Below are 41,636 nucleotides of genomic sequence, written 5' to 3' on the forward strand. Positions count from 1 at the left end.
TCCATCTGCTGCAACCGTAAATTTACCAACGCCTTCTACTGTCTTAGTTGTTGAACCATCGTCAAATGTTGCTGGAACATCTTCGTTGATTGGAATAGTCTTTTCAACACCATTAACTTCAACTGTACCACCCTTGAATTCAGGTTTACCTGTTTGTGTTGCACCTTGGATGTCTTTTGTTTCTGCTGGTGTTGCGGTTGGTGTTACTCCTACTACAGTTGGAGTGTACTTAGCCGTAGCAGTCTTAACGTACTCCTCTTGAACCTTACCATCTTTGTTTCGACCAACTGGTGCTGACAATGTAACTTCAATGCCTTTAGCTGTTCCTACAAAGCTTGGTTCTGGAGTGAAGGTTACTTCACCTGTTGAAGGATTGATCGTGTATGTTCCTTCTCCAGCCACTGTTACAGATGTCGCATCAGTCGTGCGACCTGTAGCTGGATCTACTAATTTAGCAGGATATTCTGCGCTTGGAGTGACCGCAATCTTGTCACCATTTAAGTTAGTAGCAGTTGTGTTAAAGGTTGGTGTTCCTGTTTGAGTCGCTCCTTGCACATCAGTCGATGTCTTGTCAACCTCTTCGATTTCAATCGGAGTGACTGTTGGAACGTATTGACCATCCATAGTATTCAACTGACCATTAATGTTTGCTTCTTTGTCTGGGAATTTTGATGACCAACCCGTATCGTAGCCATTGCTATCTACACGACGGATAGAGATACCATCTGCAGTTCCTAGGAAGTTATCTTCTGGGATAAACTCAACGTCTACGTCTTTACCATTGGCAGTAATCTTGTATTTCCCTTGACCTGGAACGACATAGTAACCATCTGCATCAAGAGTCGCACGGTTCCCATCTTTGTCAACGATGTATGGTGCTACTGTTTCGTCGATAACTGCCTGAGAGTTGCGTTGATACTTGTGTTCACCACGAGCTGTAAAGGTTACTGTTGCTGTTTGTTTAGTAGCTTGAGGACCAGAAGTTTCCTTAAATTCCCCTTTTGGTGGGTGGGTGATTTGAGTCTTGAAGTCTTCTACTTCCCCTGAAAAGGCCATACCAGTTGGACTTTCGATCTCGTTCGCTTTCTTGGCAATACGGACACGAGCACCTAGTTCGTTAACGCTAGGGTCGATATAAGTCTTGCTGTTTGCAAAGGTCAACTCGACTGTGCCATCTTGTGTGATTGTAGCGAGATTTGAGCGTTCATCCTCATCGAATTTACCATTTTGGTTAAAGTCTACCCAACCATAGATATGTGCTTCTGAAGCTCCATCCAAATGGGCTTGAACTGACATCTTGTAGTTCCCTGGGCGTGTACGGTCCATCTTGATCATCTCATTGGTTGTCCCTTTGAGGTTATCCGGAAGCAATTGGTTAATTCCTTCATCGGCTGTCGTTGAGTTATCATCACCGAACCAGTCGAGAGTTGTATTTTCATCCATATCTGGGCTTACGCTACCAAGATACGGTTGATTTACTTTAGCTCCAGTAACACCGTCTACGGTTGCAATGGTATGAACTGCCTTACCATATGACTCAGGAGCATCCCCTTCATCAAGTGGGAAGAAACCAAGCATGGCTGATTGTTTCCCGCCTGAAGCAATGTAAAGACCAATCTCAGAAGCCCCCCTAGTCATAACAAGAGGAACATCCACATCAGCAGCAGAAATATTTGGTCCGAAGATCCCTGTTCCGAGACCTCCAGTTGTTAAATCGGCACTTCCAAAGTACTTCCAAGCAACTGCTTTTTTATCTGGCCCAACTTGATTTGCTCTTCGAAGTTGGTCAAGGTTGACCCTCTTGAAATTCATGCCATTTATTTTAGTGGAAGGGTTCGAACCAAATAAATTGTCTGTGTCTTGAGGAATATAAGTTACATTATTTCCTCTGACCCATTTTTTCCATTCCCCTATATGTTGCCATCCTTGTCCGTTTGTGGTGAACATAACCAATTCACCGATGCTAGCAGATTCCCCATCCGCCATAACAATGGCAGGTTTGACCGCTTTCCCGCGGAAGGTCGCAGAAATTTCAAACTGGACTCCAATGTTCCCACCATTTAATTCTGAACTAATGGTAGTTTTCTTTGTCCCAGTATCAATACCTTCGAATTTAATTTCAGTCCAATTGTTTTGAGCCTCGGCAATAACCTTTGCTTCGTGACCAGCGTTCAATTCTGCAAGCGCTTTTTGATCAGTAGTCCCACTCACATAACCATTTCTGGCATTTGGATCATAGGTAGCCTTTTCAGCTGCCGTCGCTCCTCGGTCTTCTAAGCGCTTTTTGTAGATTTCTGTTGCTTGGAAGGGTTTCAAAGATTTAACTTTGACGGTTACCACGTAACCCGGCATAATTTCCTTAGTATAGGTAGCACCAACTTGAAGGGCAAGATCCCCATTCGACGTTGTTGTAGTGCCCGTCCAGTTGGCTGTATCCCCAAAGTCCAACCAAGTAATCTGTCTAGTCATAGATTTGGCATCAAGATTTGTTGTATATCCTGGTTTTTCAACTTTTGGAGTTGAAGTTGCGTCTACAACGTCTGCCCCAACTCCAGTAGCTGTTGCAGCATCTGCACGGAAGGCAGTATTCTTATCAATCTCTTTACCATTACGAGGGTCGTTTTTCCCTGTATTTGCGATTGCATTAGTACCTTCAGCTGGCTTTGTGTTTTCTGCAGGTTTACCTGTAGTGATCTCTGTCTTTTCAGTAGCTGCTACTTTTTCTTCGGCTACAGCTTTTTCTTTGTTTTTAAGTTTAGAATTAACAATTGTTACAAGTGATTGGTAAGCTGCGTCCAATTCAGCTTGGCTTGTAGCAGAAGTAAGTGCATTTTTAGCATTAGCAAGACCTACCTTAAGAACTTCAACACTCTCGTCTGTCTTGTTGCTGTATTTCCCATTTGCCACGTTTGCTTCAATTTCAGCAACGTAAGCTGCCAATTTTTCGCTATTTAGCTCAGGTTTTACTTCAGTAGAAACTGCAGGTGCTGCTTCTGCTTGATAAGTTACTTCTTTAGCAGGTGCTGCTTCTGTAGTTTGAGGAGTTTCTGCCTTGTCAACTTCTGTTTTAGCTGCAACTCCATCAGCTTGTTTTTCTTCAGTTACTTCATCAGCTCCGACACCCGTGGCAGTTCCGAGCATTACCAACGTTCCGAGCAAGACCGAACAAACTCCTACATGAAGCTTACGGATCGAGAATCGACTAATTCGGTCGTTAAACAGATCATTTTTCATGATTTACCTCCATTACCCTTTCGGGAGTGTATATATTGTTATATTTTATGCATTGTTTTTTCCAAAATCCTAAACATGCAACGCTCCTATTTTAGCACTATTGTACCTAAAAACCAAGCATTATGCTCATTGTTTTGAAAGTTGAAACTAATATACATTTATTCCATTTTTTTACTATTATTTCAAGAAAATATGCATTACATTTTCATTACCTATACACACCAAAAGAGGGAAGACCCTCTTTTGGATAAATAGGTTTATTCACTTGTTTCAACAGTCTCGACTTGGGCATCTACTTGCTCTTCTTGTGAATCTGCAAGGAGGGATTCTTCGTTGACTGCTTGTGGTTCAAGGTTACGGTAGCGAGCCATACCAGTACCAGCTGGGATGATCTTACCGATGATAACATTTTCCTTGAGACCAAGGAGATGGTCTTTCTTACCACGGATAGCCGCATCTGTAAGGACACGAGTTGTTTCCTGGAAGGAAGCAGCTGACAAGAAACTATTTGTTTCAAGTGAGGCTTTGGTAATTCCCATAAGGACTGGACGACCAGTCGCTGGCACACCACCTGCGATAAGAACATCTTTGTTGGAATCTGTAAAGTCGTTGATGTCCATGAGAGTACCCATGAGAAGGTCTGTATCTCCTGGATCCATGACACGAACTTTGCGAATCATTTGACGAACCATTACCTCGATGTGTTTGTCTCCGATTTCTACCCCTTGACTACGGTAAACTTTTTGTACTTCGCCGAGGAGGTAGGTTTCAACTGACAAGACATCACGTACAGCAAGGAGACGTTTTGGTTGGATAGAACCTTCTGTAAGAGCTGCACCACGAGAGATTTGATCGCCAACCTCTACACGCATACGGGCTGTAAATGGTACCACGTATTCGCCTTCTCCAGTTTCGCCTTTAACGAAGACTTTCTTAGTACGAGTTGAAGCATCTTCTTCGATTGCTGTAACTTCCCCTTTGACTTCTGTGATAACTGCTTCCCCTTTAGGATTGCGGGCTTCAAAGATTTCTTGGACACGAGGAAGACCCTGAGTGATATCGGTATTTGAGGCAACCCCACCCGTGTGGAAGGTACGCATTGTAAGCTGTGTACCAGGTTCCCCGATAGATTGGGCAGCGATTGTACCAACTGCTTCACCAACTTCAACCGCATCACCAGTCGCCAAGTTGATACCATAACAATGACGGCAGACACCATGACGAGTATTACATGTAAATACTGAGCGGATAGTCACTTCTTCAACACCAGCATTGACGATTTCACGAGCCTTGTCTTCTGTGATCAATTCATTTGGACCGATGATAACCGCACCCGTTTCTGGGTGTTTAACAGTTTTCTTAGTGTAACGACCATTGAGACGTTCTTCAAGAGACTCAATCATCTCTTTACCTTCAGTAATAGAACGGATCAAGAGACCACGGTCAGTTCCACAGTCATCCTCACGAATGATAACGTCTTGGGCAACGTCAACCAAACGACGAGTCAAGTAACCTGAGTCGGCTGTCTTAAGGGCCGTATCGGTCATACCTTTACGGGCACCGTGAGTTGAGAAGAACATTTCGAGTACTGACAAACCTTCGCGGAAGTTTGAAAGGATTGGCAATTCCATGATACGTCCGTTCGGAGCAGCCATCAGACCACGCATACCGGCAAGCTGTGAGAAGTTTGAGATGTTACCACGGGCTCCAGAGTCCATCATCATAACGATAGGGTTCTTAGGATCTTGGTTGGCAACCAAACGTTTCTCGAGTTTTTCACGGGCAGCACGCCATTCAGCTGTAACAGCATTGTAGCGTTCGTCATCTGTGATCATACCACGACGGAATTGTTTTGTGATTTGTTCTACACGTTTGTGTGATTCTTCGATGATTTCAGCCTTGTCTTCAACGACTGGAATATCAGCAATACCTACTGTCAAACCTGCAAGAGTTGAATGGTGGTAACCGAGGTTCTTCATACGGTCAAGTAGGGCAGATGTTTCTGTCGTACGGAAACGTTTGAAGATTTCAGCGATGATATTTCCAAGGTTTTTCTTCTTGAATGGTGGGTTGAGTTCAAGTCCTTCAATAGCTTCCTTGATATTTCCACCTAATGGCAAGAAGTACTTAGCCGGAACACCTTCTGTCAAGTTAGCATTTGTTGGCTCTTGCAAGTAAGGTAGTCCTTCTGGCATGATATCGTTGAAGAGGATTTTACCTACAGTTGTAAGCAAGATTTTGTGTTTTTGCTCTTCTGTCCATGGTTTGTTAAGGCTATCTGTTGCGATACCAACACGTGAGTGAAGGTGAACATAACCATTACGGTAAGCCATGACAGCTTCATCACGGTCCTTGAAGACCATACCTTCGCCTTCACGACCAGCTTCTTCCATAGTCAAGTAGTAGTTACCCAAAACCATGTCCTGAGATGGAGTAACAACTGGTTTACCATCTTTAGGGTTCAAGATATGCTCAGCAGCAAGCATCAAGATACGAGCTTCTGCTTGGGCTTCTTCTGAAAGTGGTACGTGGATGGCCATTTGGTCACCGTCAAAGTCGGCATTGTAGGCTTCACAGACAAGCGGGTGCAAGCGAAGGGCTTTACCGTCAATTAAGACAGGTTCAAAGGCTTGGATACCCAAACGGTGAAGAGTAGGTGCGCGGTTAAGAAGTACTGGGTGTTCTTTGATAACTTCTTCGAGGATATCCCAGATACGTTCATCTCCACGTTCTACCAAGCGTTTAGCCGCTTTAACGTTTTGCACGATATCGCGAGCTACGATTTCACGCATGACAAATGGTTTAAAGAGCTCGATTGCCATTTCACGTGGCACACCACATTGGTACATCTTAAGAGTTGGACCAACGGCAATAACAGAACGTCCTGAGAAGTCAACACGTTTACCGAGCAAGTTTTGACGGAAACGTCCTTGTTTCCCTTTGAGCATGTGGCTCAATGATTTAAGTGGACGGCTACCTGGCCCTGTGATCGGACGACCACGACGGCCATTGTCAATCAAAGCGTCAACCGCTTCTTGAAGCATACGCTTCTCATTTTGAACGATGATACCTGGCGCGTTCAACTCAAGCAAACGAGCCAAACGATTGTTACGGTTGATAACACGACGGTAAAGGTCGTTCAAGTCAGATGAGGCAAAACGGCCACCATCCAACTGCAACATTGGACGAAGATCTGGTGGAATAACTGGAAGGATGTTGAGAATCATCCATTCAGGCTTGTTTCCAGACTTGTGGAAAGCATCCAAAACATCCAAACGACGGATAGCTTTCACACGTTTTTGTCCAGTAGCTGTTTTCAACTCTTCTTTGAGTTCAGCAATTTCCTTTTCAAGATCTACTTGTTTCAAGAGGTCTTGGATAGCTTCGGCACCCATTTTGGCAACGAATGAACCATGACCAAACTCACGCAAGCGTTCACGGTATTCACGCTCTGTCATGATAGACTTGTGCTCAAGTGGTGTATCTTTTGGATCAATCACCACGTAAGCAGCAAAGTAGATAACTTCCTCGAGGGCACGAGGACTCATGTCAAGGGTCAAGCCCATACGGCTTGGAATCCCCTTGAAATACCAGATATGAGATACAGGAGCTTTCAACTCGATGTGTCCCATACGTTCACGACGAACTTTTGTACGCGTTACTTCAACACCACAACGGTCACAAACAATCCCTCTGTAACGAATGCGTTTGTATTTACCACAAGCACATTCCCAGTCTTTTGTAGGACCAAAGATTACTTCATCAAAGAGTCCTTCACGTTCTGGTTTCAACGTACGGTAATTGATTGTTTCAGGTTTTTTGACTTCTCCATAAGACCATGAACGGACTTTACTTGGAGAAGCTAGTGTGATTTGCATACTTTTAAAACGATTTACATCAACCACTATTTCTTCCCTTTCTATTATAAGTGAACTGCTTATTCTTGTTCAGCAGCTTCTTCTGTTGCTTCCGCTTTTGCATTTTCTTCAGCTTCAAAGGCTGCTTTAGCCTCTTGAGCTGCTCTTTCGCGGGCTTTTTCAAGGTCATCTACGTGGATGACATCTTCGTCCATTCCTTCATCAAGGTCACGAAGTTCCACTTCTTGATCATCTTCGTCAAGGACACGCATGTCAAGACCAAGAGATTGCAATTCTTTTACAAGAACCCGGAATGATTCTGGAACACCTGGTTTTGGAATTGGTTTTCCTTTTGTAATAGCTTCATAAGCTTTCAAACGTCCGTTAATATCGTCAGACTTGTAAGTCAAGATTTCTTGAAGGACATTTGATGCACCATAGGCTTCAAGTGCCCAAACCTCCATCTCACCGAAACGTTGTCCACCAAACTGAGCTTTACCTCCAAGCGGTTGTTGTGTAACGGTTGAGTATGGTCCGACTGAACGAGCGTGTAATTTATCATCAACCATGTGGTGAAGTTTGATCATATACATGACACCAACTGACACACGGTTATCAAATGGTTCTCCAGTACGTCCATCGTAAAGGATTGTCTTAGCATCGCTATCCATACCTGCTTCTTTAACAGTGTCCCAAAGGTCTTCAGAACTTGCTCCGTCAAAGACTGGTGTTGCGATGTGAATACCAAGAGTACGAGCTGCCATACCAAGGTGAAGTTCCATAACCTGACCGATATTCATACGTGATGGTACCCCAAGAGGGTTCAACATGATATCAACTGGAGTTCCATCTGGAAGATAAGGCATATCTTCTACAGGAACGATACGAGAAACAACCCCTTTGTTTCCGTGACGTCCGGCCATCTTATCTCCGACCTTGATCTTACGTTTTTGAGCGATGTAGACGCGAACTAGCATGTTGACACCAGATTGCAATTCATCACCATTTGCACGTGTAAAGATTTTAACATCACGGACGACACCATCGGCACCGTGTGGTACACGAAGAGAAGTGTCACGAACTTCACGAGATTTGTCTCCGAAGATAGCGTGCAAGAGGCGTTCTTCAGCAGAAAGATCTTTTTCACCCTTAGGTGTTACTTTACCTACAAGGATATCCCCTTCTTTAACCTCAGCACCAATACGGATGATACCCATTTCGTCAAGGTCTTTAAGAGCATCTTCACCAACGTTTGGAATTTCACGAGTAATTTCTTCAGGCCCGAGCTTTGTGTCACGTGTTTCTGATTCGTATTCTTCGAGGTGGACAGATGTGTAGACATCATCTTTCACCAAGCGTTCACTCATGATAACAGCATCCTCGAAGTTGTAACCTTCCCATGTCATGTAGGCAACGATTGGGTTTTGTCCAAGCGCCATCTCACCTTTTTCCATAGAAGGTCCATCAGCGATAAAGTCACCTTTTTCAACGATATCGCCAACTTTTACAAGAGTACGTTGGTTGTAAGCAGTACCTGAGTTTGAACGACGGAATTTTTGGATGTGGTAAACATCAAGGGAACCGTCTTCACGACGAACTTCTACCTTATCTGCATCTGCATAGGTAACTTTACCATCGTATTGAGCGATAACAGCTGCTCCAGAGTCATGGGCTGCTTGATATTCCATACCAGTACCAACGAATGGTGCTTTAGGGTCAATCAGTGGCACAGCCTGACGTTGCATGTTGGCACCCATGAGGGCACGGTTGGAGTCATCGTTTTCCAAGAAAGGAATACATGCTGTCGCAACGGCAACTACCTGTTTAGGAGAAACGTCCATGTAATCAACACTTGATGCTGGATATTCTTGGTTAACCCCTTGGTGACGTCCCATGACAACTTTTTCTGCAAAAGTGCCATCAGCGTTCAATTTAGAGTTAGCCTGAGCAACTGTGTACTCATCTTCTTCATCGGCAGTCAACCAAACGATTTCGTTGGTAACTTTACCAGTCGCACGGTCAACTTTACGATATGGTGTTTGAATGAAACCATACTTGTTGAGGTGTCCGTATGAAGACAAGTTGTTGATCAAACCAATGTTTGGTCCTTCAGGTGTTTCGATTGGACACATACGACCATAGTGAGTGTAGTGCACGTCACGCACTTCATATCCAGCGCGGTCACGTGTCAAACCACCAGGTCCTAAGGCAGACAAACGACGTTTGTGTGACAACTCAGAAAGTGGGTTGTGTTGGTCCATGAACTGTGACAATTGTGAAGAACCAAAGAATTCTTTGATTGCCGCAGTTACTGGACGGATGTTAATGATTTGTTGAGGTGTTAACACTTCGTTATCTTGAACAGACATACGTTCACGAACATTACGTTCCATACGTGAAAGTCCAAGACGTACTTGGTTAGCAAGCAATTCACCAACGGCACGGATACGACGATTCCCGAGGTGGTCAATATCATCGACACGACCGATACCTTCAGCTAAGTTGAGGAAGTAGCTCATTTCAGCAAGGATGTCTGCTGGAGTGATTGTGCGAACTTTATCATCTGGATTTGCATTACCGATGATTGTTACAACACGATCTGGATCAGTTGGTGCTACAACCTTGAATTTTTGGAGTACGACTGGTTCTGTCAATACCGCTGAGTCATTTGGAGTGTAGACAATCTTGTTCAAGTCACCATCCAAGTGGCCTTCGATACTTTCGATGACATCGCGAGTCATGACAGTACCTTTTTCAACCAAGATTTCACCAGTTTCTGGGTCTACCAATGGTTCAGCGATTGTTTGGTTCAACAAACGGTTCTTGATATTGAGTTTCTTGTTAATCTTGTAACGTCCAACGGCTGCCAAGTCATAACGACGTGGATCAAAGAAACGAGCTACAAGCAAGGTACGTGAACTCTCAGCAGTTTTTGGTTCACCTGGACGAAGACGCTCATAAATCTCTTTCAAAGCCTCATCTGTACGAGAGTCCATTGGGTTTTTATGGATATCTTTTTCAACAGTGTTGCGAACCAATTCGCTGTCACCAAAGATATCAAAGATCTCATCATCACCTGAGAAACCAAGTGCACGAACCAAGGTCGTAAATGGAATTTTACGAGTACGGTCGATACGAGTGTAGGCGATGTCTTTTGAGTCACTTTCAAGTTCCAACCAAGCTCCACGGTTAGGGATAACAGTTGAACCGTAGCCCACTTTACCGTTTTTGTCTACCTTGTCATTAAAGTAAACACCTGGAGAACGCACCAACTGTGATACGATAATACGTTCACCACCGTTGATGATAAAAGTACCCATCTCAGTCATGATTGGGAAATCACCAAAGAAAACTTCTTGAGTTTTGATTTCACCAGTTTCTTTGTTAATCAAGCGGAAAGTTACAAAGATTGGTGCTGAGTAACTTGCATCATGGATACGAGCTTCTTCAAGCGTGTATTTTGGTTCTTTGATTTCGTAGCCAACAAACTCTAATTCCATAGTGTCAGTAAAGTTTGAAATTGGCAATACATCTTCAAACACTTCCTTTAGACCATGGTCTAGGAAATCTTTGAATGAATCAGTTTGAATTTCAATCAAATTTGGTAAGTCAAGAACTTCTTTAATTCTTGAAAAACTACGACGGGTACGATGTTTCCCGTATTGAACGTCATGTCCTGCCAAGATGATTCTCCTTTGTAAATAAAGTTCCAAGCTTAGTCGCCTAAGCTAATAATTATCAGATGGTTCTAAAACCCCTATCAACTTATCCTCTTTGGGTAATTTTCAGAATCTTTAAATCTCTGTTACAGATACGAAAAATCCCGAAAAAAAAGCACAAAAAGAGCAGTTAAATCCGACTTTTTTCAGGAGATTTAACTGCTGTGAGCCTTGTCCGGACAATATTTCAGACAAAACCTACGACAAATGATTACTCATATTATACCCGATTTTCTCTAATTTTTCAAGTCCTTTGACGGCTTTTTCTTGCTTTGGTATAGTTGTAGTTTGTTTTCTGAAAGGGTAGTTTTCAGGAGAGATGGATTATTGCGGTTTTTCCAAGATGAAAATTTCATTTGAAGAATACTTACTTTCCTTGTAACCTAAGCTTTCATACTGTTTAATCAGCTCAACATAGAGTTCACTTGTATCCTTACTTTTTCTCGGAATAACTACAAAATCAATAGACGAATCCACTTTCTGACCGTTATGATAGAAAATATCATATAATTTTTGGTGTTTTTTCAGAACTGATGTGTATGGATGTTCAGCAACTACTGAAGATTCAGCCGGCAGATTTTCTAATGTAGATTGTATATCATCAAAATTTTGTTTATTCTGATGATAATAGCCAATATTAAAGCTCCATTTATGCGTCAATTGGTGTAAGAGGATGCCAGACACAACAATACCTATCGCTACAGTAAGAACTACAAATTTTTCTTGCAGAATCTTGCGAAGATAAAGCTCTTCTAGAGAGAGTATGGCCATTAGGAAAAGCAGAGCTGCACTTCCATAACTATACTGAAAACCAATATCATATTGATAAGGCCAGTTGGGCAATAAATTAATAACAACAAGTGGCAAAGCTAATAGATAATTTTCCCAACTACGTTGAACAAGAGGTAGGAAACAAAGCGGAGCAAGCATTAGGAACAAATAGCCTAATCTTTTAGCGGTAAAGATTGTACTTACCACATACTCTGGATGAGTCAATAGATTTTTCAAGACCATGAGCAACCCACTCTCACCATTCTGTAGATAAGTGTCGAAGCGAGAAACCATACCTCCCTCGCCGTAAACACTTAAGAGATACATAGCAAAAACGAAATACACAAGAGGTAAGATAATATCTGCCAAAAGAATCCGTACTTTTGTTGTTTTCGATAAGGTGAACCGTTTTTGCAAGAGGAAGTAGCTACCAATACTAATCACATAGATAAAGGCATCTTCTTTGACTAACAAGAGTAGCAAAGTCGAACCTATAATTCCCAATTTTCGTTCAGAAACAATGAAATAGAATAACCAGAATATTAAAGCTGTTAAGAAACAATTCTCGTGGAGATGAGTCCCGCCTGCAGTTGTTATGACAGGGAATAAAACAAACCATGCTACTATCAAGATATTCGTTAGCTGAGATAGTTTGAGTTTGGTCAGTAGAAGTTTCAGAGGAATAATGGCAGAAAAAGCAACTAATACCTGTAAGATGTCTAGCGTTTCTACATATGGAAATATTTTATAAACGGGAAGCATTACATAAAAGATTGGTGACACGTGCACCGCAAAATGGGACAGCACTCTATCTCTCTCCAATGTAGTAATCGGAGTCCAGTCTGTATTCATGCGCTCAAACATTTGAGAAAAAATACCAATGTCAAAGGTGCTCACTTCAATTGTCTTAACTTTATAGTAGACAACGACACAGAGATAGAAAACATAAACAATGCTGAGAGACAAGACTGCCCACCATACTATTTTTTTATGTTTCTCTAAATAATCCTTTACTGGTAACTGTACAAAAAGCAAAATCAGTACAGCAGAAACGATCACCGCTAAAATGACTGGCCAAATTAATGTATAAAATCTAGTAGTCGTTAAATCAACGGCATGAAAACCTAGCGCAGCATCATTAAAATTTGAATCCACTAAGGTTAGTAGACGAGGAATTGCACCTACTACCGTAAACAAATATAAGAAAGATAAGGTCTCGCCTTTGAACTTAAAAAATATAAATAGGACCAAAGCTAAAAGGAGCAAACCTAGTGCCAGGAAAAATGACATACTTTTATAAACAGCAATCAATAAAACTAGACAGGAAATAAAGATATTGATCCTACGAATATTGAGGGATGACTTTATTTCCAGCACTCCAATGGATACACTTGCTAGAACAAACAGCATGATTTTGTTAAGAGCAGGTCCCGAATTTAGAGATAGAAAAATATCTTGTGGTGCATAATGCAACAGATTAACTAACACAACCATTAAGTATGCGCTAAGACCATATGACAAGAATTGCTTTCGTTTTTCAAAAATATTCCCCAATACTTTTTCCACAGTAAAAACTCCTCCTAATAATAAAACAATTGTATCATATTCCCGCCATCCCTTCTATCCTTTTTTATCTCTACCTTTTCATTCTCAAAAAAAAGAACAATTCAATCTACTTTTAAAGTAAATTGAACTGTCCTGTCCTTATGTCCCACTCTGACTCGAGTCACAATGCCATCACTATCAGTTATCCTAAACTCTGTAGAAGAAAGCCACTGTATTATCGCTTGATTACTTTGTGACTGAGCAAATACCTTTAACAACTCCTCTTTATCCTCAACTTCAACGACATAGTAGGCAAGACCTGCCATTCCTTGCTCACGAATAGCTAATTTTTTACCACCCCATTCGTTAACAGCTAGATGATGATGGTAATCCCCTGATGCAATCCAACTAGCGTGTGGAATCGTGAATTTGTCCTCAAGACCGAGAGAGCCTTGGTAAAAGGCAGACGCTTCTCGACTGTTTTTAACGGATAGATGAACATGCCCCATTCGAGTACCACTTGCAATCACAAAGGGATCTAGTTCTTGTCCCAGTTCATAGATATCTTGGGCAGATAGTTCTTCTGTCACACCAATAATACGGCCATCCTCACGAATATCCCAGACTGTCACAGGTTTATCTCTGTAGAGCTCAATCCCGTTACCCTCTAAGTCTTCCAAATAGATAGCCTCACTATAACCATGGTCCGCTCCACCCACTAGCGGTATCTTTAAATCGAGCAAGTGTTTAAAAACGTTGGCCAAATCTTCTCGAGTCGGTAAAAGCAAGGCCATATGGTAAAGACCGTAGCTCTGCTTAGGATTCCCTGTATTTTCTGTTTGGATAAGCTTCACCAGCGGTTTTCCTCCAGCACCTAGAAGAATTTCTTTTTCCGATTGATTCAAAATCTCCAAACCAAGTAATTGGTGATAAAAAGCAGTCTGATCTGCTAAATCTCTAACATTTAAAGCAACCTCTGCCAAATGAATGGGACTATTATATTCGTAAACCACAGAAAAACTCCTTTGTTGTAACTTTTATTGTTACAACTATTATACTCCCTTCTCAACAAATGTCAATCCAGATGCTTAGAGATGATAAATGCAAGAAAAATCCTCCCCATGTAGGAAGGATTGTTTCGATTTAATGAGCCAACATTTCTTGGGCGATTTCTTGACCAGATAAATTCTCTGGATAGTAGGTTGGCCAATTGTCCATCTCCTCAAAGAGGGCTTCTTGGCTAGTTCCTCCAAAGAAAATATGGAAGTGCCCAGTCTTAACTGGTGCGATATTGTGGTCGCTGAATTGAACATACTTAAATTGTCCAGCGTCCGCATCTGTTGCTTCAAAGAGATAACGGACTCCACGATTCCCTTTCTTGTAAGTCAAGATTTTCTTGCCGACATACTTGTAAGTATATTTCTTACTTTGGTCTCCTTGGATGAATTCCATCGTATTATCTATAATGTTAATCTTGCTTACATCTGTTTGGTAACCTTTTTGATAGTAGGCCTTGTATTCATCCTTGGTCATCTTACCAGTCAATTTAGCCTTGTAATCAAAGACTTGGTCAAGAGTACCATTTTCAAGGAAAGGATAAACAGACTGCCAGTTGCCAGCATAATCACTCAAGGTACGATCCTTGACATCGGCATCCTCAAAGTAACCATTTTGAACGGTTTTAGTTTCCTCTGCTTTTTCTGGTTCAATTTCTGCTCCTGCCTGGTCAGTTGTTTGCTTGAGGGCCTTGAGATTTTTCTCCATGACAGAGATATAGTTCTCTCCCGCCTTCATATCCTCTTCGGTCAAGCTTTCAAGAGGATTCAGAACGTCTAACTTAACTCCTGTTTCTTTTGAAAGAGTATTGGCTAGAGCTTGAGAGGCATTTTCTTCAAAGTAAATATAAGAAATCTTGTTTTTCTTGATGTACTCGGTCAATTCTGCCAAACGGCTTGCTGAAGGCTCCGCATCTGGTGAAAGACCTGAGATAGAGACTTGATTGAGTCCGTAGTCCAAGGCTAGATAACGAAAGGCTGCGTGCTGAGTCACAAAACTCTTTTGTTTAGCACTAGAAAGACCTTCAGTATAGGATTTATCCAAGGCTTGTAGTTTTTCGATATAGGCCGCTGCGTTTTGTTCAAAAGTCGCCTTCTTATCTGGATAGTCAGCTGAAAGACTGTCACGGATGTGCTCTACAAGCTTGATTGCACGCGCAGGAGACAACCATACGTGAGGATCATACTCGTGATGATGACCTTCTTCGCCATGGTCATGGTCTTCCTCTTCTTCACTTCCTGGAAGAAGCAACATATCTCCAGTAGCCTTGATTGTTTTTACTTTTTTCGCATCTAGAGATTCTAAAAGCTTAGGAACCCAAGTTTCCATATTTTCATTCTCATAAACAAAGGCATCAGCATCTTGGATTTTAGCGACTGCCTTTGGTGATGGTTCATAATCATGTGGCTCTGTTCCAGCCCCTATTAAAAGTTCGACATTGGCTGTGTCCCCTGCTACTTGCTTGGTAAATTCGTAGACAGGATAGAAAGTTGTGACGATATTTAATTTCCCATCTGCTTGTTTTTGATTAGAACAAGCGACTAAGAACAAGGTCACAAGACTTGCCAAAAGTAGGCCTAGTTTTTTCATTTTCTTCTCCTATTTGATAAAACGTTTGAGTAAGCTGACTAACAAAAAGACAACTACAAAGATAATGGTAATACTTGCACTCGGTGGTGTCTCTGCATAGTAGGAGATATAAAGTCCCGCCACCATACCTAGAAAACCAATAACGCTGGCAAGAATCATCACCGAACTAAAGTTCTTCCCTAAACGCAAAGCGATACTAGCTGGTAGGACCATGATGGTCGATACCAAGAGTGCTCCTGCAGCTGGGATCATGAGGGCAATAGCCACACCCGTCACCATGTTAAAGAGGATAGACATAGTACGCACTGGAAGGCCATCTACAAAAGCTGTATCCTCGTCAAAGGTTAGGATATACATGGGTCTCAAAAAGAGGAAGGTCAGGATTAAAACAACCGCTGCAATGACAAAGAGCCCAATCACCTGCTCTTGACTAATAGTCACGATAGAACCAAAGAGGTATTGGTCCAAACTCATAGAGCTAGAACTCTTACCCTTGCTCATAACAATGAGTGAAACCGCAAGACCTGTTGACATGAGGATGGCTGTTCCAATCTCCATAAAGCTCTTGTAAACCGTGCGGAGATACTCAAGGAAGACCGCTGCAATCAAGACAATGACAATGGTTGAGATGGTCGGAGAAATCCCTAAAACCAAACCAAAGGCAACACCCGAAAGCGAGACGTGGCTGAGAGTATCACTCATAAGGCTCTGACGACGCAAGATGAGGAAGGTCCCAAGCACTGGTGAAAAGAGACTCATGGCAATAACAGCCAAAAAGGCCCGCTGCATAAAATCATAAGACAATAGATTAAGCATGCTCCACCTCCTGGTCATTTTCATGGACATTGAAACAACGCCATGGTGAATCTTGGTCTCGAACAAGGTGGATGTTACGGTCTGCGTAGTCCTTGACCTCTTCAGGATCATGAGTAATCATCAAAACAGCTTTGCCATGATGGTGGGCACTGTGATGCATGAGCTCATAAAATTCATTCTTGGTACCGGCATCCATCCCTGTTGTCGGCTCATCTAAGATAAAAATATCTGGATCTGAAGCAAACATACGTGCAATGACAGCTCTTTGCTTTTGCCCGCCAGAGAGAGAACCAATGCGTTTATCCCGATGTTCCCACATGCCAACTGAGTTTAAACTCACCTTGATGTGTTCCTCATCGTGGGCATTCAAACGACGGAACCAGCCCTTTCTTGGATAGCGGCCTGATTTGACAAATTCATAAACAGTACTTGGAAAACCTGCATTAAAACTGGCGATCTGCTGAGGAAGATAGGCAATTCTTAATTTTTTCCCATGAATATTTGTCTTTGAAATAGTAACCTTGCCAAATCTTGGTTGCAAAATACCCAGACTAGCCTTGATAAGAGTAGTTTTTGCCGCGCCATTCTCTCCCGTTAGGGTAACAAACTCCCCACTATCAACACTATAATTAATGTGTTCAAGCACAGGTTCCTTGTCATAATAGAAGGACAAATCTTCTACCGTGATGTATCTCATTACTTGATTTCTCCTACTAAAGCAGTTAAAAACCGCTGAATAATTTGTTGCTCGTTTGGTGTAAATTGAGTAGCAACCTGCTCATAGATCGAGAGGGTATGTTCATGATGGCGATGGTGTTCTTCTGCGATAGATCTAGCCAAATCTGTCAATTGATAAAAAATCACTCGAGCATCTTTGGGATCCTTAGAGGTTTCAAGCATACCCTCTTTAATCAAGGATTTGATAGCCTTAGTGACAGCAGCTTGACTGACATTGAGACGTCGAGCTAACTCAGAATTGGTTAATGATTCTTCTGATAATAGCATTAGGATATGCTCCTGGGTATTTGTTAAAGCCACATCACTCGTGCAATGACCAATCAAAATTTCATGCTGGTTTTCAGCTTTTAGGATAATCTCATTTAAAAATTGATCAATATCCTTCGCCAATTGTCTCATGATTTGCTCCTTTCTCAGAACAGAATTACTTTAAAATACAAGATTTTTACTTCGTTTCTTTACCAGTTAAGTATATCACATCCCAGTTAAAAGTCAAGAAAAAAGATGAAAACATCTGATATGTTTTCATTCCCTCTACAGACTTTTACTTCCTTCATTCAAAAGGAAACTTCACTACTACACTAACCTTTACCCAAATTTCATTGATTACAAAAAGCCCAAACCAAGGTTCAGGCTCTGTTGCTATTTATTGAAAATCTTTAATATTCCCATCGTAATTTGCCCAATCCTGACTGAAGAATCGATCATTCATTTGATAATTAGGAGCTGTTGTTGGATTACTCAAAAAAGGATTTACAACCTTATCAAACGCCAACCAGCCTAACCAACCGATATGAATAGTATCCTTGACAAAGTATGGTTCATCACCGTTTTTTGAAAAATCAGCAATATTGGTGAAACCTTGACTCTCCAATTGGTAACGAATTTTTTCGACAGAGTGTTGATACATTTCTTCACTCAAGCCTGTATAGTCCATCCATTTTCTATTGACAGGTTGAAACACGAAGAGCACATTGACCTTAGACTTAGCAAATTGATCAAGCACTAACTGCAAATCATTGTACTCCCTTGACTGGAGAAAGTTGTAATTTTTTTGATACCCTTCCCACTTTTTTAAATCTTTCTTTAGTTGAGTATTGTAAAAGTGGTTATCCATCCCCAAATCATTATTGGTCGTATTTTCTTCTGCATCCTTACGTGCAATATTTTCCAACTCTTCATAAGAAAATTGATCCGGGAGGCTACTTAAATATTTTTCAATATGTTCTTTATACTTCAATCGACCCCGAATCGAGAATCGACCAAAGAGAGCAGCTTGTCTTTCATTGAACTCAGACGAGAGATTAACCATCGTTTGATCAAAGTCTGACAATTGTTCATCCTTAGCTATCTTCTCAACAATCCCCTTCATCGGGACTCTTGGATTTTGCTTTAAGAGTCTATTAGCCGCATATTGAGAGGCAGCATCCCCAGATTGATTCTCTAAAAAGGCAGTCAACTGATCATTGTTAAAATAGGTTTGAAAAGTAACTGGATCTTGATCTTCCTTTGTAAACCACTGTGGAGAGATTACAAACACTGCTTGTTTATTTTCAAGTTCAGACGTAATCTGTTGCATCCCAAAGTACTGGCTAAGAGAAGCTGCTCCTGCCTGCCCCATAAAATAAGGACGGTAGGAGCGATTATACTTTTCAGCTAACACTCCTGGATGCATGCTGTCAAAACGAATCCATTCACTCGACCCAAAGAAAGGGATAAAACGCATGTCAGGGTCTGTAAGAGCTCTCACTTTTTGACTTCTCTCCTTGAAGCTCTCTGCACTTATAGAGGCCGCAGAGTATTTTTCCTCCATAAGATTGTGACTTTTGCTACTTGGATAGAAAAAGATGAGTAGTAGAACCAATACACCCGCTACAAGGAGTGGTCCAAAAATCAACCACAGGCGTTTAAGCATTCTTTAACTCCGTAATTCCGGCTACGATTTTATTGGCTGTATTCCAGTCATCACGACCAAATTCTGTAACTGGGACACGAATATCAAAGCGATTCTCAATTTCTACAATCAATTCAACTGTTCCCATGCTGTCCAAGACACCTGCATCAAAAAGATCTTCATCCATCATGCCAGAAACATCTTCCATAAATAGTTCATCAATAATTTCAATAACTTCTGATTTGATATCCATTTTTTAATTCCTTTTATTTTTTAAACCATAAATCATTCAAAAATCCAGAAAAGATTAAGAACGACACCATTACGACATGAAAGGTTATCACCATGCCAATCAACTGAGCCCAACGATTCTCAAGCAAGGGAGCTCTCCCTGCTTTCTTACGTTCTTTATTGAGCGTTTTTTTCTTCCGAACCCAGGCATCATTAATGACTAAGCCTACTCCATGAAAGAGTCCGTAGACGATGTAAAACCAAGTTATCCCATGCCAGAAGCCCATAAGGAGCATGTTCAGGATATAGGCGACACTTGAAGTCATATTTCGATTCTTAAACAATCTCTTTCTCGTCATCAACATAACCATACGCATGAAGACAAAGTCACGGAACCAGAAAGATAAACTCATGTGCCAACGATTCCAAAACTCTTTCAAATCTCTCGACAAGAAAGGTTTGTTGAAGTTGATTGGACTACGAATTCCCATCAGATTTGAAATCGCCAAAGCAAACATAGAATAACCCGCAAAATCAAAGAAGAGCTCCAAACCAAATGTATACATGACTGCGACCACATAATAGTTAAAGAGACCACCTGTCTGTAAAGCTAGATTTTTTAGCGGAGGTAATAAGATTTCACCTAAAATATGAGCTAGGATAAATTTATACAGAAATCCTAACATGATATACCGAACGGACTCAGCTAGCATATCCATCAATTCATCGCGTTCTGGAATCGTCTTATAATTTTCATTAAAACGTTTGAAACGATCAATGGGACCACTTGAGAAAGTCGGCATAAAGAGAAGAAAACGCAAATATTCCCACATTTTCAAATCCTTAATGACTCCATCTCTCAGTTCGATGATGATTCCCACCGAACGAAAGGTCAAATAAGAGATTCCTATAAATCCCAGGAAAGACTGTGTGCCATTAATAGCTGGTTGCACCTTTACAAAGATGATGGGAAGTAACGATAATAGACTCACCAAGTAGAAAATCCATTTGCCATCTCGGACTTTTCGATACTGCTTGTAAAAAAGTACCAGTAATATTTGCCATATCAGATAAATTCCTAAGGCAGCTATTTGATTAGTCTTGCCCCCCGTCAACATAGTAACGATAAAGAACAAACTAACCAATATTTCATACCAGGCAAAACGTTTTTTGAAAAAAAGACCGATAAAGATTGGCAAAATTGCAGCAATCACATACAAAAAATACTGCGGATTCCCATACGGCTCAATATAAGGTAGCTGTTTCAGGAAATCCATCATCTATTATTCACCTCATTAATCAATCCTTTAATGTCAATCTTCCCATTTGGAGTTAGTGGTAAATCCTCTCTATAAAGGAACTTAGATGGCATCATATAAGACATCATAATATCCTCCAAATCTTCCTTAATGGCCTTCGTGATATCAATTTCACGCTCAAATTGTTCTTTGACGCCCTCTTTTAAGATGACATAAGCCAAGAGATTTTGGACCTTGTGATCTTTATTATAACGTGGAACTGCGACAGCCGATTCGATATACTTCGATTTGTTCAAGTTCTGAGAGACATCCTCTAGCTCGATACGATAACCGTTAAACTTGATTTGGAAGTCCATCCGTCCACCATAGAGAAGGAGACCTTCATCCGTCATGGTTCCGACATCTCCTGTATGGTAGGCCGGAAGACCTTCGAATTCGAAGAAGGCTTCTGCTGTTTTCTCTGGGTTATTCATATAACCCTTTGAAACGGCTGGACCAGATACGATGATCTCCCCTTGCTCACCATTTGGCAATTTGTTGCCTGCCTCATCAATGATGAAGGTTGGAGAATCTTCTTTGGTGTAACCAATTGGCAGACGTTTCAAAGTCGCTAACATCTCATCTGTAACGGCTACAGCCGAAAGAGCTACAGTTGCTTCTGTTGGGCCGTAGGCATTGATGATGCGTGCATTTGGGAAACGCTCGCGCAATTTCTGAGCGGTTTTAACGGTCAACTCTTCCCCATCAAAGTAGAAATGGGTGATTCCTGGCATCTTTTCAGCATTGAAATCTTCAGATAACATGGCCATATCTGCAAAAGATGGTGTTGAAGTCCAGATTGCAATCGGAAGAGAAAAGATTGTCGCAAAGAGTTGTTTGAAGTCTTGAGTGATGGCTGACGGAAGAGCAAAAAGGGTTCCTCCAAGAGCCAAGGTCGGTGCCCAGTACATGACAGACAAGTCAAAAGAATATGGTGGTTGTGCCAACATTTGCGGACGCTCTGGCGTTGCAAATTCCTTATCCGTAATCATCCAGTTGGTAAAGCTGAGCAAGTTGTCGTGCGAAATTTGCACCCCTTTTGGTTTCCCAGTTGTCCCTGAGGTAAAGATGATGTAGTAGTTATCATCCCCTTTGACCGGATGTTGCAAGTCATAGGCATGCTGAGCCGCATAAGCTTCATGCACTTGCTCCAAGGACATGATTGGAGCAACTGGGTTTTCCAATGGAAATTCATTGATGGCAATGATTAAGCTTGGCTCTGCTACTTCAACAATGGCAGATACGCGCTCCAAGGCAGAGTGGCTATCAATTGGGATATAGGCATGGCCAGATTTTGTCAAGGCAACAAAGGTAGCCAACATCTCATACTCCTGACCACCAAAAACGACTACAGGAGATTTTTCAGGTAATCCTAGATGATCAATGACTGCAGCCAAGCTATCAGAATCGGCTTTCAAATCACCATAGGTATGTTCCTTACCAAGAACATTATATACCGGAAAATTGGGCTGAGTTTGAGCGAAATGCTCAATTCTTTCAATCATATCTCTAATTGGCTTATTAGACACGACGCTCTCTCCTTAAACTAAAATTCATTGTAAATAAAACTTCCCTGACTTTGCCCTAGATAACTAAAGAAATAAAGTAACCCCAGCAAAACAATAAAATACAGGACTGTCTGCCCTAAAAAAACATAGTATGGTTTCTTTTTGTTCATGGTTAATTTCTTTTCTGTAAATTTTCATCAATTTTTTCGCAAACATACAATTGCTATTTTATCTTGTTCCCATTTTACCACTTTATTCCCTTTGTTTTCAACTGTTTACTATTTTTTTAGAAGTTGATTTTTGCTTATTTTAAGACAAGGTAAAATCTTGATGAAAACATCCTTTGAAAATCTAAATCTTATGACATCCTAAAACCAGCAAATTATAAATCAAACAATTTGAAAGACTAGCAAACACCCCACTCCCCCTTTGAGCATTTTTATGCTAAAATAGTAGCTATGGATAAAATTATTAAAACAATATCAGAAAGTGGATCTTTTCGTGCTTATGTACTGGACAGCACTGAAACCGTCCGCACTGCTCAAGAAAAACATCAAACTCAAGCTAGCTCAACTGTGGCACTTGGTCGTACTTTGATTGCCAGTCAAATTCTCGCCGCAAACGAAAAGGGGAATACCAAAATTACTGTCAAAGTCCTCGGAACTAGCTCACTCGGAGCCATCATCACCGTTGCAGATACTAAGGGAAATGTCAAAGGTTATGTACAAAACCCTGGTGTGGATATTAAAAAAACTGCAACTGGTGAAGTACTAGTGGGACCTTTTGTCGGCAATGGACAATTTCTAGTTATTACTGATTACGGCACTGGAAACCCTTATAATTCCATGACGCCTCTTATCTCTGGAGAAATTGGCGAAGACCTAGCTTTTTACCTAACAGAAAGCCAACAAACTCCGTCAGCAGTTGGACTTAATGTCCTTTTAGATGAAGATGACAAGGTCAAGGTTGCTGGTGGCTTCTTGCTACAAGTATTGCCAAATGCCAAGGAAGAAGAAATCGCCCGTTTTGAAAAACGTATCCAAGAAATGCCAGCCATTTCAACACTGCTAGAGAGTGACGACCATATCGAAGCCCTTCTCAAAGCTATCTACGGCGACGAACCATACAAACGTCTGTCTGAAGAAGAAATTCGTTTCCAATGCGACTGTAGCAAAGAACGCTTTATGAATGCTCTTGCTAGCCTTCCAAGTTCAGATTTGCAGGAAATGAAGGATGAAGACCACGGGGCAGAAATTACTTGTCAATTCTGCCAAACAACTTATAACTTTGATGAAAACGACCTGGAGGAACTCATTCGTGGCAAATCTTAATACACCTTTTATGATTGGAAATGTTGAGATTCCCAATCGTACCGTTTTAGCACCTATGGCAGGCGTAACTAACTCTGCCTTTCGTACCATTGCAAAAGAGCTCGGAGCTGGCCTTGTGGTCATGGAAATGGTCTCTGACAAAGGTATCCAATACAACAATGAAAAGACTCTTCACATGCTTCATATCGATGAAGGAGAAAACCCAGTTTCAATCCAACTTTTCGGAAGCGACGAAGATAGCCTAGCACGCGCAGCAGAATTCATCCAAGAAAACACCAAGACCGATATCGTTGATATCAACATGGGCTGCCCAGTTAATAAAATCGTCAAAAACGAAGCTGGGGCTATGTGGCTCAAGGATCCAGACAAGATCTATTCTATCATTAACAAGGTTCAATCAGTCCTTGATATCCCTCTCACTGTCAAAATGCGTACAGGCTGGTCTGACCCATCCCTAGCAGTAGAAAATGCCCTTGCCGCTGAAGCTGCAGGTGTTTCTGCCCTTGCTATGCATGGTCGTACCCGTGAGCAAATGTATACTGGTCATGCTGACCTAGAGACTCTTCACAGGGTTGCACAAGCTCTGACTAAGATTCCATTTATCGCTAATGGTGACATCCGCACCGTCCAAGATGCCAAACAACGCATCGAAGAAGTCGGTGCTGATGCTGTTATGATTGGTCGAGTTGCTATGGGCAATCCTTATCTCTTCAATCAAATCAATCATTACTTCGAAACGGGAGAAATCCTTCCTGATTTGACCTTCGAAGATAAAATGAAAATCGCTTATGAACACTTGAAACGCTTGATTGACCTCAAGGGAGAAAAGGTTGCTGTTCGTGAATTCCGTGGACTAGCTCCTCACTATCTCCGTGGTACATCCGGAGCTGCTAAACTTCGTGGAGCCATTTCACAAGCTAGCACTCTGGCAGAAATTGAAGCACTCTTACAATTAGATAAAGCATAATCTTCTATCTCACAAAAAGGCAAAGCTCAAAATGAGCCTTGCCTTTTTATATATTCTCATCTTGCAAATCGAGTTGCTTCACTCTAGCTATATAGTAGGACATAATCAAAAACAAATTGAAGCTGACAATCCAAATAGACCATTCATGGAAAAAATGCATCGATACAGCCAAACTAATTGCCCCCGCTACGAAACTTCCTACAACAATCCCATAGTTCAAGGCTTGACGACGATATTCTTGGATATTCCCTTCTCCCCTAGTTATGCGATACAAAGCGGTCAACATCTTTCGGTAATTTCCAGAGGTCATAAAAATGACATAGGGATGATCCTCAATCAAACTACCCGTAAATGTTAGCATCATCATGCCTGTCCCAAAAGCAATAAAAGGAACTTCTAGTAAGGGAAATCTCGAAAAGAAAGGTAGAATAAGGGTTCCGATAAATAAGGGAAGTAGCATCTTAACTCGCCAATAGGCTGTTTTACGATATTCCTTCATGTGTAATGCAAAAATAAACCCTAGGGAAAAGAAAATAATAGAACAGAATCGCAACATGGTATTGATGACATGTGAGTCATGCCAGTCCGATATCAGTAGAAGAATGTTCCCTGTCTGTGTAGCCACCAAACTATGGTACTGGATATGACAAAATACATCCAAAGAACCACCTATAAAGCCAAGGAGCACTCCCATGAGTCTTGTGTTTTGAGGTAAAATTAATTTATCAGCCATTGATTTATCACTCATTCCTCTTTGATGCATTTATTATACCACTTCTCTTGGAGAAACTAAGTGAAAAATAGTCGGCCCACTCTTTGTGCAACTAACTCTAAATATAAACTGATACAACTTCTATGGCTGAATCAAGACAACGCTATTGACTGTACCATCCGCACCTGTTGTAATTTGGATGATTTTTCCACCACCAATCTTAGCATTATACTTACCATCGTCAAGAGTATAGGCGTAGCCTCTGATAGAATAGTTTTCTTTATTTCCATCAGCTGTTTCTACTGTAAATTGGCCACTTGGTGAAACTGTAATGGTTTCACCATTTGCCCCCTTCCAGCTTCCTGCTGCTGCTGAAAAATCACCATCAACCATCGTTAAAACGCCTTTGTAACGTTTATTATGTTCTGCCTGCTGATCTTGTAATTTGCGGTCAGTAGTTGGATCATAAGTTGACTGACTTGCTTGATTTGATTGACTTTGTGAAGCTTGCTGATTAGAAGATGATTGGGCTGGTGTTTCCTGTTGCTGAGGAGCTTGTGGGGTTTGTGCTACTTGATTAGATTCTTGTCCTTGAGTTGTAGGACTTGAGGCTTGTTCAGTGGAGGCAACAGCTTTTTCTGAAGTAGTGGTGCTTGTTGAAGTTTGAGATTTACTATCTTTGTTAGAAGAGCTTGCCTTTGAACTTGATGTCGTTTGTGTTGTCTTGTTAGCATTGTCATTTTTAGCTTCTTCTTTTTTATTTCCGCATGCTCCTAAAAGCAAAGTCGAAGCCAATACGGCAACTGCTAGTAAACGAATGGATTGTTTTGTTTTCATAACATTTACCTCCTGTAATCTTTTTGAAATGTTGTGAAATACTTTTGTAATATTATTGTAATATTTATACTGGTTTTTGTCAACTATTTATATAAATTTTTTAGCAAATTTATTGATACTTTTTGTTTGCTTTCACCCCTCCTATCTCTACTATTCGTAAAGAATTAAAAAAAGAAGGTTCTTTCTACTGAAATGCTATATTTTAAAAGTGTAATCGCTTGCATTTTTTTCTTGAAGGGCTATAATAAAATTGAAATAGGATATTGGAGGTGTAGACTTATGTCAAGCAAATATTACAAATATCTTCCTTGGATAATTTTAGGTGCTTTCTGCTCTTATCAGTCTGCAAGTCGCTATGCCCAGACTACATTTGATTTATTTTATTTAACCACAATCTTCATGATTGTCTATATGTCTCTACTATACTTACACGAACATTATTTAAAATACAAATACAAAGATTTCTTCATTCGAACCATGAGTAATTCTAAAAAAGATGAACATTCTTAAACAAAAAATAACAACAAAAAGAGGTTGGGATTTTGTCCCGACCTCTTTTTTATTTTAATCGATAAATAGTGATGACTTCCTTCTGAGGTATCCGTTTAAAACCAACTTCCTCTAAGCCATCTCCATATTTCTCTAAGAAACTCTCACTCGTATCTGATTTCCCTGGGCATAGAGTCTCAATGAGGGCTAGGCCGTCATCCACTGTGAACTCATCCTCTAGTAGATAAAGGAAACGAGGGTCATAGTCGATAGCTTTTTGAATCTTCTGGATGGATGTTTGAATAATGGATAAGTGGTCAAATGCAAAGTCCTTCTCTTCCAGTTCTTTGCCATCCAAATAACACTTCCCTGTGTGAAAATCAACATCTACAAGAACGACTTCTTTTGCATCGTCTCCAGCCTTAGCTAGATCAATTGCTCGGCTAGGTAGGTAAACCAAGTGGGCAATGGTAACTGTCCAACCTCTGGGATCACGACCAGGAGTCGATACCGTTACTAACTGTTCAATCTTTTCTAAGGGAAGTTCAAGATTGATTTCTTCTTTTACCTCACGTTGACAAGCATGGGCAGCATCTTCCCCCTTATCCATAAATCCGCCAACTAGCGCTAAACAATTTTGAAAAGGATGTGCCTTCCGACGAATCAGAAAGAGTTTCATTTTTCCTTCTACAAAGCAATAAGCTACCATATCCACAGTCACACTTGGTTTTTCGTACTGAGGGAGTGCTTGCTTGTGGTACCAGTCTAAGAATTCAGCTTGACTAGCATGAACTTCAAAGTACTCTTTTTCTGTCATCCCGGTTGGAATAGTTTGATTCATCATCTTCTACTTCCTTTCTGCATTGATGGCAATGAAGGGTTTCTCTCTACTTTAACTGGAGTATCCTAGTTCTTGTTTTTATACAATGTCAAATTTCAATTGACCAGCTTTGACGCCAATCTTAAGTGTCTTACCTTCTTTCAGTTCACCTGTAAGAAGGAGTTCTGCTAGTTTGTCTTCTACTTCTGTTTGCAGAGTTCTGCGTAGTGGGCGAGCTCCCATCTCTGGATCATATCCCTTCTGAGCTAGAAGCTTAAGGGCAGATGTTTGGAGTTTCAAGTCAATCCCTTTTTCTGCTAGGCTAGCAATCAATGGTTTGACCATAATCTTAACCACTTCCTGCATATCTTGACTTGACAAGCTATGGAAGACCACTTTTTCATCAATACGGTTGATAAACTCTGGGCGGTAAGTTTTTTTCAACTCTTCAAACATTCGTTTTTCCATATTTTCCTGATCAAAACGAATATCCTTAGCTCCAAAACCGACTGTCTTGTCATCACGAAGTGCTGTCGCACCGAGGTTCGACGTCATGATAATGATGGTATTTGAAAAATCAACCTTACGGCCTTTACTGTCCGTCAAGACACCATCATCCAAGACTTGCAAGAGAACATTAAAGATATCTGGGTGAGCCTTTTCTACCTCGTCAAAAAGCAAGACTGAATATGGTTTGTTGCGAACCTTCTCGGTCAGCTCTCCACCTTCTTCATAGCCTACATAACCTGGAGGAGCTCCGTTGAGACGGCTGGCTGCAAATTTCTCCATGTACTCACTCATGTCAAAGCGGATAAGGGCAGATTCGTCATCAAAGAGGACTTCTGCCAAAGCCTTAGCCAATTCAGTTTTACCAACACCAGTTGGCCCTAAGAACATAAAGGATCCAATTGGACGTTTGTTATTGCGAATACCTGATTGATTTCGGCGGATGGCACGACTGATACTAGATACAGCTTGTTCCTGTCCAATAACACGTTTATGCAGTTCAGATTCAAGGTTGAGATACTTCTTGGCATCCGTTTGTGTCAATTTTTGAACTGGAATACCTGACAAGCGACTCAAAGTTGTCAAAATATCAGATTCTTTTACTACATCTTTATAAACAGGTGCTTCCTGCTCTTTTGAAATGAGTTGCGTTGCTTGCTTCCATTTGCCATCCATCAAGGCCTTGTCAGCAGCTGTTAGGCCTGACTCGTCTTTTTTAGCGTGTTTTGATTTATTTTGGACAGTTGCTGCGGCTTCATCCAAAAGGTCAATCGCTGAGTCTGGCAAGTGACGACTTGTCAAATAGCGATGCGCCATTTTAACAGCTGTTTCGACTGCATCGTCTGTAATTTGGACATGGTGGTGTTTCTCATAGGTTGCTTTCAAGCCCTGTAAGATAGCCATACTATCAGCCACGCTCGGCTCCTCAATCATCACTTTAGCAAAGCGACGAGAAAGGGCTGCATCTTTTTCGATATGTTTTTGGTATTCTTCCTGAGTAGTTGCTCCGACAGTTCTCAGAGTTCCACGTGCCAAGGCAGGTTTCAGGATATTTGCCGCATCTAAGGTCGAATCAATCCCACTTCCTGAACCCATAATAGTATGAAGCTCATCGATAAAGAGGATAACCTTACCATCTTCCTCGATATCTTTGATGATATTGTTCATACGTTCTTCAAAGTCCCCACGGAAGCGAGTTCCTGCAACCACATTCATCAAGTCAAGCTCTAGAACACGCATCTTAGCCATTTCAGCTGGTACATCTCCATTAGCAATTCGCTGCGCAAGGCCAAGTGCCAAAGCTGTTTTACCAACACCTGCATCTCCAACTAGAACTGGATTGTTTTTGGTCTTACGGCTCAAGATTTGGATCATACGAGAGATTTCTTGATCACGTCCGATAACTGGCTCCAATTTGCCTGAACGAGCTTGCTCTGTGACATCATGAGTGTAATCTTCCAAACCACCACTTGGAGTTTGAGGCATGCCCATCATATTGGCCATAGAATTTTGCTTATCTGCTACTGAGCGATGGCGCTGACGTAGAGCCTTCAAATCTTCCTTTGTCCAACCAGCACGCGCTTCAAGGCTACGACGAAGTCCAGCAATTTTGACTTGGTCCTTCTGGTCTTCATAAGAAAAGCCAGCTTTTTCCAAAATGCGAGTAGCTAGGGCATTGCCATCATGCAAGATAGCGTAGAGAAGATGCTCTGTCCCCAATGCTTTGGCATGTACAACCGAAGCAACATGTTCCGCCTCCAACATCAAGACGTTTAAGCGATAGGAAAAAGGGAGTTCCTGATAATCTTCCTTGTGGTTAAAGTTTGCCTCTGTCAATTCTACAGCAACTTCCTCTAAACGATCAATCTCATACGGGAATTCATTCAAAGTTGCTCCAGCAACACTGTAGCTATGATTGGCCATAGCAATCAGTAGGTGCCAAGACTCCAGGTAGTCTGCTCCAAAGCGACTCGCCACTAGAAAGGCACTGTCGATACATTCTCTCAATGCTTTTGAATATTCCATTAAATTTTATTTTCCTTTTCTATCTACTTCATGCAATATCTGACGAAGCATATTCGCACGAATATAATCAGCTTCCTCGCCCAAAACACGATCTGAGGCCGTTGCAACTAACAGATTCATCTCCTGACGAGTCAAGAGTTCTTGTTCAAGTAAAAGTTTTAAAACATCTTCAAAGATGACTGAGCTAACTTCTTCACCTACTGAATACAATAAATCGCGGAGCATTTCATGGTGGTTTGAGAATTCAATTCGGCCAATCCGAATATAGCCCCCACCTCCTCGCTTACTCTCAACTAGATACCCTCTACTCTCTGTAAAACGAGTTTTAATCACATAGTTAATCTGGCTAGGTACGACTTGAAAGGTATCCGCTAGCTGGCTTCGTTGCAATTCTACGATACCAGATTGTTCTAAAATTGCCTTGATATAGGCTTCAATATGGTCCGATGTATTTTTAAATTTCATAGCTTGCTACCTCCTTCTTAAACTTTGACTATCTTTGACTATACTATCATTTAAGAATCCATAAGTCAAATTTTTAGAGCTCAAGCCTTGAAAATACTGACTTTTAAAAATATTTATCGGTAACTAACGATGCCTTATTCCATTTTCTATTCTACATTTATGTTATAATAAAAAAGTTACAGCTAGCTTTCAAATCCTTTGAAAGTATGTAAATGAGTAGCAAACATGTGCAAATTCTGATTCACAATAAAAGCTGAGAAAGGTTTCGCTATGAAACAGGAAAATAAAATTTTTGGGATTCTAGCTATTATTTTGGGAGCTATTGCACTCCTTGGTTCTTGGATTCCTGGTATCAATCAAATTTCATTCTTAATCGCTATCCTTGCACTTATCCTCGGTATTGTCGGCTTATGTATTAACCGTAAAAATAAAAAAGTATTAGCTATTGTTGGTACTATTCTTTCTGTAGCATCTATTGTTTTTGCTGTGGGTAGTCAAGTTATCTATAATCAAATCCAAAAGAATGCTGTTCAAAATGCCGCGTCTACGAATCAATCAGAAGAAGAATTTACATGGACCAAAGAACAATTCGATGCTCTTAAACAAGGTGATATTCTTCAACGCGGAGCTGGTGGTACAAATTACGATGATGTCATAAAAGAACACGGACAACCATCTAAAGAAAGTACAACTAAGAAAAAAGATCGTGAAAATAAAGTCATTTCTTATGTATCAACAGGCAATAACATCAAGTCTGTTACTCTGACATTTGACAAACAAGAGGATGGTACATACTTGCTCATCTCTAAAGTATCGATGGGATTAGAATAAAGCATTGATCTACAGACGTGAATATTAAACATCTAAAAATAAAACTTCGGTATATTGATAGTATACCGAAGTTTTTTGTAGTGTGAATTATTTCCAGCTCTTGAAAACTAGAGTTCCAGACCTAACTCCTCTAATATCTGTCGTTTGTAGGCAATTTTTTGAACTTCCTTGTCTTCAGTATCAGACCAATCAAGTTTGATTTCAGCAACAATCTGTCCTGGACGATTTTTCAAGATATAAATCCGATCACTGAGATTCAGCGCTTCCTCGATACTATGTGTAATGATTAGTGTCGTCAATCCTAGCTGCTTATGAATATCAAGATACCAGGCGTGGAGTTCCATCTTGGTCATCTCGTCTAAGGCACTGAAGGCCTCGTCTAGAAGAAAGAGTTTATGCCCGAAAAGGTAGGTTCGGAGCAAAGCCACACGCTGGCGCATCCCGCCACTAAGCTCATGAGGATACTTGTCCCGTACAGCCGTCAACTGAAAAGTAGCAAGGATTTCATCTGCACGAGCAATGGCTTCTGCTTTATCTACCTTTTGAATCAAGAGGGGCAGGATAACATTGCCTAGCACAGTCTTGTGTTCCAAGAGCAGATCCTTTTGTAGCATATAACTCACGCGCCCCTTGGGATTTTCCTCTCCGTCAAGAATGATTCGCCCTGATTGTACTTCTAAAATCCCTGCAATCAGGTTAAAGAGGGTAGTCTTTCCTACACCACTGGGTCCCAAGATAGAGACCACCTCACCTGAAGTCACTTCTAGGTTGATATCCTCTAAAATCTTTTCATCATCGTAGGCATAGCTTACGTGTTCTAGTCTAATTTCTGTCATTATTTTACAAATTCGTTAGTGAAACCTTTGTCAGTCAAGTCTTCCTTGAGGATACCATTTTCTTTATCCCATTTGTAGAAGGCATTCCAACGGTCAGCGTCAAATTGTCCCCATTTGTCCTTGTCGCTTGCGTATTCTTTTGACAAGTATTTCTGAGATTCGATGACAAAGTCACGTTTATCTTTGAGTTCAGGTGCATTCTTGATGAGGATATCGGCTGCTTCTTCTGGGTGCTCCATGGCATATTGGTAGCCTTTTTTGATGGCTTGGATGACTTTGCGAGCTTCTTCTTTGTTGTCTTTCAGATAATCGTTGTTAGCGATAATAACTGGTGAGTAGTAGTCAAACTCTTTAACATAGTCCTTCAAGTACATAAAGTTGGCATCCACACCTTGCGATTTAGCAAGAATTCCATCCCAACCGTAGTAAATCCAAGCAGAGTCAAAAACGCCATTGGCAATCGGTGTGATAGAGTTTGAGTCGTTGTTTGGTACTTTTTCAACCTTCTCAAAGTCTCCACCTTGAGATTCTACCAAGGTTTTCAGCATAGCAAGCTCAGTTGGGTCATTCCAGGTTCCGTATTTCTTCCCAACCAAGTCTTTAGGACTGTTGATATTGTCAGACTTACGAGAGATAATCCCTGATGTATTGTGCTCTACAATCGCTGCAACGGCAGTAATACCTGCCCCCTTTTCCAATTTCTTAGCCATGTAGTCTTGGAAGTAGACAGCAAACGGCGCCTTACCATTGATAACTAAATCAGATGAGCTTTCTTCTGGTGGCAATTTCAAGTCCACGTCCACTCCAGCTTCCTTGAAATAGCCTTTTTCTTTGGCTACATAAAGCCCTGTATGGTTGGTATTTGGTGTCCAGTCTAGGATAAAGTCAATCTTCTTAAGTTCTGCTTCTTTGTTATCCTTAGAAGCAGTTCCTTGGCCACAAGCCACCAGCACGATAGCTACAAAAGCTGTTACAATCGTTAAAAACACTTTCCATGTTTTCTTCATTTTTATTTCCTCTTTTCTTTTTCCAAAACGCTCTATTTTAAGTACGTTTCCATTTAATCACATATTTTTCACTGATATCAACTAGCTTCATTCCCAGAAGACTGATCAGCGATACCAGAATAATAATCGCGAACATGGTATCATACTGAAACAGTTTTTTGGACTGAATCATGTAGACACCTAATCCTTCAAAGCCTCCCAACCACTCAGATACCACTGTTGTGATAAAGGCGTAGGAGACGCTAACCCTTAGTCCTGCATAAAAGTAAGGCAGGCTGACAGGGATTTTAAAATGCCACAGTATTTGCCAAGGATTGGCTCGCATCAGACTAAACAAGGTCAGCATATCCTTGTCACAGTGTCTAAATCCATCTAGAATACTGACGATAATAGGGAAGGTTGTCGTCAAGATAATCAAGACAATCTTGGGCAAGATTCCATAACCCAACCATAGAACTAGGATAGGGGCTATGGCAATTGTCGGTATGGTCTGGACAACCACCATCATGGGGTAAATCAGGTCATTGAGCCATCCCAAACTATCCATAAGGACGGCCATAATACAGGCTATCAAGACACCCAAGACCAAACCTAGCAAAGCTACTCTCAAGGTTGCCCAACTATGGTACCAGAGAAATTCTCTGTCACGAACAAAAGACTGGAGAATCTCAAGTGGTGTCGGCAGGATAAACTTTGGTAAGAGTTTTAAGAATCCCGCCACCTGCCAAACGGATAAGACACCCAAAAATCCTAGCAGACTAATATGCCGTCTCATGATACTTTTCAAGTTTCTCATCGATGCTTAAAATCTCTCCTATATTTATTTTCATTTATTTTCACATTGGCAAAAACATTGTCTGCCCCTTGACCTGCTACCTCTAGCGCTTCTTTGAGAATGCGCATCAGTTCATCAAAATCTCCCTCTAAGACTGTTTCAAAAGGCGTTACGACCATCGTCACTGATTGAGCTTGTAGATAAGCTATTACCTGATCAATCACTGCTATTCGATCAATTCCTTGTGATAAGGGTAAAACTTGCAAGGCAATGCTTGCTTTCATAAAAACCTCCTCTTCTCAGGTTTTCTTTTAACAAAAAGAAAAACCTTTTTCATATATGAAAAAGGTGCAAAATTAGGCCAAGTATTCGTTCCCTACGCTGGCATTACCCAGATCAGGTGCGGTCGAAGTTTAACACTTCCTCTCAGACTGTACACAGACTCCCATATATTATATGGACATATGATAACGCAAAAAAAACAAGATGTCAAGGAAACTGCTTGCAGAAAAAGAGACGAAAAACCGTCTCTTTCTATTAAAGCATAGGTGCAAATAACTGTGTCACTTCTTTAATCATCATTTGATACCAGGTAGGATTTATGGTATCCGAGAAAATTTCTTGCGACTCTTCGAAAATTTCTTCAAAATCTTTGCGAATATCCGCGATTGACTCTGTTTTGTAGAGTAGTACTGCATTTTCATAGTGATGAACCAAGCTACGATAATCTAAGTTAATCGTACCTACAGCCGCGAATCGATCATCAACAATCATTTGCTTACTATGGATAAAACCAGGTGTGTATTCAAAAATGCGAACACCCGCAGATAAAAGATCTGGATAAGCTCCCCGTGTTACAAGTTGAATGAGCTTCTTATCTGGTATGTGGGGTGTGACTATTCTTACATCTACACCTCGCATCGCCGCATTCTTTATATCCTCTGTTAAATCATAATCGATAATGAGATAAGGCGTTGTGATATAGACAAAATCTTCCGCTTGATTAATCAAGTTTTGATAGACAATTTTACCCACCTTCATCTGGTAGATTGGTTTTGGCCCACTGCCATATGGGATACAAAGTCCACTACCGGATCGTGTCTGATTTTCTAAATGATACTGATCAAAGTCACTGATTTCCCCACGGTTGATGTACCAGTTCATGAGAAATAGTCTTGTGAAGGCTTGAGTCGCCGGACCATCTATACGAATCCCACTATCTTTCCAGTGTCCAAAACGTTCAATCTGATTGATGTATTCGTCTGCAAGGTTGATCCCACCAGTGTAGGAAATCTGCCCATCAATAACCAAGATTTTACGGTGGTCACGGTTGTTATAGGCCACTGTCATACGAGGAATCACCTTATTAAACTTATGAGCATTAATCCCTTTAGACCGCAAATGAACAGTATAATCTCCAGGCAAAGTCACCATACAACCAATATCGTCATAGAGCATCTTGACTTCAACTCCCTGAGCAGCTTTTTCTTCTAGAATTTCGAGCATGCTATCCCACATCAAGCCCTCTTCGACAATGTAGTATTCTAGAAAAATAAATTTTTTAGCTCTCTTTAGATCCTCCAGCATCTGCTGCCACATTTCTTCTCCATTTCCGAAAAATTGTGAATCCGTATGCTCATAGACTTCCGCATTGCTATCCATATGTAGCAAAGCGTTGATAATCCCGTAGGCAGATTTATCTGTTTCTTGTAGGTTCTGATGAAGACTATCTTCATGCTTCTCTTGTAAAGTAATCGAACGCAATTCTCTGAGTTGTTTCAGCTCTTTTTTTGATAGTCGGCGCTCACCAAACATGATATAAAGTAATGGACCAAACACAGGCACAAAGGTCACAATCAACCAAGTCACCTTGCTCTCTGGCGACATAGAACGATTGACAATCGCTATAACGGTTGCTACGCTGATCAAAAATACAAGAGTCACCCAAATAATCGGTGCAATCTGGCTCATGTAAAGAATAATTCCAAAAATAACAAATAATTCTATCAGAATTATCGCAATACTAAAGCCATACTTGGACATCAATAATCGAAATTTTCTGATTCCCATATCTCCCTCTCAATTTCTAAGTCTACTCCCTAATTCAACGTCTGAAAACGCTTGTTACCTTCTAGTATACTTAGTTTCATAAAACTTATCAAGCTTTTTCTGTATAGGCCGATAGTTCTATGTGTAAAATTAATTTAAAAAGCAGGCAACTTACATGTGCCTGCTCTCGTTTTACAATTTCAACGTCAACATATTAACCGTCATACCAGCCGCAGTTCCCATCAAAAAGATAGTATCTCCTTCCTTCACATAGCCATGATCGAGTGCATAGGCCAAGCCAAAAGGTACCGCAACGGAAACCATATTCCCATACTCACTGACAATATTGAGATACTTGTCTTTGCTAACTCCTAGTTTATCCATAACAAGTGGTAATGCTCGGCTAGCTTGATGTGGAATAATATAGTCTACAGCATCTTTAGAAATACCTGATTTCTCTTGGAATTCTTGGAACATTTCTGGGATGACACGAGCAGAAAGCAGGAGGATTTTCTTCCCTTTCATATCAAACATGAAATTGGTCTTCGTTTCTTCAGAGTACTCTTTTGGTTGATAAGAAGTTAGACCTCCACGGATTTCAGTATCGTGAGCTCCTTCTGACCAAGTACGTTGAAGGCTTGCTATCACTCCCTTATCCTTGTCACTTGCTTGGAAAATAAAGGCTGCCGCCCCATCACCAAAGAGTTCATAACTTTCTTTTTGCTTTGGATTGAGACCCAAGCTACCGACTTCACTGGAAACAATCAAAACGCGATGATATTCTCCTGCTTCAATCAAATGTGACATAGTCGAAAGAGCAGAGATGAAACTTGTACAAGTCGTATTGATATCCATAGCTGGAATAGAGAGTCCTTTTGCTACGCGCTCATGAATCAAAGCAGCTGTACACGGAATAGGTTGAACACCTACCGCGCTAGCTGATACAAGGCAATCAATATCTTTAATACTTAAGTTTGCATTTTCAAGTGCACGTTGGATCGCCGCTTCTGCCAAATCTAGCTGTGTTTCTTCATTTTCTACGACACGGTAACGGGTTTGGTCTTTAAATTGCACTGTATTTTTTGGAAGGTAAACTCCATAGCCTGCAATTTCTACATGTCTTTTCACTTCTGTCATAATCTTTTGTCCTTTCATAAACGTTGGATACGTTTGAGCTTACGGCTTGTATCCCAGTGATAATCTGAAAATTGTATTTCAGGTGCTTTAAACTCTTTCTGTTGAGCTAAGAGTCTGAATTGCTCTGTGATTGCTGTTTCTACTTGCTCGTCCCTTCGACTCAGACAAACTTCCACTAACTTCTCAGAATGTTGTTTGACTTGATAGTCTCCGACATTCTCCACAAAGAGAATACAACGTCTGATAAAGTCAGGATAAATCGTGACCTGACCTCCATCCAGTCCTTCAAAGTAGAAGATGTCGTCAGAACGCCCTTCAACCTTGTCAATCCTTGTATAATGAGATCCACAAGGACAAGGTTCAGGATTTTCAACCAAGATATCGTTGAGCTGATAGCGATAAACAGGCTGACTGCTCCGCTTAAAATCAGTAATGACTGGATAAAAACGACGGTCATCCAAGTAGTGTTTTTCCACAAAAATGATGTCTTCGTTGAGATGAAGATTCCCAGCCGAGCACGTACAAGCTAAGAAACCTTCCGTTGCTTGATAAACCTGATCAATAATCGATAATGCAAAAGCGCTCGAAATTCGCTCTTTATCACTATCTTCCAAGATTTCAGCCACCGAAACGATTTTTTGTGGGTGAATGACTAACTCCCCAGCTTTTAGACGCTTGCTCAATTCAATCAACATAGAAGCAGGTGCCACTACGATAGTCGGTTGATAGCTATTAAGTCGATCGATATGCTCATCTGTATTCTTAAAAATATCAAAGTATTCTAAACGAATGAGCGCCGTATTGATGGTCTGATACAATTCATTATCTGCCCTTAGGAAAAAGGCTATACGGTGTCCAAAAAGGTGACCTTTGGGTAACATCTTTGCCAAGATAGCCGCCGCCCACATACTTCTCTCTTTTTCGGTTGTGATAAAGAGTCCCCGGTGTCCAGATGTTCCAGAAGACAGCCCAACAGCTATTTCTCCCTTGAGCTCTGTAAAATTCCTGGTCTTTTCACTTTCGATAGCCAAAGCCAAGGCCTCGTCTCGATCCACACCTTGAGTATTAAGTTCATTGAAATGCGTCATCATAAAAGCTTTATCCATATGGTCAAAGTCGTGAGGCACACCATTTTTAAAATAGGGTGATTCACGTTTTAGAAAGTCCATATAGGCATCTAATTGCTTTTTCTGATAGCATTCTAAGGCTTCTCGAGATTTAAAGTTATGAAGCCAACGAGTCTGGATAAAAGTTTTAAGAAAGGTTATTTTTTTCATACAAAATCCGCTCAATCCTTTCTACAGGGTCATGGCTGACTAGCACTTCTATACCATCTTTTAAAACCTCTTCCAAGAGCTCTGTTCCTTTGATATAGTCTTCCTTACTATCTTGCACCAAGGAAGGAATCAGATGCATCTGTTTCGTATAGGGTAAGAGGTCAATTCCCCAACAAAGATCCGCTGCGATAAAGAGATGATAGTCTGGAATAAAGAGACAGGCTTGGCCCTTAGCATGCCCATCAATAGAAGCTACCAGGATACTTCCGTCTCCAAAAAGATCATTAGTGGAACGATAATTGAAGTTGGAGTTTTGCTGATCTGCCTTTATAACTGTCAATCTTTCTTTGAAGTCACTCGGCAAAAATTCTTTAAAAATTAAATCTTTTAGTTTTGGTTTCTTGTAAACATCATACACTTCCTGGGTTAGAATAAAGGTTGCATTCGGAAAGAAGCTAGCCCCTCCTAAATGATCTGGATGTAGATGAGACAGCAGAACAAAATTAATTTCTTCTGGTTTAATTCCTTTAGCCTTCAGCAAATGCGAAATTAGATCCTGCTCTGTCATTTGAACGGTCGTCCCCAAGCGATATAAAGCATATCTTAGTTTTGTCTTAATATCGTAGTGATAGCCAGTATCATATAGCAGATAACCTTTATCCCTGTGCCTAATCAAAAAGACACCTGCAGGGAAAGTCATCTTTCTATTCTTAACACCTTTAAAGAGCAAACCGGCATAACTCGTACAATATCCCGCTGGGAAATACTCAATGCTTTCGATAATCTTGGACATATTGTTCAATCCCTTCTGAAATACTAATTTTCGGACGATACCCCAATTCCCTCTCAGCCTTGCTAATATCTAGAGTTTGACTATAACGAAGTAGATAATAGGTATATCGTGTTAAAGGCGGTTCCCCTTTCAGATTCAAGGACTTGTAAAGAAACTCTAAACTACTTGCAATTCCTGCTAATAGAGATGCTGGAATTTTTCTATACTTGATTGGGTAACCCAAACCTGTCAAACTTTCCTCTAACAAATCTCTAAAAGCCTTCGGTTCACCATTAGTAATGTTATAGACCTCACCTTTTGCTTCTGGGACTTCTAAGGCTAAACGAATTGCGAGAGCAACATTTTCCACGCAAGTCATGTCCATGAGCTGACGCCCATCTCCAATTAAAGGAATACCAATTTTTTGACTAAGATTGATCACCCGTGGCAAGATGCTGGTATCTCCAATCCCAAACAGTCCCCGAGGCCTCAAGATAATACTAGGAACATCTGGATAATCCTTAAAGAGTCTCTCCGAAGCCAATTTACTACGTATATAGTTATTGAGATTATTTACCTCTGGAGCATCACTTTCTTTGATAGCCAACTGATCCTTAGGAGCAGCATAGATACTTGGCGAAGATACATAGACTAAGCGCTGCATACCTACTTGACGACATGCCTCGAGAACATATTTAGTTCCTAAAACATTAGCCTGATAAAAATCTTCCCAAGGACCCCAAACTGTTGACAGGGCTCCCGCATGAACAACCAGATCCATTTCCTTACAAGCTTCTGTTACATCCTCCGCATTCGTCAAATCACCCTGAAAAAAACTAACTGAAGTATTCTCTAAAGAGCAACCCACCTTACTGTTTCTGCCAAAAGCTCGCACTTGATAACCATGTTCAACTAATTCTTCTACTACATATTTACCCAAGAAACCAGTGGCTCCTGTAACTAATACTTTTTTCATCATTCTTTCTCCTTATCTGCTAACAGACGATGGATTTCGCTTTCCAAAATTTCTGTTGGATGATAGGATTGTGCAGCCTGACGTAAAATTTCTAATTCTGACCAATCTGCTTTAGCAATTAATTTCTCAAAGGCTAAGCCAATCGCTCTCGTATCCTCTTTATTAGCAGTCAGTGCAACACCCGCTTCCACACCACGAACGGCATAATCAAATTGGTCGTAATCGTGAGGCAAAATCAAAGCTGGTTTACCATAAATGATACACTGATAAAAAATTCCAGCTCCACCATGATGAATCACATAATCCATCTGAGGAATGTATTCTTTGTAAGGAAGATAAGAAACAACGGACAGATTCTCCATCAGATTCTCACACTGAAAAGGTTCTCCACCAACTCCACGAGTCACAAAAAAGTGAAAATCAGGATGCGCTTTGGCTAGTTGCTTCGCTTGAAAGATTAGATTATCTTTAGCCCATGCCAGTTGTGTCCCACAAGTAACCAAAACCTTTTTTCGATTAGGGAAAACCGACAAATCTAATGGATAATCCTCTCCAGCCTCAACAGAAGCTCCAGAGGGCCCTACCCACTTGTAGTGTTCTGGAAATCCCTTTTTTAACTCTACTTCTTTCATCCCTATACCAAGGATTGAATACGGAGAATAAATAGTCTCTTGGTCCAGTTGATTATAGAGTCTAAAATTATATCTCTTTAAACGATCACGAAACGAAAAAGATACAATCCGTTTTACTAACCGAGTTCCCTTTCTACCTAAAAATTGTACTGCAGACTCCCAGGCATTCTTGGGACTCCCCATCCCACCAATTAGACAGGGCGGCCCATCAGTAGTCTCTAAAACAAATTGTGTAGCCATAGTAGTAATCCAAGGAATTCCAAGCTGATCTGCCACGAGCCCACCTGACAAAGTTATAAAATCAGCAATAACAATATCTGGGCGATTCTTTTGCCACTCTTTCATTAATTGATCAGAAACTAAATTAATTAAATCGATACTAGCAGAAAGTTGATGATAGGCTGATAAAATCCCTAATTGTTCAGAGTTATTTGCTGCTTTTTCGAACTCCTCAACGTAGCCTTCTAGTATAGTAACTACATTAAAACCTGCAGCCTCAGCAACAGTTTTCTTCTGAGGGCCTGTAAATAGACGGATCTCATACTGAGGATTGTTTAAGAGAGGGAGCAATAGATTCATAGTTGGATACAAATGTCCACTTAAAGGAACAATCACAACATCAATTTTGATTCTTTTCATATGACTAGGATATCAAAAATAAAAAAAAAGAACTATCATAAAGATAATTCTTAGCCAAATAATTCGTTTTTGAAATGAAAATATCATGGAATTTTTAGGAAAATGTAATGAGAATTTACAAGTAAATAGTAAGTTATTAATCCTATCAAATAAAAAAAGGCAACAGCCTCAATTTAAGTATTGACCAATCGGGAAGACAGGATTCGAACCTGCGACACCTTGGTCCCAAACCAAGTACTCTACCAAGCTGAGCTACTTCCCGAGTTAAATGTTTAATGCACCCTAGAGGAGTCGA

Annotated in this window: 32 protein-coding genes, 1 tRNA gene and 1 pseudogene; 4 read left to right on the forward strand and 30 right to left on the reverse strand. The window is 40.8% G+C overall.

Annotation, left to right across the window (positions count from 1 at the left end; translation table 11 throughout):
* The 14 genes from HMPREF1481_RS10955 to HMPREF1481_RS10800 form a co-directional block, all read right to left on the reverse strand.
* Positions 1 to 3,234: CshA/CshB family fibrillar adhesin-related protein (locus HMPREF1481_RS10955; protein WP_016466564.1), on the reverse strand; the 3,234-nt coding region annotated here is incomplete at its 3' end.
* A gap of 257 nt (positions 3,235 to 3,491) precedes the next feature.
* Entirely contained in the window at positions 3,492 to 7,139 is a 3,648-nt protein-coding gene (gene rpoC / locus HMPREF1481_RS10330; protein ID WP_016466565.1) for a DNA-directed RNA polymerase subunit beta', read from the reverse strand.
* 32 nt (positions 7,140 to 7,171) lie between these two features.
* The gene (gene rpoB / locus HMPREF1481_RS10335) at positions 7,172 to 10,774 is read right to left on the reverse strand and encodes a DNA-directed RNA polymerase subunit beta (RefSeq protein WP_016466566.1); all 3,603 of its coding nucleotides are present in this window, start codon (positions 10,772 to 10,774) and stop codon (positions 7,172 to 7,174) included.
* 360 nt (positions 10,775 to 11,134) lie between these two features.
* A complete protein-coding gene (locus tag HMPREF1481_RS10340; protein ID WP_016466567.1) occupies positions 11,135 to 13,147 on the reverse strand; it encodes a DUF2079 domain-containing protein in 2,013 nt (670 codons plus the stop codon).
* 101 nt (positions 13,148 to 13,248) lie between these two features.
* Complete coding sequence (locus HMPREF1481_RS10345; RefSeq protein WP_016466568.1) at positions 13,249 to 14,139, reverse strand: VOC family protein; 891 nt, start codon at positions 14,137 to 14,139, stop codon at positions 13,249 to 13,251.
* Positions 14,140 to 14,269: 130 nt separating this feature from the next.
* Complete coding sequence (locus HMPREF1481_RS10350; RefSeq protein ID WP_016466569.1) at positions 14,270 to 15,772, reverse strand: zinc ABC transporter substrate-binding protein AdcA; 1,503 nt, start codon at positions 15,770 to 15,772, stop codon at positions 14,270 to 14,272.
* Between the two features lie 9 nt (positions 15,773 to 15,781).
* Positions 15,782 to 16,588: a metal ABC transporter permease gene (locus HMPREF1481_RS10355; protein WP_016466570.1), complete on the reverse strand. Its 807-nt coding sequence runs from the start codon at positions 16,586 to 16,588 to the stop codon at positions 15,782 to 15,784.
* The gene (locus tag HMPREF1481_RS10360; RefSeq protein ID WP_016466571.1) at positions 16,581 to 17,285 is read right to left on the reverse strand and encodes a metal ABC transporter ATP-binding protein; all 705 of its coding nucleotides are present in this window, start codon (positions 17,283 to 17,285) and stop codon (positions 16,581 to 16,583) included. The genes HMPREF1481_RS10355 and HMPREF1481_RS10360 overlap by 8 nt, the downstream gene beginning before the upstream one ends.
* Positions 17,285 to 17,725, reverse strand: coding sequence for a zinc-dependent transcriptional regulator AdcR (gene adcR, locus HMPREF1481_RS10365; protein WP_016466572.1), 441 nt, complete (start codon positions 17,723 to 17,725; stop codon positions 17,285 to 17,287). Before adcR ends, HMPREF1481_RS10360 begins: the two co-directional genes overlap by 1 nt.
* Positions 17,726 to 17,972: 247 nt before the next feature.
* A complete protein-coding gene (dltD, locus tag HMPREF1481_RS10370) occupies positions 17,973 to 19,241 on the reverse strand; it encodes a D-alanyl-lipoteichoic acid biosynthesis protein DltD (protein WP_016466573.1) in 1,269 nt (422 codons plus the stop codon).
* A complete protein-coding gene (gene dltC, locus HMPREF1481_RS10375) occupies positions 19,234 to 19,473 on the reverse strand; it encodes a D-alanine--poly(phosphoribitol) ligase subunit DltC (RefSeq protein ID WP_006153996.1) in 240 nt (79 codons plus the stop codon). The genes dltD and dltC overlap by 8 nt, the downstream gene beginning before the upstream one ends.
* A 13-nt stretch (positions 19,474 to 19,486) precedes the next feature.
* The gene (gene dltB, locus HMPREF1481_RS10380) at positions 19,487 to 20,731 is read right to left on the reverse strand and encodes a D-alanyl-lipoteichoic acid biosynthesis protein DltB (RefSeq protein WP_016466574.1); all 1,245 of its coding nucleotides are present in this window, start codon (positions 20,729 to 20,731) and stop codon (positions 19,487 to 19,489) included.
* Entirely contained in the window at positions 20,728 to 22,278 is a 1,551-nt protein-coding gene (gene dltA, locus HMPREF1481_RS10385; RefSeq protein WP_016466575.1) for a D-alanine--poly(phosphoribitol) ligase subunit DltA, read from the reverse strand. The genes dltB and dltA overlap by 4 nt, the downstream gene beginning before the upstream one ends.
* 17 nt (positions 22,279 to 22,295) lie before the next feature.
* The gene (locus HMPREF1481_RS10800; RefSeq protein ID WP_006154052.1) at positions 22,296 to 22,427 is read right to left on the reverse strand and encodes a teichoic acid D-Ala incorporation-associated protein DltX; all 132 of its coding nucleotides are present in this window, start codon (positions 22,425 to 22,427) and stop codon (positions 22,296 to 22,298) included.
* 288 nt (positions 22,428 to 22,715) lie between these two features.
* Between HMPREF1481_RS10800 and hslO the strand changes: the two genes are divergently transcribed.
* Entirely contained in the window at positions 22,716 to 23,588 is an 873-nt protein-coding gene (gene hslO, locus HMPREF1481_RS10390) for an Hsp33 family molecular chaperone HslO (protein ID WP_016466576.1), read from the forward strand.
* A complete protein-coding gene (dusB, locus tag HMPREF1481_RS10395) occupies positions 23,575 to 24,555 on the forward strand; it encodes a tRNA dihydrouridine synthase DusB (RefSeq protein WP_016466577.1) in 981 nt (326 codons plus the stop codon). Before hslO ends, dusB begins: the two co-directional genes overlap by 14 nt.
* A gap of 46 nt (positions 24,556 to 24,601) precedes the next feature.
* Here the strand turns inward: dusB and HMPREF1481_RS10400 are convergent, their stop codons facing one another.
* Entirely contained in the window at positions 24,602 to 25,288 is a 687-nt protein-coding gene (locus HMPREF1481_RS10400; protein WP_016466578.1) for a YoaK family protein, read from the reverse strand.
* A gap of 120 nt (positions 25,289 to 25,408) precedes the next feature.
* Positions 25,409 to 26,104 carry a hypothetical protein gene (locus tag HMPREF1481_RS10405; protein WP_016466579.1) on the reverse strand — a complete coding sequence of 232 codons (696 nt, stop codon included), beginning with the start codon at positions 26,102 to 26,104 and terminating at the stop codon, positions 25,409 to 25,411.
* A gap of 279 nt (positions 26,105 to 26,383) precedes the next feature.
* Between HMPREF1481_RS10405 and HMPREF1481_RS10805 the strand changes: the two genes are divergently transcribed.
* Positions 26,384 to 26,614: a hypothetical protein gene (locus HMPREF1481_RS10805; protein WP_016466580.1), complete on the forward strand. Its 231-nt coding sequence runs from the start codon at positions 26,384 to 26,386 to the stop codon at positions 26,612 to 26,614.
* A gap of 49 nt (positions 26,615 to 26,663) precedes the next feature.
* Here the strand turns inward: HMPREF1481_RS10805 and HMPREF1481_RS10410 are convergent, their stop codons facing one another.
* The 3 genes from HMPREF1481_RS10410 to HMPREF1481_RS10420 form a co-directional block, all read right to left on the reverse strand.
* Entirely contained in the window at positions 26,664 to 27,437 is a 774-nt protein-coding gene (locus HMPREF1481_RS10410; protein WP_016466581.1) for an NUDIX domain-containing protein, read from the reverse strand.
* A gap of 75 nt (positions 27,438 to 27,512) precedes the next feature.
* On the reverse strand, positions 27,513 to 29,945 hold the full coding sequence (locus tag HMPREF1481_RS10415; protein WP_016466582.1) for an ATP-dependent Clp protease ATP-binding subunit: 2,433 nt from the start codon (positions 29,943 to 29,945) through the stop codon (positions 27,513 to 27,515).
* A 6-nt stretch (positions 29,946 to 29,951) separates the two neighbouring features.
* A complete protein-coding gene (locus HMPREF1481_RS10420) occupies positions 29,952 to 30,410 on the reverse strand; it encodes a CtsR family transcriptional regulator (RefSeq protein WP_016466583.1) in 459 nt (152 codons plus the stop codon).
* 270 nt (positions 30,411 to 30,680) lie between these two features.
* Between HMPREF1481_RS10420 and HMPREF1481_RS10425 the strand changes: the two genes are divergently transcribed.
* Positions 30,681 to 31,241, forward strand: coding sequence for a DUF308 domain-containing protein (locus HMPREF1481_RS10425; protein WP_016466584.1), 561 nt, complete (start codon positions 30,681 to 30,683; stop codon positions 31,239 to 31,241).
* A 107-nt stretch (positions 31,242 to 31,348) separates the two neighbouring features.
* Here HMPREF1481_RS10425 and HMPREF1481_RS10430 read toward each other — a convergent pair whose 3' ends face one another.
* From HMPREF1481_RS10430 to HMPREF1481_RS10480, 11 genes and pseudogenes are all read right to left on the reverse strand, one after another.
* Positions 31,349 to 32,077, reverse strand: a complete 729-nt coding sequence (locus HMPREF1481_RS10430) for an ABC transporter ATP-binding protein (protein ID WP_016466585.1) — start codon at positions 32,075 to 32,077, stop codon at positions 31,349 to 31,351.
* Entirely contained in the window at positions 32,077 to 33,084 is a 1,008-nt protein-coding gene (locus HMPREF1481_RS10435) for an ABC transporter substrate-binding protein (protein ID WP_016466586.1), read from the reverse strand. Before HMPREF1481_RS10435 ends, HMPREF1481_RS10430 begins: the two co-directional genes overlap by 1 nt.
* 37 nt (positions 33,085 to 33,121) lie before the next feature.
* Complete coding sequence (locus tag HMPREF1481_RS10440; RefSeq protein WP_016466587.1) at positions 33,122 to 33,880, reverse strand: ABC transporter permease; 759 nt, start codon at positions 33,878 to 33,880, stop codon at positions 33,122 to 33,124.
* Positions 33,843 to 34,143, reverse strand: a pseudogene (locus HMPREF1481_RS10560) (thiamine-binding protein). The gene HMPREF1481_RS10440 and the pseudogene HMPREF1481_RS10560 overlap by 38 nt, the downstream one beginning before the upstream one ends.
* 253 nt (positions 34,144 to 34,396) lie before the next feature.
* Positions 34,397 to 35,929 (reverse strand): cardiolipin synthase, encoded by a 1,533-nt coding sequence (gene cls, locus HMPREF1481_RS10450; RefSeq protein ID WP_016466589.1) that lies wholly within the window; start codon positions 35,927 to 35,929, stop codon positions 34,397 to 34,399.
* Positions 35,930 to 36,100: 171 nt separating this feature from the next.
* Positions 36,101 to 37,045: a 3-oxoacyl-[acyl-carrier-protein] synthase III C-terminal domain-containing protein gene (locus HMPREF1481_RS10455; protein ID WP_016466590.1), complete on the reverse strand. Its 945-nt coding sequence runs from the start codon at positions 37,043 to 37,045 to the stop codon at positions 36,101 to 36,103.
* Positions 37,046 to 37,059: 14 nt separating this feature from the next.
* Positions 37,060 to 38,322 (reverse strand): F390 synthetase-related protein, encoded by a 1,263-nt coding sequence (locus HMPREF1481_RS10460; RefSeq protein WP_016466591.1) that lies wholly within the window; start codon positions 38,320 to 38,322, stop codon positions 37,060 to 37,062.
* The gene (locus HMPREF1481_RS10465; protein ID WP_016466592.1) at positions 38,300 to 39,115 is read right to left on the reverse strand and encodes an MBL fold metallo-hydrolase; all 816 of its coding nucleotides are present in this window, start codon (positions 39,113 to 39,115) and stop codon (positions 38,300 to 38,302) included. Before HMPREF1481_RS10465 ends, HMPREF1481_RS10460 begins: the two co-directional genes overlap by 23 nt.
* Positions 39,090 to 40,070, reverse strand: coding sequence for an NAD-dependent epimerase/dehydratase family protein (locus HMPREF1481_RS10470; protein ID WP_025173318.1), 981 nt, complete (start codon positions 40,068 to 40,070; stop codon positions 39,090 to 39,092). Before HMPREF1481_RS10470 ends, HMPREF1481_RS10465 begins: the two co-directional genes overlap by 26 nt.
* On the reverse strand, positions 40,070 to 41,341 hold the full coding sequence (locus HMPREF1481_RS10475; RefSeq protein ID WP_016466594.1) for a glycosyltransferase: 1,272 nt from the start codon (positions 41,339 to 41,341) through the stop codon (positions 40,070 to 40,072). The genes HMPREF1481_RS10470 and HMPREF1481_RS10475 overlap by 1 nt, the downstream gene beginning before the upstream one ends.
* A gap of 188 nt (positions 41,342 to 41,529) precedes the next feature.
* Positions 41,530 to 41,603 (reverse strand) — tRNA-Pro (locus HMPREF1481_RS10480).
* Positions 41,604 to 41,636: the final 33 nt, after the last annotated feature.

Source organism: Streptococcus sp. HPH0090 (assembly GCF_000411475.1).
GTDB lineage: Bacteria > Bacillota > Bacilli > Lactobacillales > Streptococcaceae > Streptococcus.

What these genes read in the sequence shown, in the direction of transcription:
- HMPREF1481_RS10350 (WP_016466569.1), bottom strand. Translation starts at nt 15,772, where the DNA reads ATGAAAAAACTAGGCCTACTTTTGGCAAGTCTTGTGACCTTGTTCTTA.
- HMPREF1481_RS10355 (WP_016466570.1), bottom strand. Translation starts at nt 16,588, where the DNA reads ATGCTTAATCTATTGTCTTATGATTTTATGCAGCGGGCCTTTTTGGCT.
- HMPREF1481_RS10360 (WP_016466571.1), bottom strand. Translation starts at nt 17,285, where the DNA reads ATGAGATACATCACGGTAGAAGATTTGTCCTTCTATTATGACAAGGAA.
- adcR (WP_016466572.1), bottom strand. Translation starts at nt 17,725, where the DNA reads ATGAGACAATTGGCGAAGGATATTGATCAATTTTTAAATGAGATTATC.
- dltD (WP_016466573.1), bottom strand. Translation starts at nt 19,241, where the DNA reads ATGCTTAAACGCCTGTGGTTGATTTTTGGACCACTCCTTGTAGCGGGT.
- dltC (WP_006153996.1), bottom strand. Translation starts at nt 19,473, where the DNA reads ATGGATATCAAATCAGAAGTTATTGAAATTATTGATGAACTATTTATG.
- dltB (WP_016466574.1), bottom strand. Translation starts at nt 20,731, where the DNA reads ATGATGGATTTCCTGAAACAGCTACCTTATATTGAGCCGTATGGGAAT.
- HMPREF1481_RS10800 (WP_006154052.1), bottom strand. Translation starts at nt 22,427, where the DNA reads ATGAACAAAAAGAAACCATACTATGTTTTTTTAGGGCAGACAGTCCTG.
- hslO (WP_016466576.1), top strand. Translation starts at nt 22,716, where the DNA reads ATGGATAAAATTATTAAAACAATATCAGAAAGTGGATCTTTTCGTGCT.
- HMPREF1481_RS10400 (WP_016466578.1), bottom strand. Translation starts at nt 25,288, where the DNA reads ATGGCTGATAAATTAATTTTACCTCAAAACACAAGACTCATGGGAGTG.
- HMPREF1481_RS10405 (WP_016466579.1), bottom strand. Translation starts at nt 26,104, where the DNA reads ATGAAAACAAAACAATCCATTCGTTTACTAGCAGTTGCCGTATTGGCT.
- HMPREF1481_RS10805 (WP_016466580.1), top strand. Translation starts at nt 26,384, where the DNA reads ATGTCAAGCAAATATTACAAATATCTTCCTTGGATAATTTTAGGTGCT.
- HMPREF1481_RS10410 (WP_016466581.1), bottom strand. Translation starts at nt 27,437, where the DNA reads ATGATGAATCAAACTATTCCAACCGGGATGACAGAAAAAGAGTACTTT.
- HMPREF1481_RS10415 (WP_016466582.1), bottom strand. Translation starts at nt 29,945, where the DNA reads ATGGAATATTCAAAAGCATTGAGAGAATGTATCGACAGTGCCTTTCTA.
- HMPREF1481_RS10420 (WP_016466583.1), bottom strand. Translation starts at nt 30,410, where the DNA reads ATGAAATTTAAAAATACATCGGACCATATTGAAGCCTATATCAAGGCA.
- HMPREF1481_RS10425 (WP_016466584.1), top strand. Translation starts at nt 30,681, where the DNA reads ATGAAACAGGAAAATAAAATTTTTGGGATTCTAGCTATTATTTTGGGA.
- HMPREF1481_RS10430 (WP_016466585.1), bottom strand. Translation starts at nt 32,077, where the DNA reads ATGACAGAAATTAGACTAGAACACGTAAGCTATGCCTACGATGATGAA.
- HMPREF1481_RS10435 (WP_016466586.1), bottom strand. Translation starts at nt 33,084, where the DNA reads ATGAAGAAAACATGGAAAGTGTTTTTAACGATTGTAACAGCTTTTGTA.
- HMPREF1481_RS10440 (WP_016466587.1), bottom strand. Translation starts at nt 33,880, where the DNA reads ATGAGAAACTTGAAAAGTATCATGAGACGGCATATTAGTCTGCTAGGA.
- cls (WP_016466589.1), bottom strand. Translation starts at nt 35,929, where the DNA reads ATGGGAATCAGAAAATTTCGATTATTGATGTCCAAGTATGGCTTTAGT.
- HMPREF1481_RS10455 (WP_016466590.1), bottom strand. Translation starts at nt 37,045, where the DNA reads ATGACAGAAGTGAAAAGACATGTAGAAATTGCAGGCTATGGAGTTTAC.
- HMPREF1481_RS10460 (WP_016466591.1), bottom strand. Translation starts at nt 38,322, where the DNA reads ATGAAAAAAATAACCTTTCTTAAAACTTTTATCCAGACTCGTTGGCTT.
- HMPREF1481_RS10465 (WP_016466592.1), bottom strand. Translation starts at nt 39,115, where the DNA reads ATGTCCAAGATTATCGAAAGCATTGAGTATTTCCCAGCGGGATATTGT.
- HMPREF1481_RS10470 (WP_025173318.1), bottom strand. Translation starts at nt 40,070, where the DNA reads ATGAAAAAAGTATTAGTTACAGGAGCCACTGGTTTCTTGGGTAAATAT.
- HMPREF1481_RS10475 (WP_016466594.1), bottom strand. Translation starts at nt 41,341, where the DNA reads ATGAAAAGAATCAAAATTGATGTTGTGATTGTTCCTTTAAGTGGACAT.